Annotated in this window: 56 protein-coding genes and 4 pseudogenes; 37 read left to right on the forward strand and 23 right to left on the reverse strand. The window is 68.6% G+C overall.

The features are described 5' to 3' along the window. The coding region (tnpA, locus tag H305_RS0133960; RefSeq protein WP_028804393.1) for an IS200/IS605 family transposase at nt 1-233 on the forward strand (233 nt) is incomplete at its 5' end. Between the two features lie 123 nt (nt 234-356). On the opposite strand, the gene H305_RS53625 is transcribed toward tnpA, so the two are convergent. Next, a complete protein-coding gene (locus H305_RS53625) occupies nt 357-566 on the reverse strand; it encodes a hypothetical protein (RefSeq protein WP_158690616.1) in 210 nt (69 codons plus the stop codon). 141 nt (nt 567-707) lie between these two features. Here H305_RS53625 and H305_RS0133965 point away from each other — a divergent pair, with 141 nt between their 5' ends. The 3 genes and pseudogenes from H305_RS0133965 to H305_RS0133975 all read left to right on the forward strand — a co-directional run bounded on the left by H305_RS0133965 (nt 708) and on the right by H305_RS0133975 (nt 4,971). Further along, nucleotides 708-2,282: a hypothetical protein gene (locus tag H305_RS0133965; protein WP_158690617.1), complete on the forward strand. Its 1,575-nt coding sequence runs from the start codon at nt 708-710 to the stop codon at nt 2,280-2,282. Nucleotides 2,283-2,958: 676 nt separating this feature from the next. Further along, nucleotides 2,959-3,288 (forward strand): annotated as a pseudogene (locus H305_RS49570) (isochorismatase family protein); the annotation flags it as partial. Between the two features lie 237 nt (nt 3,289-3,525). Then, nucleotides 3,526-4,971 (forward strand): aldehyde dehydrogenase family protein, encoded by a 1,446-nt coding sequence (locus H305_RS0133975; protein ID WP_028804395.1) that lies wholly within the window; start codon nt 3,526-3,528, stop codon nt 4,969-4,971. 760 nt (nt 4,972-5,731) lie between these two features. On the opposite strand, the gene H305_RS0133985 is transcribed toward H305_RS0133975, so the two are convergent. After that, nucleotides 5,732-6,481, reverse strand: a complete 750-nt coding sequence (locus tag H305_RS0133985; protein ID WP_028804396.1) for a glucose 1-dehydrogenase — start codon at nt 6,479-6,481, stop codon at nt 5,732-5,734. Nucleotides 6,482-6,853: 372 nt separating this feature from the next. On the opposite strand from H305_RS0133985, the gene H305_RS0133990 reads away from it, so the two are divergent. The 4 genes from H305_RS0133990 to H305_RS53630 all read left to right on the forward strand — a co-directional run bounded on the left by H305_RS0133990 (nt 6,854) and on the right by H305_RS53630 (nt 11,090). Then, a complete protein-coding gene (locus tag H305_RS0133990) occupies nt 6,854-7,441 on the forward strand; it encodes a TetR/AcrR family transcriptional regulator (protein WP_028804397.1) in 588 nt (195 codons plus the stop codon). Nucleotides 7,442-8,086: 645 nt separating this feature from the next. Further along, nucleotides 8,087-8,485, forward strand: coding sequence for a VOC family protein (locus H305_RS49575; protein ID WP_158690618.1), 399 nt, complete (start codon nt 8,087-8,089; stop codon nt 8,483-8,485). Nucleotides 8,486-8,978: 493 nt separating this feature from the next. Continuing rightward, nucleotides 8,979-10,466, forward strand: coding sequence for an FAD-dependent monooxygenase (locus H305_RS0134000; protein WP_028804399.1), 1,488 nt, complete (start codon nt 8,979-8,981; stop codon nt 10,464-10,466). A 264-nt stretch (nt 10,467-10,730) separates the two neighbouring features. Further along, entirely contained in the window at nt 10,731-11,090 is a 360-nt protein-coding gene (locus H305_RS53630; RefSeq protein ID WP_028804400.1) for a hypothetical protein, read from the forward strand. Nucleotides 11,091-11,441: 351 nt separating this feature from the next. Here the strand turns inward: H305_RS53630 and H305_RS0134015 are convergent, their stop codons facing one another. Beyond that, nucleotides 11,442-12,530, reverse strand: a complete 1,089-nt coding sequence (locus tag H305_RS0134015; RefSeq protein ID WP_158690619.1) for a hypothetical protein — start codon at nt 12,528-12,530, stop codon at nt 11,442-11,444. Between the two features lie 130 nt (nt 12,531-12,660). Here H305_RS0134015 and H305_RS52845 point away from each other — a divergent pair. Continuing rightward, nucleotides 12,661-12,771 (forward strand): annotated as a pseudogene (locus H305_RS52845) (IS5/IS1182 family transposase); the annotation flags it as partial. Nucleotides 12,772-12,799: 28 nt separating this feature from the next. On the opposite strand, the gene H305_RS55225 reads toward H305_RS52845, so the two are convergent. The 3 genes from H305_RS55225 to H305_RS55230 are packed head-to-tail and all read right to left on the reverse strand — an operon-like array spanning nt 12,800 to nt 14,590. Further along, complete coding sequence (locus H305_RS55225) at nt 12,800-13,348, reverse strand: hypothetical protein (protein ID WP_051371254.1); 549 nt, start codon at nt 13,346-13,348, stop codon at nt 12,800-12,802. A gap of 22 nt (nt 13,349-13,370) precedes the next feature. Then, on the reverse strand, nt 13,371-14,042 hold the full coding sequence (locus H305_RS47795) for a transposase (RefSeq protein WP_234021352.1): 672 nt from the start codon (nt 14,040-14,042) through the stop codon (nt 13,371-13,373). Further along, a complete protein-coding gene (locus tag H305_RS55230; RefSeq protein WP_324608126.1) occupies nt 14,039-14,590 on the reverse strand; it encodes a winged helix-turn-helix domain-containing protein in 552 nt (183 codons plus the stop codon). The genes H305_RS47795 and H305_RS55230 overlap by 4 nt, the downstream gene beginning before the upstream one ends. Before the next feature lie 123 nt (nt 14,591-14,713). Here H305_RS55230 and H305_RS0134035 point away from each other — a divergent pair, with 123 nt between their 5' ends. Continuing rightward, a complete protein-coding gene (locus H305_RS0134035; protein WP_028804404.1) occupies nt 14,714-15,259 on the forward strand; it encodes a hypothetical protein in 546 nt (181 codons plus the stop codon). A gap of 96 nt (nt 15,260-15,355) precedes the next feature. Here H305_RS0134035 and H305_RS0134040 read toward each other — a convergent pair whose 3' ends face one another. Continuing rightward, nucleotides 15,356-15,586 carry a hypothetical protein gene (locus H305_RS0134040; protein ID WP_028804405.1) on the reverse strand — a complete coding sequence of 77 codons (231 nt, stop codon included), beginning with the start codon at nt 15,584-15,586 and terminating at the stop codon, nt 15,356-15,358. Nucleotides 15,587-16,025: 439 nt separating this feature from the next. Here H305_RS0134040 and H305_RS0134045 point away from each other — a divergent pair, with 439 nt between their 5' ends. Next, the gene (locus H305_RS0134045; protein WP_158690621.1) at nt 16,026-16,526 is read left to right on the forward strand and encodes a hypothetical protein; all 501 of its coding nucleotides are present in this window, start codon (nt 16,026-16,028) and stop codon (nt 16,524-16,526) included. 345 nt (nt 16,527-16,871) lie between these two features. Here H305_RS0134045 and H305_RS0134050 read toward each other — a convergent pair whose 3' ends face one another. After that, nucleotides 16,872-17,279: a hypothetical protein gene (locus H305_RS0134050; protein WP_028804407.1), complete on the reverse strand. Its 408-nt coding sequence runs from the start codon at nt 17,277-17,279 to the stop codon at nt 16,872-16,874. A gap of 53 nt (nt 17,280-17,332) precedes the next feature. Here H305_RS0134050 and H305_RS56140 point away from each other — a divergent pair, with 53 nt between their 5' ends. Beyond that, nucleotides 17,333-17,839, forward strand: coding sequence for a DUF6879 family protein (locus tag H305_RS56140; protein WP_324608129.1), 507 nt, complete (start codon nt 17,333-17,335; stop codon nt 17,837-17,839). 96 nt (nt 17,840-17,935) lie between these two features. Next, nucleotides 17,936-18,112 carry a hypothetical protein gene (locus H305_RS53640; RefSeq protein ID WP_158690622.1) on the forward strand — a complete coding sequence of 59 codons (177 nt, stop codon included), beginning with the start codon at nt 17,936-17,938 and terminating at the stop codon, nt 18,110-18,112. Nucleotides 18,113-19,023: 911 nt separating this feature from the next. Here H305_RS53640 and H305_RS0134060 read toward each other — a convergent pair. Both H305_RS0134060 and H305_RS47800 read right to left on the reverse strand, forming a co-directional pair. Beyond that, nucleotides 19,024-20,220, reverse strand: a complete 1,197-nt coding sequence (locus tag H305_RS0134060) for an MFS transporter (RefSeq protein WP_028804408.1) — start codon at nt 20,218-20,220, stop codon at nt 19,024-19,026. A 224-nt stretch (nt 20,221-20,444) separates the two neighbouring features. Then, nucleotides 20,445-20,894, reverse strand: a pseudogene (locus H305_RS47800) (ATP-binding protein); the annotation flags it as partial. A gap of 65 nt (nt 20,895-20,959) precedes the next feature. On the opposite strand from H305_RS47800, the gene H305_RS0134070 reads away from it, so the two are divergent. Next, nucleotides 20,960-21,256, forward strand: coding sequence for a hypothetical protein (locus H305_RS0134070; RefSeq protein WP_028804409.1), 297 nt, complete (start codon nt 20,960-20,962; stop codon nt 21,254-21,256). Between the two features lie 423 nt (nt 21,257-21,679). Here the strand turns inward: H305_RS0134070 and H305_RS0134080 are convergent, their stop codons facing one another. Continuing rightward, complete coding sequence (locus H305_RS0134080) at nt 21,680-22,891, reverse strand: alkaline phosphatase (RefSeq protein ID WP_037766189.1); 1,212 nt, start codon at nt 22,889-22,891, stop codon at nt 21,680-21,682. Nucleotides 22,892-23,111: 220 nt separating this feature from the next. Next, nucleotides 23,112-23,522 (reverse strand): helix-turn-helix domain-containing protein, encoded by a 411-nt coding sequence (locus H305_RS49585; protein WP_028804411.1) that lies wholly within the window; start codon nt 23,520-23,522, stop codon nt 23,112-23,114. A 173-nt stretch (nt 23,523-23,695) separates the two neighbouring features. Here H305_RS49585 and H305_RS49590 point away from each other — a divergent pair, with 173 nt between their 5' ends. The 5 genes from H305_RS49590 to H305_RS0134115 all read left to right on the forward strand — a co-directional run bounded on the left by H305_RS49590 (nt 23,696) and on the right by H305_RS0134115 (nt 27,939). After that, nucleotides 23,696-24,316 carry a hypothetical protein gene (locus tag H305_RS49590; RefSeq protein WP_051371256.1) on the forward strand — a complete coding sequence of 207 codons (621 nt, stop codon included), beginning with the start codon at nt 23,696-23,698 and terminating at the stop codon, nt 24,314-24,316. A gap of 127 nt (nt 24,317-24,443) precedes the next feature. Continuing rightward, nucleotides 24,444-24,686, forward strand: coding sequence for a helix-turn-helix domain-containing protein (locus tag H305_RS0134100; protein WP_028804412.1), 243 nt, complete (start codon nt 24,444-24,446; stop codon nt 24,684-24,686). A gap of 211 nt (nt 24,687-24,897) precedes the next feature. After that, the gene (locus H305_RS0134105; protein WP_028804413.1) at nt 24,898-27,063 is read left to right on the forward strand and encodes a DUF3289 family protein; all 2,166 of its coding nucleotides are present in this window, start codon (nt 24,898-24,900) and stop codon (nt 27,061-27,063) included. Nucleotides 27,064-27,076: 13 nt separating this feature from the next. Beyond that, nucleotides 27,077-27,649, forward strand: a complete 573-nt coding sequence (locus H305_RS0134110) for a hypothetical protein (protein WP_199791495.1) — start codon at nt 27,077-27,079, stop codon at nt 27,647-27,649. Nucleotides 27,650-27,708: 59 nt separating this feature from the next. Then, a complete protein-coding gene (locus H305_RS0134115; protein ID WP_028804415.1) occupies nt 27,709-27,939 on the forward strand; it encodes a hypothetical protein in 231 nt (76 codons plus the stop codon). A gap of 79 nt (nt 27,940-28,018) precedes the next feature. Here the strand turns inward: H305_RS0134115 and H305_RS0134120 are convergent, their stop codons facing one another. Beyond that, nucleotides 28,019-28,204: a hypothetical protein gene (locus H305_RS0134120; protein WP_028804416.1), complete on the reverse strand. Its 186-nt coding sequence runs from the start codon at nt 28,202-28,204 to the stop codon at nt 28,019-28,021. A 569-nt stretch (nt 28,205-28,773) separates the two neighbouring features. Here H305_RS0134120 and H305_RS0134125 point away from each other — a divergent pair. After that, nucleotides 28,774-29,241, forward strand: coding sequence for a hypothetical protein (locus H305_RS0134125; RefSeq protein ID WP_028804417.1), 468 nt, complete (start codon nt 28,774-28,776; stop codon nt 29,239-29,241). A 53-nt stretch (nt 29,242-29,294) separates the two neighbouring features. Here the strand turns inward: H305_RS0134125 and H305_RS55235 are convergent, their stop codons facing one another. From H305_RS55235 to H305_RS0134140, 3 genes are all read right to left on the reverse strand, one after another. Beyond that, entirely contained in the window at nt 29,295-30,209 is a 915-nt protein-coding gene (locus H305_RS55235) for a NucA/NucB deoxyribonuclease domain-containing protein (RefSeq protein WP_234021353.1), read from the reverse strand. Between the two features lie 1,245 nt (nt 30,210-31,454). Then, complete coding sequence (locus H305_RS47820) at nt 31,455-33,347, reverse strand: sensor histidine kinase (RefSeq protein WP_051371258.1); 1,893 nt, start codon at nt 33,345-33,347, stop codon at nt 31,455-31,457. Continuing rightward, the gene (locus H305_RS0134140; protein ID WP_028804418.1) at nt 33,344-34,024 is read right to left on the reverse strand and encodes a response regulator transcription factor; all 681 of its coding nucleotides are present in this window, start codon (nt 34,022-34,024) and stop codon (nt 33,344-33,346) included. Before H305_RS0134140 ends, H305_RS47820 begins: the two co-directional genes overlap by 4 nt. Before the next feature lie 177 nt (nt 34,025-34,201). Here H305_RS0134140 and H305_RS0134145 point away from each other — a divergent pair, with 177 nt between their 5' ends. The 5 genes from H305_RS0134145 (at nt 34,202) to H305_RS0134160 (ending at nt 37,481) form a co-directional block, all read left to right on the forward strand. Continuing rightward, entirely contained in the window at nt 34,202-34,600 is a 399-nt protein-coding gene (locus tag H305_RS0134145) for a hypothetical protein (protein ID WP_028804419.1), read from the forward strand. A gap of 30 nt (nt 34,601-34,630) precedes the next feature. After that, on the forward strand, nt 34,631-34,846 hold the full coding sequence (locus H305_RS0134150) for a hypothetical protein (protein WP_028804420.1): 216 nt from the start codon (nt 34,631-34,633) through the stop codon (nt 34,844-34,846). Nucleotides 34,847-34,880: 34 nt separating this feature from the next. Next, nucleotides 34,881-35,393: a hypothetical protein gene (locus H305_RS53645; protein ID WP_158690623.1), complete on the forward strand. Its 513-nt coding sequence runs from the start codon at nt 34,881-34,883 to the stop codon at nt 35,391-35,393. Nucleotides 35,394-35,519: 126 nt separating this feature from the next. Beyond that, nucleotides 35,520-36,467, forward strand: a complete 948-nt coding sequence (locus tag H305_RS0134155) for a S1 family peptidase (protein WP_158690624.1) — start codon at nt 35,520-35,522, stop codon at nt 36,465-36,467. Between the two features lie 105 nt (nt 36,468-36,572). Beyond that, nucleotides 36,573-37,481 (forward strand): hypothetical protein, encoded by a 909-nt coding sequence (locus tag H305_RS0134160; RefSeq protein ID WP_028804422.1) that lies wholly within the window; start codon nt 36,573-36,575, stop codon nt 37,479-37,481. A 17-nt stretch (nt 37,482-37,498) separates the two neighbouring features. Here the strand turns inward: H305_RS0134160 and H305_RS0134165 are convergent, their stop codons facing one another. Further along, nucleotides 37,499-38,095 (reverse strand): hypothetical protein, encoded by a 597-nt coding sequence (locus H305_RS0134165; RefSeq protein ID WP_234021354.1) that lies wholly within the window; start codon nt 38,093-38,095, stop codon nt 37,499-37,501. Nucleotides 38,096-38,296: 201 nt separating this feature from the next. Beyond that, nucleotides 38,297-39,202 carry an AraC family transcriptional regulator gene (locus H305_RS0134170; RefSeq protein WP_028804424.1) on the reverse strand — a complete coding sequence of 302 codons (906 nt, stop codon included), beginning with the start codon at nt 39,200-39,202 and terminating at the stop codon, nt 38,297-38,299. Nucleotides 39,203-39,346: 144 nt separating this feature from the next. Here H305_RS0134170 and H305_RS0134175 point away from each other — a divergent pair, with 144 nt between their 5' ends. From H305_RS0134175 to H305_RS0134230, 12 genes and pseudogenes are all read left to right on the forward strand, one after another. Continuing rightward, nucleotides 39,347-39,664, forward strand: a complete 318-nt coding sequence (locus tag H305_RS0134175; protein ID WP_028804425.1) for a putative quinol monooxygenase — start codon at nt 39,347-39,349, stop codon at nt 39,662-39,664. A 96-nt stretch (nt 39,665-39,760) separates the two neighbouring features. Beyond that, nucleotides 39,761-40,756 carry an alpha/beta hydrolase gene (locus H305_RS0134180; RefSeq protein ID WP_028804426.1) on the forward strand — a complete coding sequence of 332 codons (996 nt, stop codon included), beginning with the start codon at nt 39,761-39,763 and terminating at the stop codon, nt 40,754-40,756. Between the two features lie 9 nt (nt 40,757-40,765). Then, nucleotides 40,766-41,258: pseudogene (locus H305_RS47825) on the forward strand (NAD(P)H-dependent oxidoreductase). 327 nt (nt 41,259-41,585) lie between these two features. Next, nucleotides 41,586-42,695: an aliphatic sulfonate ABC transporter substrate-binding protein gene (locus H305_RS0134190; protein ID WP_028804427.1), complete on the forward strand. Its 1,110-nt coding sequence runs from the start codon at nt 41,586-41,588 to the stop codon at nt 42,693-42,695. A gap of 40 nt (nt 42,696-42,735) precedes the next feature. Continuing rightward, nucleotides 42,736-43,533 (forward strand): ABC transporter ATP-binding protein, encoded by a 798-nt coding sequence (locus H305_RS0134195; RefSeq protein ID WP_028804428.1) that lies wholly within the window; start codon nt 42,736-42,738, stop codon nt 43,531-43,533. Further along, nucleotides 43,520-44,446, forward strand: coding sequence for an ABC transporter permease (locus H305_RS0134200; protein ID WP_028804429.1), 927 nt, complete (start codon nt 43,520-43,522; stop codon nt 44,444-44,446). Before H305_RS0134195 ends, H305_RS0134200 begins: the two co-directional genes overlap by 14 nt. Nucleotides 44,447-44,784: 338 nt before the next feature. Further along, nucleotides 44,785-45,573 (forward strand): GntR family transcriptional regulator, encoded by a 789-nt coding sequence (locus H305_RS0134205; protein ID WP_028804430.1) that lies wholly within the window; start codon nt 44,785-44,787, stop codon nt 45,571-45,573. 39 nt (nt 45,574-45,612) lie between these two features. After that, a complete protein-coding gene (locus tag H305_RS0134210; RefSeq protein ID WP_016437651.1) occupies nt 45,613-45,840 on the forward strand; it encodes a 4Fe-4S dicluster domain-containing protein in 228 nt (75 codons plus the stop codon). Nucleotides 45,841-45,855: 15 nt separating this feature from the next. Continuing rightward, complete coding sequence (locus tag H305_RS0134215) at nt 45,856-47,202, forward strand: ABC transporter substrate-binding protein (protein WP_028804431.1); 1,347 nt, start codon at nt 45,856-45,858, stop codon at nt 47,200-47,202. Further along, entirely contained in the window at nt 47,199-48,131 is a 933-nt protein-coding gene (locus tag H305_RS0134220; RefSeq protein ID WP_028804432.1) for an ABC transporter permease, read from the forward strand. The genes H305_RS0134215 and H305_RS0134220 overlap by 4 nt, the downstream gene beginning before the upstream one ends. After that, complete coding sequence (locus H305_RS0134225) at nt 48,115-48,909, forward strand: ABC transporter ATP-binding protein (protein ID WP_028804433.1); 795 nt, start codon at nt 48,115-48,117, stop codon at nt 48,907-48,909. The genes H305_RS0134220 and H305_RS0134225 overlap by 17 nt, the downstream gene beginning before the upstream one ends. A gap of 11 nt (nt 48,910-48,920) precedes the next feature. Beyond that, nucleotides 48,921-51,662 (forward strand): fumarate reductase/succinate dehydrogenase flavoprotein subunit, encoded by a 2,742-nt coding sequence (locus H305_RS0134230; protein ID WP_028804434.1) that lies wholly within the window; start codon nt 48,921-48,923, stop codon nt 51,660-51,662. Between the two features lie 201 nt (nt 51,663-51,863). On the opposite strand, the gene H305_RS0134235 is transcribed toward H305_RS0134230, so the two are convergent. From H305_RS0134235 to ssuE, 5 genes are all read right to left on the reverse strand, one after another. Next, nucleotides 51,864-52,322, reverse strand: coding sequence for an RrF2 family transcriptional regulator (locus tag H305_RS0134235; RefSeq protein WP_028804435.1), 459 nt, complete (start codon nt 52,320-52,322; stop codon nt 51,864-51,866). Nucleotides 52,323-52,370: 48 nt separating this feature from the next. Beyond that, on the reverse strand, nt 52,371-53,594 hold the full coding sequence (locus tag H305_RS0134240) for an acyl-CoA dehydrogenase family protein (RefSeq protein ID WP_028804436.1): 1,224 nt from the start codon (nt 53,592-53,594) through the stop codon (nt 52,371-52,373). A 538-nt stretch (nt 53,595-54,132) separates the two neighbouring features. Further along, nucleotides 54,133-55,293: an LLM class flavin-dependent oxidoreductase gene (locus tag H305_RS0134245; protein ID WP_028804437.1), complete on the reverse strand. Its 1,161-nt coding sequence runs from the start codon at nt 55,291-55,293 to the stop codon at nt 54,133-54,135. Between the two features lie 24 nt (nt 55,294-55,317). Further along, the gene (locus H305_RS52855; protein ID WP_324608127.1) at nt 55,318-55,479 is read right to left on the reverse strand and encodes a hypothetical protein; all 162 of its coding nucleotides are present in this window, start codon (nt 55,477-55,479) and stop codon (nt 55,318-55,320) included. Between the two features lie 4 nt (nt 55,480-55,483). Next, nucleotides 55,484-56,038, reverse strand: coding sequence for an NADPH-dependent FMN reductase (ssuE, locus tag H305_RS0134255; RefSeq protein ID WP_028804438.1), 555 nt, complete (start codon nt 56,036-56,038; stop codon nt 55,484-55,486). Nucleotides 56,039-56,072: the final 34 nt, after the last annotated feature.

The raw sequence follows: 56,072 nt of genomic DNA on the forward strand, positions 1-56,072 counted from the left end.
ACAACCACGTCCACCTGCTGGTGAACTTCCCGCCCAAGGTCGCCGTGACCAAACTGGTCAACTCCCTCAAGGGCGTCTCCTCCCGCCGCCTGCGCCAGGAGTTCCCCGACCTGGTACGCCACTACTGGAGGGCCAACAAGCTGTGGTCCGGCTCCTACTTCGCCGCAACCGTCGGCGGCGCCCCGCTCAGCATGGTCAGGCAGTACATCGAACAGCAGAACCGGCCGGAGTGAGCACCGCCCGGCCCCGCCGGGACCAGCCCGCACGACGCTCCGCACCACAGACGAGGAACTGCGGTGTCCGGCTCCGCCGGACCTGAATCCGCGACGCTCCGCGTCGCCACCATCAGACTCGCTTCACCACCGGCCTGAAGACCAATGCACTGCGAATGAATTCCGGTAGCGGGTGGCGACGGCACGGAAGCCTTTGAGGCGGTTGATGGCTCGTTCGACGGTGTTGCCTTTCTTGTAGCGCTCGCTGTCGAACCCGGTGGGTCGGCCGCCTCGGGAGCCTCGCTTCCTGCGGTGCTGTTGCTGGTCGAGACAATCGGGGATGGTGTCGGTCACAAAAACATCCCAGAACACCAACTACCTAGATCAGATGCCCTCTAAGGCCGGCTGCCCGCAGCCATTTCCGCGCCTCGCGGGTCACACCTGTGAAGCACGGCGGGCCGGGATCCTCCGGTGCACGGGGAAGGTTTGGGTCGGATGGCACGACGATCACGGGTACGCGCGGTCGCGATGGCGGCGGGCGCGGTGGCGCTGGTGGCGGGGGTGTTCGGTACGGGTCCGGCCCGCGCCGACACGGCGGACGCCGCACGAGAGATGGCGGTCCGGTTCGCCGAGCACGAGCTCTTCATCGGGACGGAGCCGGCGAGCGTGAACCTGTCCTACCGGTGGAAGGTGGCCGGCGGGGGCACGGCACACGACGTCCACCTGACCGTCGACCTGTCCGCAGTCGCCGACTTCGCCGAGCCGGCACCGTCGGAGCACTGCGAGGGCAACCTCTGCACGCTGGACCTGGCGTCCGCCACCTCGGACTTCCATGCCATCACGCTGGTGCCGAAGCCCGGTGCGGCGGTCGGCAGCAGCGGCACCGTGACCGTCTCCGGCACGGCGTCGGACGCCACGGTCACCGGCGACCACCTCACCCTGACCAACGGCAAGACGCAGCTGAAGGTGAGCGCGTCCGCCGAGCAGCTGCACCAGGTGCCGGGCGACACGCTGACCTTTCCGCTCGACGTGTGGAACAACGGCCAACTCCCGGCGGCCAAGGGGGTGCGGCTGCGGATCGACACCACGGCCGGGCTGCACCTCCAGGGCTCCTGGGCCAACTGCCGCGACGTGCCCGCGGGCGAGCGCGGGGGGCACATCGTGCGCGAGACCCTGTGCGACTTCTCCACCCCGGTGGAGCCCGGCCGGCAGTACGCGCTGTCGTCGCCGCTGCGCGTCAAGGTCGGCGACGAGGCCCTGCGCGACAAGATCTTCTACGAGTTCACCCCGCTGACCGGCGCCGCCCCGGCGAACGGCCCCGGGACCCCGCTGACCCTGGTCCCGAAGGGCGCGATGCCGTCCGACGGGAACATCGACCCGTACTTCACCACCTATGTCAACAGCGTCAATCACGCCGACTTCGCCGTCACCGGGGACACCGTCACCGGGCGGCGCGGTACTCACGCCACGCTGCACGCCACGGCGATCGACCGGGGGCCGGCGGTGGTGCAGGACCTCCTCGACGACGACGTCTTCCTCCCGGTCCTCGTCAAGCTGCCGCCGGGCACGAAGGCCACGAAGATCCCGGACAACTGCCAGCCGCCGCCCACGGACGACGGGTCGGACCCCGGCCCCCGGATGGGCCGGTCCTCCTACCAGTGCTACTTCGGCGATCCCGCCCCGGGGGACCGACACGTCCTGTCGTTCACCGTCGCCATCGGCCCCCGTACCCCGGCCGTCTCCACGGGTCAGGTCCGCACGCTGGAGTTCATGAAGGGGCTCGACCCCGACGCCTCCAACGACAGCGCGGCGCTGACTCTGCGGCTGGCGCAGGGCGGCTCCGCGGGCGGCGGCACGGCCGGCGGGTCTGGGGGAGGAGGTACGCCCGGCGGGTCCGGCTCCGGCGGCGCGGCCGGAGCGTCCGGCTCCGTTTCGGGCGGCCCTTCCGCAGGGTCCGGACCGCTGGCCGACACCGGATTCGGCGGCTGGATCGTCTGGGCGGCCGGCGCGCTGTTGCTGGCCGGTGGTGTGGCCGTAGCGCTCTCCCGACGGTCCCGCGGCGGGAACTGACACGTCGTCCGGGGGCCGGAGGACCCCCGGACGGGTCAGGGACGGAAGCCGTCGGTGATGGTCGCAGCAGCCGCGCCCGCGACAGCATGCCCTACGCCGCTTGATCCTCGCGGTACGCCGTTGTCACGAAGTATGCGCAGGGCGGACGGCGGACATGATGGAGTCTGCGCTGGGCGATGAGCCCTGAGAGTGCCCCATGTAGAGGAGACTGGTCAGGCCCCGCTGCTCCTGCTCGCTGTGCGTCTTCGCATCGCGCCGCGACCTGTTGCTCTTTGTCGGCCGGCGGCCGCGGCTGGCCGACCTGTACGCCGAAGTCGAGCGGGCGCGAGGGGACAGCTTCCGCGCCGACTGGCGGATCACCGACCTGATCCGGCACGCCAGGTCCTGTGGAGCACCCGCCCCCGGCGTCGTCTGCCCGGACGACGGACCGGAGTTCGCTGAGCGGCAGAAGCAGGTGCGGGCCGCACTGGCCAATGCACCCAGGAACGAACCTGACCTGGCCCGCCGGTCCCGGCGGGCGCCTCTTGCTGGAGCGCGCGAGCGCCGTTTTCCTGTATTCCACGCTCCTATGTCGTACAGGGAGACCGACTACACGCCCTGGAAGCATATTTCGGGTGTTCATCACGAGACGTTCGGCATGCGCCTGTTCGAGGAGGGGAGTTAGGGGGCCGACTTCCATCCGGATCTCGCGCCCGTCGACGGTGAAATCGTGATCGCACCTCACAAGAACATCGACGTTTTGGTTGACACGGACCTGGAAGTGCAGATGCGGCAGCATGACGTCGAGTACATCGCTGTCGCAGGTATGGCCGGGACCATGTGCGTGGAGTCCGCAGCACGCAGCTGCATGGAACACGGATTTCACGTCACCACCTTCACGGATGCGACGGCAGCCTTCAGTGGGCGCCCTGCCTGCGATGCCATGACCTTGCGGTATCCGCTCATTTCGCACGCGACACTCAGCGTTGAGGAATTCCTTTCCGCAGCCCCGTCCGCGGAATGCTGATGCCGAAGAGCCAATGCTGCGACGAGATGAGCGGCGTCGGCCGCTGGTCTCGTATCGAACGTCGATAGCCGCGAGTCGCCGGCCGAAGGATGCGCATGCCGCAAGCTACCTTCCGGCATGCGCATGCATGCGATCTCTACACCACGTACAAAACGTCTGTCACCTCGGCGGTCCTACGGTTTAACTGCTGGCGGATACACGTCAGCGCACCTTCAGACGTAAGGGCCGTGACAGGACATGATTCCCACCCGCACTTTCTGGCTCGCCGGACGCCCGGCCAGTGGTGAGACGACCTTGGCGGTTACCTCCCCCTGGACCGGCCAGATCATCGGAGAGGTCAGTGTTCCCACCGATGAGCAGGTCGAGGAGGCGGTGGCGGCGGCCTACGCCGTTCGCGATGAGTTCGCCGCTACCCCGGCATATGTGCGTGCCGCCGCGCTCGACCATGTGAGCAAGCGCCTCGTGGAGCGCAGCGAGGAGATCGCGCGGCTCATCTCTGCGGAGAACGGAAAGCCGATCAAATGGGCTCGCGGTGAGGTCGGCCGTGCGGTGTCCGTGTTCAGGTTCGCCGCGGAGGAAGCGCGCCGCTTCAACAGCGGCGAGGCTCAGCGACTGGACACTGACGCCGGCGGCCAGGGCCGGCTGGCGCTCACCCGCCGCTTTCCGAAGGGCGTTGTGCTGGGGATCACGCCGTTCAACTTCCCGCTGAACCAGTGTGCGCACAAAGTCGCCCCGGCTATCGCGGCCGGCGCTCCGATCATCCTGAAGCCGGCGCCCAATACTCCGCTGTCGGGTCTGATCCTCGGTGACCTGCTTGCCGAGACCGGATTGCCTGCCGGTTCATGGAGCATCCTGCCAGTCGCCAATGACCGGATGCCAGATCTGGTGCAGGACGAGCGCGTGCCCGTTATCTCGTTCACCGGCTCCGAGAGGGTGGGTTACGCCATCATGGACTCGGTTCCCAGAAAGCACTGCACGCTGGAGCTCGGCGGGAACGGTGCGGCCGTGGTGTTGGCCGACTTTGCGAGCGACGAGGATCTTGACTGGGCCGCCAAGCGCATCGCTGTGTTCTCCAACTACCAGGGCGGACAGTCCTGTATCTCCGTGCAGCGTGTCATAGCCGACGCCGCGGTGTACGACCGGCTGCTGCCGCGTATCGTCGCTGCCGTCGAGTCTCAGGTCACCGGGGACCCTTCGGATGACAGGACCGATGTGGGTCCGCTTGTCAGTGAGGACGCAGCGTGCCGCGTCGAGTCGTGGGTCGACGAAGCCGTCGGTTCCGGGGCCACGCTGTATACGGGCGGCATGCGTGAGGGCGCCTCGTACGCGCCTACGGTCCTCGCGGATGTTCCAGCCGATACGACCCTGGCCTGCGAGGAGGTCTTCGGGCCAGTTCTCACGGTCCTCAAGGTGTCCGGTGAGGCCGAGGCCTTCGCCGCCGTGAACGACTCCAAGTACGGGCTGCAGACAGGCGTGTTCACGCGCGACCTGCAGGCTGCCTTCCGGGCTCATCGGGCTCTGGAGGTGGGCGGAGTCGTGATCGGCGATGTGCCCTCCTATCGCGCCGACCAGATGCCGTACGGCGGGGTCAAGCAGTCTGGTGTCGGCCGTGAAGGAGTGAAGTTCGCCATGGCGGATTACACCTACGAGCGCGTGCTGGTCCTCACTGACCTTGCCCTGTAGTAGCAAGGCCTTCTGGTCGGCATGCTGCCGGCCGCCGGTCGCGGAGGGCGGGACGGTGTCGGAACCGAAGACGCCGTCGCCGGCCACCGTGCAGGTCCGGCAGGCGTCGGCACACGCAGTCGACAACCGTGGCTTTTCTGCTGCTTGTTCGGCTTCGCACCCGTCCTGTTCGGTGCGGGCTTCGCCGTCCAGGCCCTTTGGCGAGTGGCGCCCGCCGCCTTGGTGCTCTGGCTGCTCGGGTTCGTCATCTGACTCGAACGCAGCATGGGAGTGGGGCCCGGCCGTAGCGGCCGGGCCCCACTCACGTTGCTTGCGCCAGTGCCGGCGCTCAGAAGCAGGCGTTTTTCCACCGGCATGGACGCGGACTTGCCGGCTGTCGTCATGGGCATGGACGTCGGTCACGGGTCCTGCTCGTTGCGGAGGGACTCGAGGAGATTCGTGCCTTGTGGTGCCCTGCCGGAGAAGGGCCTCGTGTCTTTTGCCGCTTCCTCTGGCTGTATGACGTCGGTGACGGCGGTGGCACCCACGATCCTGGACGCAAGCCATCGCCGGCCGAAGCCGCCGGCGACAGCGCTGTGGTGCGGAGCCATGCGCACGGCTCCGGCTCCACGCCCTCGGTCGATTCCGGGTGCACCGCTTGCGTGCACACCGGCGGGGCTGCGCCCGCCCGAAGGTTCCGTGTGACTACCGGTGTGACCGCGACGCGGACGCGGCGACTCTTGTCTGCGCCGGGACGTGCCTGGCGTTTCTCTGGCGGCGATCAGATCTGGTTGAGTCCGCCATCGACGAACAGCTCGGATCCGGTGACGAAGCTGCTCTCACTGCTGGCCAGGAACAGTGCGGCAGCAGCGGCCTCGTCCGGGTGCCCCATCCGGCCCAGCGGAACCTGGCTGGCGAAGGCGTCCCTCATCTTCGCGGCCTGGTCGGCGTCGGCAGCCAGGCCGGTGATGCCCGGGGTGAGGATCGGTCCGGGAACCAGGGTGTTCACTCGGATCGCGCGGCCGCTGAGTTCGTTGGCCCAGGTGCGGGAGAAGGAACGGACCGCGGCCTTGGACGCGGCGTACACGCCGAAGGCGGCGCCGCCTGAGGTGGCGGCGGTCGATCCGGTCAGGATCACCGAGGCGCCGTCGTTGAGGAGCGGAATGGCCTTTTGAACGGTGAAGAGCATTCCTCGCACGTTGATGTTGAAGGTGGCGTCGAAGTGCTCCTCGGTGACCTGCTCAAGAGCGGCGAACTCACCGCCGCCCGCATTGGCGAACAGGACGTCGATGGGCCGGCCTCGCTCGGCGACGGCCGCGTAGAGGAGGTCGATGTCCGCGAGGTTCGCGACGTCGCCCCGGACGGCGGTGGCTTCCCCGCCGATCTCGGCCAGCGCGGCGTCGAGTGCCTCCTGCCGGCGGCCGGTGATGAACACGTGCGCGCCTTCACGTGCGAATCGCTTGGCGGTGGCCAGTCCGATTCCGCTGTTGCCTCCGGTGACGACTGCCGTCTTCCCGTCAAGCTGTCCCATGATCGTTTACCCCTGTCCGGTGCGAACGCCAGAAGTCGTGCACCAACTGTGATTGCGGTGTTACAGCCCGAAGCGGACGACCCCGGACCCAGTTATGGACTATACGGTAAAGAACTACGTTATGGACCGCACGGACAAAAACGTGACCGCCTCCACATCTCCGAGCGGCGACAGGCCGGCCGACGCCGACCCGCCCCCGGGGGCGCCGGAAGAGCCCGGCGGGCCGCGCACCACGCGCCCCCGCCATCACCCGGCCCGCCCCCGCGCGGCGGCCACGCCAGGAGCCGCCCGGACCGCCGCGGCGCCGCACGCACCCAGGACGGCATCTCACGATCTGGACCGATAGGTCAAGAATGACGTATGCTGGTGAGCATGGGACGTCCGCGGAATTTCGACGAGAACCAGGTGCTGGAGTCTGCGCGCGAGCAGTTCTGGAATCAGGGCTACGCGGCTACGTCACTGCAGGACCTGACGGACGCCACCGGACTGGGCAAGGGAAGCCTGTACGGGGCATTCGGCGACAAGCGGCAGTTGTTCCTGCACGTGCTGGACGGCTACCGCGACGAACAGCTCAACAGCGTCCGGGCGGTCCTCACGGGGCCCGGTACGGCCTTCGAACGCCTGACCCTGCTCGTCGAGGAGGTGGTCAAGGGATTCACGGAGGACCCGCAGCGGCGCGGCTGCCTTCTGGTCAACAGCACGTCCGAGCTGCACAACAATGATCCCGATGTCGTCTCCCGGGCCCGGGCCAGCTATCAAGCGGTCGAAGATCTTCTCATCGCCTGCGTGAAGGAAGCCCAGGACGAGGGGACGGTCGAACCGGGCGCGGACGCACAGGAGCTCGGGCGGCTGCTCCTTGCCCTCATGCAGGGCATCGAGTTTCTCGCCAAGACCGACATGGACGGCTCGGCTCTGCTGCAGATAGGCCAGGCCGCCCTCAAGCAGCTGTCCCGGCACTGACCACCCGCGGGCCGACGCCTTTCACAGGCGATGTGCCGACAGGCAGGGATCCGGGTGGTCCTGCTTGAGCCGGCATGCGAGCACCCAGCGCACCTGCCTTCCGAACGCCCCCACGAGTGGTCCGGGCGCCCACGACAGCGCGGTTGACGGCCTACCCCTCTCGCCATGCCCTCGAGCAGGCTCTTGGGCCGCGCAGCCGCGCCATCGACGGCGCCTGAACGCGGGCCGGGCGACGCTGTGGCAGCCGGCGACGCCGGACCATTGCCCACGGGCCCTGGGGGCGAGGACTCCAGCTGGCCAGGTCCGCGCAGTACCGCGTTCGCGCCCCTCTCCGCACGCCAGCGGCAAGTTGCCAACTGATGCATTGATCACCGACTTCGCAATGGACCCGAAGAGGACATATGTTCTTGACCGAATGGTCCATAAGACTTACCTTTGAGCTGCGGCCCGTGGTTTCGCTACTGCAAGTGGCATCGGGTCGGCGGCAGACGGGCACAGACTGTTCCGCCAATACGGCAGACAGAAGTCGGGTGGGACTGGACGAGGACCTCGCGTGCCCTACCGCAAACGACTGCACACGCTCAACGAAAAGTGATCACCATGGCCACCGCTGCCCAGCCGCCCTTCACCTTCAGCCTTCACAACGTGACGATTTCCGTCAGCGACCTCGACGCGTCGATCCAGTGGTGGAATCGGGTGTTCGGCCTCACCCTGCTGGCGAAGTCCCGCTTCGACGCCATCGGGGCGGACGTCGCCTTCCTGGAGGGTCCCGGGTTCCGGCTCGAACTCCTTCAGCCCGCGGACGGTGTGCGGATCCCCGAACTGACGGCAGAGCCCCCCGCGCACATCCGCCCGATCGGCAACAAGGCCCTGGTCTTCCGCGTCGAGGACCTCGCCAGCGTCACCCGCACCTTCCGTGATCTGGGCGTGACGATGGTCTGGGAGCAGATGGACCTCGGCGACGGCAGCATCTCGACCGCGATCCGTGACAACGACGGAAATCTCATCAACGTCTTCCAGCAGGGCGCAAGCCCGGTCGGCTGACACAGCGAACCGATCGCGCTCCGTCCATCCACGGGGCACACGACCCGACGCTGGAAGTGGAGACGGCGCGCGATCACCCTGGCCGCCAGGCCAGGTACAGCCGCTGGGAACGCAGTTGTCCGGGAGATGGTTCGGGAGCGCCGCCGTCCGCCGCAGCTGAACATTGCAGGTCTGCGACGGCCGGCCGGGAAACCCTGCGCATGCGCCCAAGGCCCGCAGTCCGTCAACGATGAGCAGCCTCTCCGCGCGTTGGAATCACCGCTCCGGTGTGAGCGGGACGGCCGATGCCTGACAGGCGGGGAAGAGGCCTGTCTCTTACGGTGGTTCATACGAAATGCTGCGGGCACCTGCACCGTCAGGAGCCACGCGTTACGCCACCCGAGTGAACTCCCGGACGCCTTCGCCCACCCGCCCGGACCTGCACCGCCGGTAACAAACGGGCCTGACAATCACCCACCGTACTGCTCGTTCAGTCACACGCGGAGGACAGAGCATGGGATCCGACGTTGACGTGCTGGTCGTCGGTGCTGGTCCAGCAGGGTTGCTGCTCGCAGGTGACTTGGCCGAGGCCGGAGTGCGCTGCACCGTCGTGGAACGGCGACAAGGGGAATCCCGGCTGACACGCGCATTCGCCGTTCACGCCCGAACAATGGAGCAACTGGACGCCCGCGGCCTGGCCGACGACCTGCTGCTGACCGGCCTGCGCAACCCGATCCTGCAATTCCTGCGGATCGATCTCTCGCGCCTGCCGACCCGCTACCCCCACGTCCTCGTGACACCCCAGTACAACACCGAGCGGCTGCTCCTGGCCCGCGCCTTGGACCACGGCGTGAACATCATGCGGGCCCACGAAGTCACCGGCGTCCTGCAAGACCCCACCGGTGTCGACGTCACCGTGAAGACACCAGCCGGCACTGAACACAGCCTGCGCGCGGACTACGTAGTCGGCGCAGACGGACGGAACAGCTGCGTACGCCAGTCCCTCGGCCTGCCGTTCCCCGGCCGCTCCGCCGTTCGCTCCATGATGCTCGCAGACGTCCGCATGGCCGACCCGCCGAAGAAGCCGCCCACCGTGGCAGCGATCGGGGACGCCTTCGCCATCGTCGTCCCGTTCGGCGACGGCTGGTTCAGGGTCATGGCCTGGAATCGCCACCACCCCATGCCCGACAACGCATCGGTCGGTCTGGAAGAAATCAAAGACGTCGCCCGCCAGGCGCTCGGCAGCGACTTCGGCATGCACGACCCCCGCTGGCTCTCCCGATTCCACAGCGACGAACGCCAGTGCCCCCGCTACCGGGTGGGCCGGGTGTTCCTCGTCGGCGACGCCGCCCACGTCCACTCCCCCGCCGGCGGCATGGGCCTCAACACCAGCATCCAGGACTCCGCAAACCTGAGCTGGAAACTCGCGGCCGTTCAGCGCGGCCGCGCACCCGAGGCCCTGCTCGACAGCTACCAGGACGAACGGCACCCGGTAGGACACCGGGTCCTGCGAATGAGCGGCGCACTGCTCCGCGGCGTCCTCACCACACCACGAGCACTGTGCGGCCTCCGTGACCTCTCAGCACGTACGGTGCTGCAAACCCCACCAGTGGCCCGACGAATGGCCGAAGCAATCTCAGGAATCGACATCTCCTACGCCGCCCCGGCCGGCGCACACCCCCTCGTCGGCAAGCGCGCCCCTGACGTCGCCCTCAGCGACGGACGCAGACTCTACGAAGCCCTCCGCAAGCGACGGTTCGTCCTTGTCACCCCGCCCGATCCCGAGCGCCTCCCCTCACTGATCAAAGAATGGTCCGGCGAGGTGGAGATCGTGTCCCCCAAGGGCACCACCAAAAAGAGTGTTCTGGTCAGACCAGACGCCTACATCGCATGGGCCATATCAGAGGAGTCACCTGAACGTCGCATCGACGCAGCCCGCCAGGCGTTGACCCAATGGTGCGGCCCACAGGCCACCAGCTCCGGAACCCCTTCGCCGGACTAGCGCCACGACCAGAACGATCGACCGACCGACCGCCCGGAAGATCAGCCATTGCTCGGGACTGCTTTCAGGCAGTCCTGTCCTGGGGACGAGCCCTTCCGGCCTCGTTGATCGTGTGGTCGGTTTTCGGCTTCGTCTTGCTGGCGGCGACCTTGACCGGCATGCCGAGGACGGCTGGAAGCTCCGGGGTGGGGGCGTCGGCCTTGATATCGGTGTGGTCGGGCAAGAGGTCGGCGACGGCCGTCCGGATGCGCCGCGGCTGACGCTGTGCTCGCGGGCGAGGGCTGCGATGCAACCGCCCTCCAGGCAGGCGGTGTGGACGGCGCCTGTCGTGTCGGCCGCCACGGCGGGCCGGCGTCCGCCTGTGCAGCCTCTGGCCTCGGCGGCACGCAGGCCGTCGTAGGGCTAATCGGTGCCGGGATCTTGATCATCGGACAAGTCCGCAGCCGCTCGGCGACTGCGAACCTGTCGGAACTTATCGAGGCCGTTGTCGACCTCCATGCCCGCGAACTCGCCGACAGCATCAAGATGACCGGCGACACCTATACGGACCCTGATGTGGGACAGCAGATCAACCGGTTCGTCCAGAAAAGACGCTGGGATCCCACCTCTGTACTCGCGGACTGAGCGTTACGGCGAGGTCGGCCGCCGCGCCCCCTGGCGCTCATGCCTGGCAGGATCTGCACCGGCTTGTCCACTGCCAGGAAGCGGCCCGCATCAAGCGCTGCGATGGCCAACTCCCCGATGCGCAACGCCGCCTGGTTGCCGGCGCCGCCGCCTCGGTGTAGCCGACTTCGCCCAGGAAGGCGGCCTCCTGAACCCGGCCTGTTCAAGCTCGCCACCGACCCCGGGGCCGAACCCCAGTGAGCGGCGGCCCCCAATTCCCCGTCTGGCTTGCCAAAGACCCTGATGATGCTCAGGCTGCCGAGGATGCGTTGGCGGCGGTAGCCGCCAACGCGGGGGAAGCCGCGGACCCACTCAGCGGCGCCCTGTGGGCTTCCCTTGCAGGACCCAAACGTAGTACCAGGGATTGCTCGTAGGTCTGCGGCTGCCCTTCTCTGTGACCAGGGCACCAAGGACGCCCAACACACTGCAGCCTGCGCCGATGATCGCGAGTGCTGATTCAAGGGCTGGCCCGTAAACCGCGAGAAGAACAGCTCCTGTTGTTCCCACTACTGCCCCTGTCGTGGCGAGCGCCCTCGTGCGCTGACGGGCCTCCGTCATTTGTGCCCGAAGGCTGTGTACATGTCCGGCGATGTCCTCCGCCAGTACAGAGAGGGCACGTTCGGATTGCACCGAATCCATGGCATCGTCCATGCTCAGCAACGCTCGGCGCAAATGGGTGCGGAACGCCGTGTAGGAATCGAACTCCTCAACGGTGATCTGTGCGAAGTCCCGCAGCCCGACGCCGGCCAGGAACGGCAGGTCGATTTCCAAGACCGGGCGCACCAGGGAGCCCATGACAGGCCGCGCTGTGGCTGTCTCCACCGCACGTCCGTTGCGCACCAGGAAGTCGACAGCCGACGGCCCCGTGTACAAACCGCGTGATCGTCGGCGTCCTCGGCGGTCGCGCCGAGGACGGCCGTATGTCGGCAGATACCACACCAGTCCTGCTTTCAACAGCGGCTCTGCCTCCAGCACCCAGCGTCCCAACTTACCGAGGTCGGGGCAGAACATGCCGTATGGCTCCGCAGCTGGCTGCTGCGAGGGACGCGCGCCAATCGGCACTCCGTCAACTGGGTCTACGATTGCGCCGTCGCCCCGTCCCACTGCACCCAGCTGGTTGAAGTTGCCGTGCCCGCTGTGCGACAGCAGCAAGGTGTCCGAGACGAGGGTCACCCGTTGCGTCAGGGCGGTGAAGTCCCTCTGCCGGGCGGCCATCCCGACGCAGAAGGAAGTGCGCTCCAGCCTGTGTTGGTCACGCAGTGTCAGTTCGTCACGCACCCACGACGAGCGCAGCAGGTAGCGGCCGTACGCGTCTGCCACGACGCTGGGATCACGACGGTGATCGCGATCGAGCTTCTTGAAGAAGGCGGTCATCTGATCGGCAACTGCTGCGTTCTGCACGGCACTTCTACGCGAAAACACGATGCGAGGATGCTCGCTTCGCCCGCCGGGGGTCTAGAGTCCCGACGGTTGCATCGATGCATAGCCGTCGTCTGGGGCAAGCAGCGCGCGCCGGTATGCCTGGCCCGGGCTGGCCGGCTGCCGCCGTCTCCACCGCCGCTACGAGCGCAAGGCCGAACTCTTCCTCGCCTTCGCCGGCATCGCCGCAAGCTTGATCAACTATCGCAGGCTCGCCAGATGAAGCAGCGGTCAATGCCGCTGGCTCGGCATCAGCGAATGTCCCACTCATCGACCGGAACGCAGTCATGCACCGTGTAGGCCCAATCCTGGAAGTTACCGACGAAGAAGACCCTCGACAGGAGGATGTCACCGGCCCGCTGAGCCCGCACCAACAGCCCGAGTTCTTCCGATATTGCATCGCCCTCAACAGAGAACGTGGGCGCCATGCCATGGTTATCCGCATATGCATGGAATTGATCCGCAAGCTCAGACGGCACCCGGCCGACCAGGCGAAGCCCATCGATGGAGACTTGCGGACCACACAAGGCGTCAACCGCGACGGCGGCCAGTTCACCGGACTTCCTGCAGTAGGCCGTGACGGCCTCCTCGTACAGTGGTGCGTCCTTGGAGCGGAAGCCAGCCTGCTGCACCAGAGCACCGTGCGGCCGGGTCATAGAAGAATGCGTGCTGGTGAAGCCCTGTGCACCCATCGTCGTGGCCACTTCCTCAATGCTCATGCCGAACCGAAGGGGGCCGACAGTCTCGAACGCCACAAAGTTCCACTGCGCTCGCTCGGCGTCGTCGACGATGGACCACATCTGTGCGTATCCCTCCAGGGCATCACGGAACCGCGTCTCGCGGCACGCTGATCAGCGATGACTGTACAACTGCGCCCCGCTGGGGCCCTGCAGCCCTGATCCGCCAAAGGAAACGCCGCGACTGATCTTTTCGTAAGTTCGGTGGGGGTGGTGGGTGGATGGTCAGGCCGGTATGGGCGAGGAATGACCATGGCAGTCGGGGGTTGGCATTGATGCGGTGGATGCCTTGCTCGGTGGCGTCGGCGACATCGGCGAGGTTGGCGAGTTCACGTTTCTTGAGCGAGGACCACAGCAGTTCGACCGGGTTCAGCTCGGGGGCGTAGGCGGGTAATCGTTCCAGGGTGAGCCAGTCCTGTTCGGCGACCCAGGCCCGCATCGCCCGGCTCCAGTGGGCGGAGAGGCCGTCCCAGACCAGGACCACTCGCTCGCCGCGGTAGAACACCTTCATCTGCTCCAGGACCTCGATGAGTCCGGCGGTGTCGTAGCTGCCGGGTTTGAGGTGGAAGCACAGGCGGGCCCCGCGATCGGGGTCGGTGGAGTGGTAGCCCAAGGCTCCGGCCATCGACGCGCGCTTCCAGTTCAGGCGGTGCCGCAGCAGCGGAGTCCGCCCTCGAGGTGAGTAGGTGCGGCGGATCTGAGGGAGCAGCAAGACGCCTGATTCGTCGAGGAACACGATCCAGGCACGTGTGTTCACGGCCCCTTTTTGATGCGCGGCCACTCGTGCGCGATCCAGCGGGCGATCTCCGACTCGTCCCGCTCGACCGCCCGCCGCTCGGGCCGTTGCAGGCTCCATCCGAGCCGGCCGGTCAGCAGCCGCCACACCGACGCCCGCGACAACACCACCCCCGTTGCCCGGGTGACGACCACGCCGACTCGTTCCAGGGTCCACAGGCCGGCCTCGAAACCGTGAGCCTGGGCACCTTGCTCCAACGCGGCCCGGACCATCTCGACCTGGGTGTCGTCCAGCTTCGGCGGGCGTCCGGTGGCTGCCCGCCGCCGCAGGGCCGAAGCACCGTCTTGCTCCCACACCCGTCGCCACCGCCGCACACTCTCGACACACACCCCCACCGCCCTCGCGATCTCCGCATTCGAGGCGCCGCCCTCGAACAACTCGACTGCCCGAACACGACGCGCCTTCGCCAACTGAGGCCTCGACAAAGGAGAAAGGGAGGAGCGGCAACCGAAGGGGAAGGTTGATATGCCACCCCGACAGGCTCCCACCCACACCGCCACCACACCCACCGAACTTACGAAAAGGTCAGTAGTCGAAAACCCATCTACCAGGAGCTTCTCCTGTCCGTCAGCTCAACTACCCAGCCCGCTCGGCGGGGCGGACAACGCCCATGCAGTGACACACTGATCATCATGTCCAACTCCTACGCGCAGCCCATCTTGAGAACGGCGGACCTCTCGAAAGCGATGCGCATCATTGAGAAACTGCTGGAGATGGCCGACCTGAGAGGCCTGGAAGTCGATTTCACCGCGTCGGTCTCCTCACCCAACTCTCTCTCGCGGGTGCTGGCTGTGCTGCCGGATGCCGAGTGGTGGGCGGATGGCGCCTCAGGCACAGGGGGCGATCCGTCGGCCTACCTACCCGTCTGGTTGAGCCGCTGGGCTGGGGCACCCGAGACCGTGGAGCCGTTTCTCACAGCGGTGGGCGACAGCCCTGCGACGGTGCGGTGGGACTTCAACGCTTGGCCCGAGGCTCCAGAGGTGGGCCTGGGAGTGGGAGGCACCCGCGGAGCGTTCGTCACCCTGTGCGCGCATGCCCGCGACCTTGAGCTGGAAGAACCCGCGGCCGACTACACAGTGTTCGTCCACGTCAAGCAGGTCGAGGCTGAACGCGCACCATGGCTTGCGGCCCAAGTCGGGCTGCGGGTGATCGGCGACCTGGTGATGGCACCACACTGAGCATCCAGGAAGGGAGCTGCAACACTGCCAACACGATTCCGACGTGCACCAATGCCCTCGGCAGAGCGTAGATAGCTGATCACGGTTACCTGAGCGCTATAAAAGGATCCTGAGCAGCGCGGTCACGTCCACGGGAGTGGTGTGCTCGTCTACCTGGGCGAGGAGATTGCGGGACAAGAAGCCGTTTCGGTAGACGGCTTCGAAGAAGCCGGTGCCGAAGCACAGCCTGGTCAGTTCGTCGTCATCGAGTCGCCGGGAAGCATCAGTCAGGTGCGCATGGAGGCGGCCCAGAACGCTGGTTCCGATCACGTGGAGATTGGCGCGCACTGCGGGGGCACATGCTCCGTCAATGGGAAGCCCTGCTTCGACTCAGCCGGACGCTCAGTCACAGCGGTGTCGCTGAGCACCTCAGTTGGCCATTCTGAGCGTCGCAGTTGACCATCACAGCCCCGGGTGAAGGTGCTGGCGGCGTCCATGCGTACCTGGGACACGACGTTTGCGTGATCACCATGTGCAGCACGGAGGCCGGGAGAATCGGCTTGAATGCCAGTGCTCTTGCCTCAGCGGATGCGGTGACCTCAAAGTCGTACCTCACGACCTTGGGGGTGGCCGGATGTGGCATACGCGCGCTCGTCGGGTATTGGGTTCCGGTGCCGGCACGTTGGCCCTGCTCACCGTGGCGGGCTGTGACGGCGGCGCAGGAGGGGCCGCTGAGCCGTCTCCCTCCACAGCGGCATCGCACTCCTACACCAGCCAGTCCTTCAGGGTGCCGCTCACGATCACCGTCCCCACCTCGCTGGGAAGCCGACCGGTGTCGGACACCCGGACCTTTCTGACGTGGGTGAAATCCGGCAACAAGGTCCGATTCCTGCTGCCCGTGGTGGTGTACCGGCCAGGTGGCGGCGGAAGCCCCGAGAATCCGCCCACCACCTACAGGGGCTACGTGGCATACCTTCATGAGCAGTCCGGCTATCACGCGAACTGGCGGGAAGAGAAGACCACGACCGTCGGCGGCCGGGCCGCCACACTGCTGACCGGCAGCACCAATGAGCCGATGGACGGATCATTCGGCTGTCCGACGGCCGAAGGGGACCCCGACGAAGACTGCTACGGCCTCCAGCCCGACAACGACTTCCGAGTGGCCGTCATCGACGCCCCGGGCAGGCCGCTGGTGGCATGGACGCCGGTCGAAACCACTCAGGTCGTGGATACCGCACCCGCCTTCAAGCGGTTCGAAGGCATGCTTCGAACCCTCACCTTCCGATAGCTCGGCAGGAGTGCGCCCGATCGTCGAGGGCTCAATCGTCCGACGCCCGCCGCCCGGGCCCGCGCCAGGTACTGGATCACAGCCACTACGGCCATCCCTCTCGTGAACACCGACCCGTTTTCGCCTTGTGCTGCCGTAGTTGTGAAAATCGAACGGGTGCGGCTCATCTGCAGTGAGTTGGTTAGGAGATCGCTGAACTGCGCGACCGATTGGAGGAGTTGACCAGGCGTCTTGCCCAGCGGGAAGAAGTGCTGTCCCGGTTGGAGATCACCTGAGAGACGATGACCGAGATCCTGTTCGGCGACGATGCGGTCACGGTTGCCGGGTCCGGGGCGGAGCCGGAGGCTAGTGGGCGGGGTCGATCGTGACGGCATCGAGAGGGAAGCCCCTCGGACGGCGGTTGCCCGCCGATCCGGCGGTGAACCGACCGCTGGCCTCGTCGCGGACGATAACCAGGCAGTTCCCTTCGCTGGGGTTGCTCGTGTCGGTGTGCCAGACGCGACCGTCGCTGTTGGCGTGGGTGGGCACATCCAGGTGCTTCGGCCCGATGACGTACCTGATGTTCACCGCCCCGTCCGGGGTGAACCCTTCACCCTTGATCGCGATCTGCCCCTGGTCGGCGTCCACCATGATGATCGGCTCGATGACGACCGGCGCGGGTACCGGAGTCAGGACGCTGTACGCGCCGCTCTGGCTGACGTCGTGATTGGTGCCCTGCGCGCAGGTTCCGCCGTGCCCGCCTCCCGCGAACACCAGACACTGGCAGTCGGCGCACCAGCGCCACCCCGCCTGCGCGCCGTCCGGACCTGTGGCGCGGGGACGCGGACAAGATCGGCCTGCTTGCTGAGGACTTCTGGCTGTTCGACTCCCGCCGCGCTCTGGTCCTTCACTTCGATGAGGCGGACGGGTACCTCGGCGCCGAACTCGTCGAGGATCTGGAGCGCATCGTGCGGTTCTGCCAGATCCGTGATGCTGCCTGGCACTTCGCGATCCGGCGCGAGGAGTTCGTGGCGCAGGTAGCTTCGACCTGCACGCCAGACAGGGAAGAGCCGTTGCGGCCCGTACGGACGTGGCGCGTGACGCCCTGGTGCTTCGATCGAACACAGCGCCCGGCAGCAAGAAGTTGTGTCTGCTCCATGACGGCGTTCATGCGGTTCTTCAGGGCCTGGGGTCCGGCGCGGGTGCCAGGGTTGGCGGCAACCAGCACTGGCGGTGTGCCCGGCCGGTCGGCAGTCGTCCACCAGGTCGAGATCGACATGGCGGGCAAATCAGTGGTGAGCACACGGGCCTACCGGTGGCCACAGCCCGGATGAGGTCCCAGCTTCAAGACCCCGAGCCCTCGTCTCCCGATCAGATGGCAGCCGCAGTGTTGTTCACTACAGTGCGGATCATCATTACGAGGGGGGATCATGGCGGACTACGAAACTCACGCGAACAAGGCCCAGGAGATCCTGGACGAGCTTCACCCCAAGACCTTCCAGCGCTCTGAATCGCTCGCCATCGCCGCTGCCCAAGTCCAAGCAATCCTCGCCCTGGCTGCAGCCATCGACCGCCAGAGCCGGAACGACGGCAGCGGGTCCAGGTGAGTGTCTACGGTGGGGCCTACCGAGGAAGTAACCAGGCTCCGCCGACTGATCAGTGCGTATCCGTCTGCACGATCCCCTGCACGCGCCTTACACCCCGCGCGCTCTGCGGTAGCGCAGGGCAGGCGGGCTCACTCGACACACCTCCCTACATCATGCCGAACCCAGGTAGCCAGCCCAGCAGTCCTCAACCGCAATGCCACGTGAGGTGAACGCGTCAGCCCTCCCGGGCTGGAGCCGAGCGCGGAGCACCGTCCTTCTCCGATGCGCAGTCTGCTGAGGACCTGGCCTACGCTGCCGGGCTAGGTTTCTCAGCTGTAGCCCGGTCCCGTAATGCTCTGGCGGGGCCGGGCTACTTGCTGCGTGGGCGGCGCCCGAAGAGGGCCTGGCGCAGGGTCGGATACTGCATCTGGATGTCGGAGCGGCAGGTAGGGCAGCGCCGGCCGTCTTCCGGCGGGGCAAATTCGTTGTCGTAGCCGAATCTGGTGATCGGCAGGCCGCACCGCTCGCACGGTGGGACGGGTTCCGGCTCGGGCTCGGGATTCCAGCTCGGCCTCCCGCTCTCACCGGCGTTTCTCCTCCGCTCTCTCGTACTCGAGGCGGCGTCGCTGGTCGCGGGCGCGCCAGGCGTCGTGGTCAGCGGGGTTGGCGAGAGCGTCGGGGAGGGTTTGCCACCGGCCGTGTCCGCACCGCCACCACACTGCATCGCGGGGTCCGCCAGCCTTGAGGCGGTCCAGGGTGGTGAACAGGATGGGGATGGCTGGCTTTGTCGATGAGACAGAACACCGCATCTCGATGAGTCCTGGCAGCGGTTCCGGTTCAGTGAGGCGGAGAATGTCGGTGAGTTTTGACACCGCTTGGGGGTGCTCGGTTCCTTCCTCGGTGTCCTGATGCTGGCCGTCTTGTGGCTCGTGTCAAGGTCGTTCGTTCTCGACTGCTGCGGAGTTCCGCAGACCGCCGAGAGCCAGGACCGTCATCGCCATCGCGGCCCCCGCCACCACGCCGAAGCCGCCGTGTGCACCGCCCGCGTCGACCACCCGCCCCGTGACCGCCGCGGCGGCTGCTATTCCTGCCGCGCTTGCGGAGTTGCCCCAGGTGAACGCCTGGGTGAGGACGGCACGCGGGACCGACGCCTCCGTGAGGACGGAGCCGAGGATCAGCAGAACCGGAACGGCGAGTCCGGTCAGGGCGAGGGTGGCGCCGATCGCGAGGGGTGCGTCGAGGATGGTCAGCGGGAGACTCGCGAGGGCGAGGCCGGCTGCGGCTGCGGCCTGGTGACGTCGGAGTGAGCCGCCGCGGTGCCATGCCCCATAGGCCCAACCACCCACTAGATTGGTGCAGTTGGAGGCGAAGTAGAGCGGTGCTGCCGCGTCCGGTGTGCCGCGTCCGACGGCGTATGCGGTAACGGACACCTGCATCGCGCCGAAGAACACCCCGAGCGTGAGGCCGAGCGCGACCTGTAGCAGGAATGCGGAGCGGAGTAGGGCGCGGCCGGCGTGACGGCGTTCGGCGCGGCCGGTGAGGGGCGGCATGGTGCGGCGCTGGGTGGCGAGGGCAAGCCCACCACCGACGACGAGCGCGGCGGCGAGCAGCACCCCGGCGCCCGGGCGGCCCGCCGCGCCGAGGACGCTCACCAGGGCCGGGCCGGCCAGGTAGGACACGCCGTTGGCGAGGGCCTCCAGAGCGAAGGCGGTGGGCAGCGCGGCAGCCCGTTCGCCGGACAGCAAGGCGGACCAGCGAGCGGCGGACAGGGCGCCGAGTTGGGGCAGTGTTGCCCCGACGAGTACTCCGGCGACGAGGTCCGGGACGGCGTCGGCGAGCAGCAGCGCCACAGCCCCGGCATGTGTGCCCAGCGCCCAGGGGAGCACCCGCGCCTGCCCGAACTGGTCGACCAGACGCCCGATCTGGGGCCCGGCGAGGGCGTCCGCGACAGCGAATCCGCCGGTGACGAGGCCCGCGGCGGCATACGAGCCGGTGCGTGCGTGCACCAGCCAGACGATGCCGATCCCTGTCATGGCGATGCCCAGACGCCCGACAGCGGCGGGAAGGAAGAAGGCCGCGGCACCCGAAGTGCGCAGCAGGGTGCGGTAGTTCGCCGAAGCCGAAGGCACGGCGCATCCCTTTCGCCGCCCGGCGGGACGCGCCAACGGGGGCGTCGGCGTCCGATGTGCCGACCCGTGGCTGCGCCTGAAGCCGTCCAGTGGTGGCGTGGAGCGGGGACGCGCACCCCACGCCGACCTCATCACCGGGCAGATGTCATGTGGTAGTTGATGACCTCCTTGAGCGTAGAGGAACGGCGTGCAGAAACGAACAGGGGACGGGCCTGTTGTGATCGTCAGTGAGTGGCCTGTTCGGTCCTGGCTCGGGTCTGGGCGAGGCGGAAGGAGTCGGTGCCGGTCTCGATGATGTTCCCGCCGAAGGTAAGGCGGTCGACGATGGCCGCGCAGAGCCGGGGATCGGTGAACGTTTTCGTCCAGCCTCCAAAGCTCTCGTTCGAGGCGATGGCGACACTGTTCTTTTCCTCCCTTTCGGTCAAAACCTGGGAGAGGAGTTCAGCTCCGCGTTTGTCGAGTTCCATGTATCCCAGCTCGTCGATCGCGAGGAGGTCGACGCGTCCGTAGCGAGCGATCGTCTTCGTCAGGACCTTCTCGTCGGCGGCCTCGACGAGTTCGTTGACCAGCTTGGTGGCCAGGACGTACTTCACCCGGTAGCCGGCCATCGCGGCTTCGGTGCCCAGAGCGATCAGCAGGTGAGACTTCCCCGTGCCGGAGTCTCCGGCACAGCAGGCGTGGGGCATAGACCGTCTCACCGGTGCTGGTCGGCCCGAACACCGCGTCCAGGAGGGTGCGGGTGTCGCAGGAAACCAGGACCAGCACGGGCGGCCCCGGGAGTCCCACCACTTCCCCCACGGACGGAACCAGCACGAATCCCACTGCCGCCACCGCGCACGGCGCTCCGCCTGCCGACCCGCACGACCAGCTGGCCGCGCTGCGCCGGGAGCTGCCCGCCCGTGTGGAACACATCGAGGGCGGCTATCAGCAGGCCGTGGACTCCGCCCACAAACTGATGACGGAGTTCGAGGAGGCGCACCGCCTGGGAGTCCAGCTCGGAAAGGACGCGCTCCCGGCCGAGCAGCGGATCGAGTGATGGAGAAGCTGCCGAAGGTCCGGGCCGCGGCCCAGGCCAGCGTGACGACGCTCGAACAGGTGGAAGCGCTGATCCTGCAGGTCTGACCGGTACGGTGGAACCCGGGTCGTCGTGTACCGGCGGGCTTCTCAAGACAGTTGAGGAGCCCGCCTCCCGTCCTCACCAAAGTGGTGCCCGGCGGGTCACGCGACTGGTTCAGTCACGTGCCGAGAGCGGGCAGGCCGCCCGAGGCGGCACGCACGCTCTCGGCGCGGGCGGTGGGTCCGTCTCGCAAGCGAGGCGGTCAAAGTTCCGTGAGAACGCTCAACCTTCGGTGAGACGGAACAGCGGATCTTGCCGTTGTGCACCGAGTGCTTAGTCTCTGTGGGGAACCGAAGGAACGAGCTGATCAGGGCTAGAGGCGCTCGGTCAGCCCGGTGTCGTTCAGCGGCGCGTGAGGGCCTGGCGCAGCACGTCGTATACGTAGGTGTTGGCATGCTTGCCGGTGAAGCGGTCGGACAGCGGGCCGGCCGCGGTCACCGGAACGTCCACGCCAGTGTGGCCGGATGTGGTCCAGTCGATGTAGAAGCTCTTGTCACTGCCGTGGATGCTGAACGGGCCGTCCTCGGCGGAGATGCCGGTGCCGGATTCGTCTGCGGCGTCCGAGTCCTCGACGGCCAGGCCGCCGGTCTCGTGGTCGCCGGTGACGACCAGCAGGGTGTCGGGGTGGGTGGCGACGTAGGCACGGGCCACGGCAACCGCCTTTTCGAGCTCCTGCATGGACTGCAGGACGCGGGTGCTGTTGTTCGAATGGGCGAACTCGTCCACGCCCTCTTCCTCGACCATGAGGAAGAAGCCCTTCTTGTTCTTGTCCAGCGTGCTCAGGGCCTTGCTGGTCATGGTGGAGAGACCGACCACCGGGCTGTACACGTCGCCCTGGCCCTCGGCGCGCTGCTGGAACATCTCCTCGTTGGCGAAGAGGCCGAGGAGCTTGCCGCCCTTGGCGCGGCTGAGCTGGTCCGCGCTGGAGACGTAGGAGTAACCGGCCTTCTGGGCCTTGGTGATGAGGTTGCCCTTGGTGCCCTTGCTCGCCTCGGACGGGTCCTCGGCGGGCTGGTCCTTGAACGCGCCGGGGCTGCCCGCGGGCAGCCACCAGTCCTCGCCACCGCCCAGGATGACGTCGGGCTTGCTGACCTCGATGTACTGGCGGGCGATCTCGTCCTGTGCCGAGCGGTTGGCGGTGTTCGCGAAGAAGGCCGCCGGCGACGCGTCGGTGACCTGCGCGGTGGTGACCAGGCCGGTGGCCTTGCCAGCCGCCTTGGCCTGCTGGCCGAGGGTGGCCAGCGGGTTGCCGTCTACGTCGACGCTGATCGCACCGTTGTAGGTCTTCTCGCCCGTGGCCCACGCGGTCGCCGCGGCGGCCGAGTCGGTGACGACGGCCTTCGGGTCGTCCGGCTCGGTGGTCAGCTGGCCCGAGGCGGGGAGCTTGTCCATCGCGAGCCGGCCGCCCATGCCGGTCAGGTGCAGGCGGGCTGCCTGGCGCGCGGCGGCGCCCATGCCGTCGCCGTTGATGAATATGACGTTCTTGGCGGTCGCGGTCTTGGCCGACGCGTTCGGAACCGAGGCCGACGCGCCCAGCGTCGGGTTGACCACCATCGTCACGACCGCAGTGGCAACCGCGGCGGCTGCGGGAGCGGCGAATCGCCGAGCCCTACGAACATCCAGGGACACAACGTCCTCCGTTAGTGTTCTTACCCATTACTTGAACGCGAACATAAGTTCCCTTAGGAGGATGTTGACCAAGAACAGATGACCAGTACACGAAGAGATCTTCACCGAGAGGTGAAGGCGCAGGCCCCGTACTTGTTCGGGCAGGTCACAAGAAGACGGACTCCGCCACCTGCCGGCCGCATGCCCCGCGCGTCGCTAACGGCCGCTCGGTGCCCGTGGGCGGTTCTCGCAGAAGACGACGTATCACTGCAATGCAGGCGGCACAGACTTCGTTGAGGGCTTCGCAGATCCGCCGACGGGAGCCGACGTCGTCCAGTGCTCGCTTTTGCAGTTCCAACGCCGAGATGTATGTCTTGTCGTAGCCGAGGAGGTCACCCAGGGCAGTCTGGTTGAGACCGTGGACCCGCCGGTAAAAGCGCAGTACATCGGCCAGCTCGTCCGTTGCCAGGACCAGTTGGGCCTGCGGGGTAGCCCAGTGCCACTGGGCGTGCGCCGAGGGCCGGCGGAGCCGGCTGCCGCTTGCGTCCGCTCGCTTCACGATCTCGCCGACGGCCATCGTCGGCTACATCCGCTCGTCGTCGTCCAGTGTCTGGTCGACCACGTCGTCTATGACCAGCGGGAACAGGCCCGAAAACACCATCTGGACAAGCTCGTCGACATCCTTCACACGCATGTCAACGATGCGTCACGACACTCCGTCACCACCGAAAGTGAGACAGGGCCGCTCGTTTGACACACCCCCACCGGGACGGCGCACCCTTACCGCCGACCTCACCGGCCGCCGCCCGGCCGGTCCTCCCGCCCACACCCCGCACCGACGCCACCGGCGAGCCGGAACGGGACGGTGCCCCCTCGCCCCGCCAAGGGCTGGACTGGGCCCGCCGCACCGAACTGGCCGCCATCGTGCTCGGCGTCCTCCTCTCACCCCTCATCGCGGCAGCCGGCATCTGGTACGCCAACACCCAGGTCCGCGACCAGCTCACCATCACCCAGGAAGGACAGATCACCGACCGGTACACCAAAGCCGTCGAAACCCTCGGCGACGACGCCATGGACGTCCGTCTGAGCGGCGTCTACGCCCTGCAGCGCATCATGGAGGACTCCCCCCGCGACCACCCCACCGTCGCCAAAGTCCTGGCCACCTACGTCCGCACCCACACCAGCAAACCCCCTAAGAAGGGCGGAGAGGTGCCGGCCGACGTGCACGCCGCCCTGACTGTCCTCGTCCAGCGCGACGCCACCCGCGACAAGTCCTTCTCCCTCGACCTGCGAAACACCCACTGTCCGGCATCGAACTCCCGCCTCGCTACCGTGACTCCGACCCCTACGCAGTGCCCACCGACGTTCTGACCGGCGCGGACATGTGGATCGGCACGAACCTGGCCGACGCGGACCTCAGCCGCGCGGACCTGGCCCTCGGGGAGCATCGGAACGGGAATGAGCGGTAGCAGGATGATCTTGATTCCGGTTCGGTGACGTGCCCGTTTTGCCTAGTCAGCGGGCTCTACGCGCCCGCGCCCGGGGCCGGGTTGGCGGACGCCGGTCGAAGCTCACCGAGGACCAGGCCGCGCTCACCCAACGGCTCTACGACGAGCGGGAGAAGACGGTCCAGCAGATCGCCGACATGTTCGGCGTGCCGCGGTCGACGGTGTACGGGCACCTAGACAAGACCAGGACCGTGCCTCGCCAGCCGAAGAAAACCGCGGTCACGAAGCCCTGAAAGCTACCGGTGGGTTACTTGTTCCCTGGTGTCCGGGCTAGGACTCCGGGGCCGAACAGGGCTTACCAATCTCCCAAACGTTTCAATTTCGCCTCTACCACACCTTGGGAACCATCCCCCACGCATGCTAGCTTCCCCGTTCGATTCCGAACTGCCGTGACACAACGGCAGTTTCGAGAGAACAGGCATGTCTTCAGACATGGGAGGCCCCATGAACAGAAGCGCCACCGTGCCCCTCGGCGCGGCCTTACTCCTTCTCCTCGGCACGGTCGTGCCCGCCGCAGCGGGAACCCCCGGCGACGGCGCGGCCACCGACGGGGCGACGCTCTACCGCGACGACACGGTCGACGTCTCCTACCGCCAGGTCGCCCCCGGCGACGCGGCGTGGAGCCAGGTTCCGGCCGCCCTCCGCGGCAGAGCGACGGAGGGCTCGTACGTCGCCCGGCTCCAGTTCGAGAACGTCTCCGATCACCCCGTCTCCAAATGGTCGCTGACCTTCGAGCTCTCTGACCTCATCACGGACACCTCCGCCGCGAAGCTCGCCGCCCCCCAGGACGCGCGCACGACACTCCAGGGCGTCGGCCCCACGAACACCCTCCAGCCGGGCAGGATTGAGACCGTCTGGTACCGCGCCGAGCCCGGCGCCAAGGCCGATACCCCGACCTGGGCGTCCTTCGCCAAGCACGGCATCTCGCCGACGGAGGACACCGACGGCGACCGCCTCCCCGACGACCTGGAGGTACGCGCCAAGCTCGACCCCAAGTCCGAGGACACCGACGGCGACGGCCTCTCCGACTTCGCCGAGCTCGGCTACCGCTTCAGCTCCCCGCTCAAGGCCGACACCGACGGCGACGGCACCAAGGACGGCGCCGAGGACCCCGACAAGGACGGCCTCACTGCCGCCCGCGAGCTCAAGCTCCGCACCACGCCCACCCGCGCCGACACCGACCAGGACGGCCTCTCGGACGCCCGCGAGCTGAAGCTCCGCACGGCGCCCACCAAGGCCGACACCGACGGCGACGGCGTCCAGGACGGCGAGGAGACGAGGCTCAACGCCTCCCCCCGCGCCAAGAACTCCGCCTTCGACGTGACCCGCCGCGCGGACGGCGGCGCCACCGCCGCCGAGGCCACGCTCAAGGGCCTGCGCGCCAAGCAAGTCGGCGGCTTCCAGGTCACCAGGCTCCCTGCCAAGCAGCGGGAGTTCCCGGAGTCCACTCCGGGCTACCTCGGCAACGGCTTCCAGGTCTCCGCCCCCGCGGACGGCGCCGCAAGGCTCACCTTCCGCCTCGACCCCGACCGTACGGAGGGCACCGCACCGGCCCTCTACCGCTACGACGAGAAGGCCCGCCACCTCGTCAAGCAGTCGGGCCAGCGGCGCAGCGGCAGCACGATCACCGCCACCGCCACGGCCGACGGCTCCGCCAAGTACGTCGTCCTCGACAGCCACGCCTTCGACAAGGCAGGCCCCAAGGCCCCTGGCAAGCGAATCCTCTCCGACGACCCCGGCGACGGCGGAGACCCGGGTGACCCGCCCCCGACCGACATGCTGATCCACCAGTCGTCCTTCCGCGAGGGCCACCGCAAGGCCCCCGACCCCCTGCACCCGCCCGTCCCGGCCGACCCGCGCGTCGCCGACGACCTCACCTTCAACGACTACAACTTCGACGAACTCACCGACCTCGGCTTGGAGTTCTGGGTCGCCCGCATCACGCCCGAGTCCTGGATGTGGGCCGAGTTCAACGACATCATGAACTTCGGCAAGCTCGGCGCCGACGCCGACTACGCCCAGTCCGTCGACGACCTCCGCAACGCCTTCCGCTACGGCCGCGGCGGCCAGGGCGCGGGCACGGTCACCGTCGACGACAACTTCGACCCCGGCCGCTACCTCTACAGCGGCTCCGGCACGGCCCTCTCCCGCGCCGTCGGCGCCTCACCGCAGGAGAAGGCGTACACCGACAAGGCCGGCCAGATCATCAAGCAGTCCCTCATCGACAACAAGGGCCGCACCGATCAGCTCAAGGTCCAGGAGGACCTCTCCCAGAACTTCCTCTTCCAGGAGTTCCTCCGCCAGGACGTGAAGTACCCGGTGTACGACTTCTCGCTCTGGGACGGCAACCAGCGCGCCCTCTCCATCGCGATCCACCAGTTCCACGGCCACACGATCGCGCTGAAGGACTACAAGATCGAGGGCAACTCCTTCTCCGGCAAGCTCGTCTTCCACTCCTACGACCACTTCGGTCTCGACCCGGACGACGAGATCACGGAGTACGGCTTCATCGACTGGTTTACGCTCCAGCACTATGACCGGTTCGACGGGAAGTTCCCCCCGCCGATCGCGCAGGCGGACATCGAGATCCCCATCAGCGGCACGTTCTGACCTCGCCGACCTGATGCCCCCCAGGCGCTCGCCGGGCCGGGTCCTGGCCGTCACGCTGCTCGTCGTGATGGCCGGGTACCTGGCCTGGCGGGTCGCCGTCCTCGCGGGCCTGGAGGCCCACTTCGGCAGCGGCCTCGACGAGCAGCGCTTCAATCGGCTGCAGCAGGAGTACGACCGCCGCGAGGACGCCTTCGCCCGGGCCGACGCCCGGATGCGGAAGCTGATCGCGGAACACCCCCGCGCCGAACGCATCGACTGGAGCCAGTACCGGACCTGCGTCCGCGAGCCCGGCCGCCCCTCCGACACGTGCACGACGACGCCCCCGCGCGACCAGAAGGTGTACGACGCCCTCTGGGGCGTCAGCGTGATCCTCTACCAGCCCAAGGACGAGGGCCGCACGTTCTACCGCTTCTACCACGAGGACCCCCCGCGCTACACGATCATGCGCGCCCCCGAGGACACCGCGGAGGAGGCCGAGGAGTACGCGGACGCCCACGGCTTCCGCTCCACCCGCCCCCTCGGGCCCGGCTGGACGATCCTCGGCCCGATCGACGACATCGGCCGCGAGGAGAAGCAGTTCCCGTAGGAGGGCTCGCGGAACGCTTCGCCGGGAAGCAGCAGGCACGAGAGGAGACCCCCACCCCCGTGAACACGTTACTGATCACCGCCGACCGTGTCATCGCAGGCCCCGCGGACCGGGTGACCGCCGACGGCGCCGTGCTCGTCGACGAGAGCACGGCGCCGTATCCGCCGTCGGCCCCGCCGCCGAGCTGGACGCGACGGACGCTCAAGCGGGCGTTCGCTGCACTGCGCCGGCAGGCGCCTGCCTGCACGCACTGCCAACCCGGCAGCGATCTCGGGTATCTCGGCGGCTGAGGCTACGATCGAGCTGCGGCAGGCGCGTCATCCGACATCCCTCGGGGTGGGTGGGCGATAGCCCTACGCTTGCCGCACCTCAAGCACTCCGCGGCTTCCGGCCCGTCGCCTTCTTCGCGGTCTTCCTGGCCGCGGTCTTCCCGACCGTCTCGGTCTTGGCTGGAGTCTTCTTGGCCGGCGCCTTCTTCTTCGGCATCTCGTGCACAGTGGCGTCCTCGCCGCGGGACTTGCGTGCCTTGGCGACGGACTCCTGGAGGGCGGCCATCAGGTCCGCGATCTGGCCCGGCTCCTGCTCTGGCGGGGTCGGGCTACTTGCTGCGTGGGCGGCGCCCGAAGAGGGCCTGGCGCAGGGTCGGATACTGCATCTGGATGTCGGGGCGGCAGGTAGGGCAGTGCCGGCCGTCTTCCGGCGGGGCAAATTCGTTGTCGTAGCCGAATCTGGTGATCGGCAGGCCGCACCGCTCGCACGGTGGGACGGGTTCCGGCTCGGGCTCGGAGGTCCTTGGGCCCCGGGATTCCAGCTCGGCCTCCCGCTCTCGCCGGCGTTTGTCCTCCGCTCTCTCGTACTCGAGGCGGCGTCGCTGGTCGCGGGCGCGCCAGGCGTCGTGGTCAGCGGGGTTGGCGAGAGCGTCGGGGAGGGTTTGCCACCGGCCGTGTCCGCACTGGGCCAATGTGATACGGAGGACATTCTGGAGGGGCTACGGGCTCAGCAGCGTGGTCGGTGCGTGGTTTGGTCTGGGCCTGTTGACCAGATCCCACGCATGTGCCCGTCGAGGTGGCGCGGGCCTACCATCTCGGGGATGGCCAGTCGTGTGTGATGTCGAAGGGGCGCTCATGGCGGAGCTTGTGCGGCAGCAGGATGTGGATGCGTACGTGGGCTTCCACGCCTTCGGGTTGCAGGAGTCCGATGACGCGGACCTGCCGGTCCCCTTCCCGGACGACTTCAACCGGCATGCCTTCCTCAGCACTCATCCGGGACGTCTGGACATCACCAGCGGCGGCCATACCCACACCGCCACAGTCGGCGTCGAAGTGTGGGACGGGCCGCCGCCCGTCCAGAACCGGTCCGACTGGGATGAGGTGGCCGAAGCCGAATTCGTGTCAACCAGTGGTCAGGTAGCCGTGTGGTCCATGCACACGGGCCGGATGGACGACCTGATCACGCTGGCGGATTCCGGCGGTTCGTGGCACGTCCGTGTCCACTGTGCAGGCCGGTCCGAGGCCGCAGCCCTGTCGGAAGGCGAGGGCACCGGCCACGGCGTGGAGCGCTACCTCGTGCAGTTCTGGCCCGCCAAATCGTGAACCGGCTGCGGCGGGAGCGCTTGTGCCAGGGGGCGCTCCCGCCGCAGCACAGGTCAGGTGACGATCTTGACGATAAAGCCGTCATCCAGTCCGTCGATGATGCGGTTCTTGGCGTAGAAGCTCTTCAGGAGGGAGCCGCCGGCCTGGTTGTCGTCGCCCGGGATCGGCTTCGCGGAGAAGTTGAACTTTTGTGCCTCTGGGTCGTAGTCATGCTCCGCGGCTCCTTCATAGGTGCTCGCGAAGGGGTACTCGTCGCATTCCTTTCCGCCGCTGGTGTAGTTGGGGCCCCAGTACCGCTTGCACTGCTTGACTGCCGCCTTGCGGTTGTCGTCGATGCGACGTGAGCTGACCGTGCGGTGGAGCGGATCCGCTGCCGCCTGCCCGGGCACCTTCTTCGCCGACATGTACGGCTTGGTGTCCTGCGGGACGAGGAATGCCTGGTTGATGTGCTGCGCCTCGGCGCGCTCCTCAGCGCCCCGCTTCGCGCTCAGGGTGAGTGCGGTCAGGTAGCTGAACGTGGCGGCGCCTTTCCTGGCCGGGTTGCCGCCGCCGGTTGAGTTGGCGAGGTACGTCGCGGCGTCCCAGCGCGGTGCGAGCATGAATATGTTGCCCTTGAGGTCACCGGTCAGCGTGGCGTTGGGCGGCGGGGTGATGGAGATGGACGGCTGGTAGACGGCGAACAGTTGGTCGGCGGAGCCGCTGCCTTGGCCGGGTTTGGCGTTGACGGTGTCGTTGAAGTTGCGCTGGGCGGAGAGTTCGGTGAAGGTCTTGGTTCCGGGCATGTGGCCGCCGCGGGTGTAGCGGGCGCCGGAGGGCCAGCTCTGGGGTATGCCGGCTTTTGTCGTGATCTTCATGGCGGCCACTTCGGTCTCGCCCTGGGCCACCATCTCGGTGAAGTAGTACTGGAAGTTGATCGTGCGGCTGTTCTTGGCGATGGTTCCCACGACGCGGACGTTGAACTGGCTCACGCCGACGGGCCTGCGGTTGACGACCCAGGTCTGGACGAACGAGGCTCCTGAGCAGACTGCGAACCGAGACTTCAGAAAGAAGTTCGTGGTGCTGCCCAGTCCTCTTTTGCATTCGTCGAACGTCATCGTCCGCGACGGCTCCGGCGCAGTGATCTGTGCGCCCGGCCTGGGTGAGAGTCCGCTCTTTGCGGGTGCGGCAGCGGACGCACGGCGCGCCAGCGGCGCGTACGAGCGGGCAGGTCCAACGGTCTCCTGTGCCATCTGCGCACCCGGCTCTGCGCTCCGGGCAAGCTCGCGCAGCCGCTCCGTACCGCCCTCGCTCCGTAGCTCCTTGAGGGACGGTGCCGCTGTTCCCGCCGGCAGCACGTAGGACTCCACGCGCAGGTCTGCGGGACTTTCCGCTCCAGCGATGGCTGGGGCTGCCGCGGACAGGAGAGCAACAGTCGTCATCATTGTCAGTGCCCGTCTGCGGGCACGACGGAGTAAGACTCCGTTCACGATTGAACCCCCGAACTCAGCTGGTGCCGGACCTCACGCCCGAACACCTGGTCGAGAAAAGATCCATCGAACAAACGACCGCAATTGCTGCAGCCTCGCGGGGATGGCGAGAAGGGCACGGCTCATTGGCCGAGACCGAAGGCTCTGCCTCATCGGGACCGCTTCGGCAGCGGGCGGCCGTACCCGCCTCTCGCGCCTGAGTATGAGCGGGGCGTCTTGGGTCGCGCTGCCGTACGGATGTTCGCGCGGGTCGAACGTCCCTTGACGGGTCGGCCACGACTGTCACGACGCGGTGATCAGAGGGCGGCATCGCGCCGAGGATGCCAACTGGCGGTGCATGATCGCGTCTTCGAGCCACTGAGGGGGACTTTATGCTGATCACATTCCGGGGTGGCTGTGGCTGCGGCCGTCATGGCAGGTGCGCTGCTGGCGCCCGTTCCAAGGACAGGCCCCTGGGCGCTGGCTGCTGCGGCCCTAGAGCGCAGCATCGGGCCCGAGTTCATACCGCGTCGATGTGCGCGGTCGCGTGCAGGTCACCCGTACCGGAGCATGACCAACGCTGTCACGAGCAGGATCGTGCCCATGATGGCCCACCAGGTGAGGTCTTGTTGAGTCCGGTTGGCGAGTGCTGTCGCCAGGGTCGTCGCGTAGAGAACCTCTCCATGTGCGCCGCCTGCGGACCATCGGCGCTACGTCGAAGGGGCACCCGACGGCCCGGCACCTTGTCGATCCGGGAGCATCGCTCGCTCAGGCGGGAATGACCAGAGGGAGATCGGCGGTGACGGTGGCGCCTTGAGGCGTGGTGAGGATGGTGAGGGTTCCGCCGATCTGCTCGACGCGTTCGTGCATGGACTGGATGCCCACGCCGGGCGTCCACGGCTCGGTGCAGCGGCCGGTGTCCGCGACGGTGACTCTCAGCGACGTGGCGTCGTGCAGGGCCAGGGTGAGTCTGGCCCTGGCACCGTCGGAGTGCCGGGCGATGTTGGTCACCGCCTCCACCGCGACCCGGTAGGCGGCGACCTCGACGGCCGCGGGGAGCTGGGGCAGCCGGTTGGGGGCGTCGATGGTGAGGTCCAGGGGTCGGCCGTCGGCGGCGCGCAACGGGGTGACGCGCTGGCGGACGGCGTCGACGAGACCGAACTCGTCGAGCGCCCGGGGTCTGAGCCCGTAGACGATCCGGCGGATCTCGGTGATCGCGTCGCCGACGTCGGCGCGCAGCCCGCGCAGCGTCTCCGCGGCACGGTCCGGGTCGGTGGCGATGAGGTTGACGGCCGCGTCCGCGTTGTAGGCGATGCCGGTCAGGGTGGGACCGAGTCCGTCGTGCAGGTCGCGGCGCATCCGGCGGCGCTCTTCCTCCAGTGCGGTGACCACCCGGCCGCGGGAGACTCGCAGTTGCTCGCTCAGCCTGGCCGCATGCAGTGCCTGGGCGAGCGGCGCCGCCACCAGCTCGACCACCGCCGCCGCGGCGCGGGGCAGCCGCAGGTGCCCGGGGGGAAGGCACACAGCGAGGTCGCCCATGTGCTCACCGCCCGCGTGCAGGGCGGTGAGGGTGGTGTGGCCGTCGTCCACGGTGCCCGCCGTGGCGATGGTGGCGCCGTCCTGGCGCAGCGCGATCCCGGGAACGCCGAGGGTGGAGCGCAGGGTGTGCAGCCACAGCGGTGGCGGGGCGCCGGCCGTCAGGTCCGTGCCGAGCCGGGTCAGCGTCTCGACGGGGTCGGCCGATCTGCCGAACAGCATCTCGTCCATGCTTGCCTCGACCCACTGCCGTACGCGCTGGTACCCGGAGGCGATCACGGCCGCCAGCAGCGCCGGCACCCCCTTGCCCGGCCGGGCCCCCACGGCCAGCTCCCACACCGCCGCGATGCCCTCGTACACGGCAGCGCTGAGCGCCAGCATGACGATGAGCACGGTCGCCCCGCGGATCACCGCCCGCACATCAGTCCGCAGCGGCGCGACCAGCGCCATGGTGATCGCCAGGGGAAGCGGCAGTGACAGTGTTCCGGCGGCGACGACGCCGTAGACAGGGCTCATGGGCAGGGAGTTCTCCGCGGCGAAGAGCAGCATGGCGAGCAGGGCCGTCGCGGCCGAACCCAGCACCAGCCACAGGACCCGGCGCCGGTCGTCGCCGGAGGTGACCTCGAAGAGCGTCCAGGTGCCCGCGCAGATCGCGGTCGCGGAGGCGATCTCCGTCGCCACCAGTGCGGCCGGACCGCCCCGTACCGACGCCGCGGCTAACCCTGCCCCGGACACGATGACGCAACCGTCCGCCCAGCGCAGCAGCCGGATGGCCGGACGTCTCTCGACCACCCGGAGGGCGGCCAGGGGCACGACGACCGTTGAGGCGAGCACGGCCAGCACCACGGCGAGGGAACGGGCCCCGGTGGCGAGCACGAGCGGAGTGCTCAGCAGCATGACCGCGGACACGGCCAGCAGCCAGGGCGCCGCCGCGTCCGGGAGACGGGCCATGACCACTGCACAGGACGCCGCCAGGCAGCCGCCGACCATCACCGCCCAGATCACCCACTGCTCCGACGAGGGCGGCGGCGTGAACCACAGGGAGGCGACGGCCGTACCGGTCAGCAGCGCGAGAGCGGTCCACAGCGGAGCCGGGCGACGCCACGTCCGAAATCGCGCCGTCATGGTCCGGAGTGCGGCGTGCCGCCGCCCAGCCCGTGCTCCCTGGCCAGGATCACGGCTTCGGTCCTGCCGCTCACCCCCAGCTTGGTGAAGATGGCGGACAAATGGTTCGAGACGGTCTTGGCGGCCAGCGCCAGGTCGGCCGCGACCCTGGCGTTGCCGTGCCCCAGGGCGATCCGGTCGAGCACCTCGCGCTCACGGGCGGTCAGTTCGGGGAAGGGTACGGTGGGGACGGGCAAAGGCGCCGGATCGAGGTGCCCCAGGAGGCTGGCGGCGACTGCGGGCCCCATCACGAACTGCCCGGCCGCGACCGAGCGGATGGTGGTGAGAATCTCCTCCTGCTGCGCCCCCTTGAGGAGATAGCCGCGGGCGCCGGCCCGCATCGCGGACACCACCGTCTCGTCGTCCTCGAACATGGTGACCACCATCACCGCCACGTCCGGCAGCAGGGCGGCCAGCTGTCGCGTGGCCTCGATCCCGTCCATGGCCGGCATCTGAATGTCCATCACCACGACGTCCGGCCGGCTCAACTGGGCCTCGCGCAGCGCCTCTTCGCCATTTGCCGCCTCCGCCACCACCTCCACGCCGTCCAGCGAGGCCAGCAGGGCCATCATGCCGCGCCGTACGACGGGATGGTCGTCGGCAACAAGTACCCGGATCGGCCGGGTGGTTGGACGCATGTCCCGATGATGGCCGACACCGGTTCCCGACGGGGAGCCCTGGCTCCCGGGACGTACGGGAAATCCTCCCGGGTCTCCGGGACACCGCTCCGATGCGTCCCGGGCGTCGCGTGCCCGATGCTCGGTGGACCGGGCCGCCGCGTCGGCGTCCCTCAACCACCGGACAGGCGAACCGACATGAGCCAACTGACAGCCTCATCCGCCCTCACCCGCAAGAACAAGGCGGGTCTCGTCCTCGCCGCGGTCGTCGGCCTTTTCGACCTGGGCAACGTCTTCGACATCCCGGCGGACGACACCGGCGCCCCGGGGCCCCCGACCGGCGTCCTCGTGGCCGACGTCGTCCTCGGGGTGATCACCCTGGTCGCGGTCTTCTACACCTGGCGTACGGGCAACCGGACGGGGTGCCGGGTCGTGGCCGGGGCACGGATCATCGACGTGCTCACGGCTCTCCCGGCGCTGTTCGTAAGCGGCGTCCCGGCCTGGGTCGTGCTCGTGGTCGCACTCTTCGTGCTCCTCAGCGTCGTGACCATCGCCCTCGTCCTGTCCCGTCCGGCCCCGGGCCCCGCGACACCCTGACCCTCGACCGGCACCACGAAGGAGCACGCCATGGCCGGAAACCGCTATTTCACCTGGGACGGCTACTACCGCGGCCCCGGAGCAGGCATCGGCTTCGTCCTCACGCTCGGCCTGATCATCTACGAGGTGACACACCCCGGCACCATCGACCACTTCCTGGAGCATGTCCGACCGCGGCTCCCGGACCACCTGCCCACGCCCACGATCACGCCGCCGAGCCCGCCCGGCGACGTACCCACCCCGTGAACGGCGTACCCACCCCGTGAACAAGGAGGCACGCATGCGCAAACACCGAGGACATCTCGCCGCCGCTGCGGTGCTGGCCGCCCTCGCGACCATGGCCGCGCAGTGCGACGACAGCCAGGACGGCTCCACACAGGGCGGCGGGCAGAGCGGCGGACGGCCGGCCGCCTCGGCCCGCTCCACGCCCCCGAGCCACGACGAGAAGCCGCCTTCCAAAAAGCCCTCCCCGAACCAGCGCGGCACGACCCCGCCACCCGACCCCTACACGGGCCTCGTCAGCGTCAACGACATGCGCGCGCCCCTCGCCGCCGACGGCAGCAGTCAGGTCAGCTGTTCGGCTCTCGACTCCCAGTTCACGGTGACCCCCTACAACGCCCGGGCACGCTGGCGGGCGCGGTGGCCCTGGACTACAACCGCAGAACAGCCAGCGGCAGTACAGCAGCGGCAACGTCGCACGGGACGTGGTCCTCCAGCCGTCCTCGGGCACGCTGGAGCTGGGCTAGTCGGCGACGGTGCACATCTGCGCTTCTCTCTGGCTGGATTGGGCTGACGGTACGGCAGGCACGATGATTACCCAGTTCAGCGGCCTGCGCCGGTGTGTGGCGGGTGCGCGACAGGTGTCGCGGACCGAGGCGACCCTCGTGTGCATCAGTCGCACAGGCGCCAACTTCTGCTCATGGAGCGAACTCAGGCCAGTGTTCACCATGACGATCCCGAACTAACGTGCGGGCAGTCCGTCCGGGACGCGGGCGACACCCCGAAGCTGGTTGCCCGCAGTACATCTGAGCTCAACTCAATCCACCACAAGCTGGACCAGCTGGGAAACATCCCCAATACGGCGTGGGGCATCGAGGCCAGGACCAACCAGGTGAGCGTCGAGATCTTCGACGGAGTGTCGGCGGTCAGCCGGGACCGGATCGAGAAGGTCGCGGAGGCTCACCCCGGTGCGATACGCATCGACGAGGTCGACAACAAGCTGAAGTTCAAGGCAACTGACCACCGCGGCGCCAACGGAATCACCTCCAGCGGCTGGCTGTGCAGTGCCGGGTTCAACACCAAGAACTCCTCGGGGACGATCTACACGCTCACCGCCGGTCACTGCGTGCCGGGCACCGGCAACACCTGGTACATGGACTGGAATGGCCAGAGGATCGGTACCCAGACCGCGTACAACTTCGGCACTGGTACCACCGGCTACTGTGACGGGGCCACGCGTGGTTGCGACTGGGCGACCATCAAGGCGGACGATCCCGACATCAATCCTCTCGGGACCGTGAGGTATTGGGGTGGCGACTACCACCAGATCGACAGCTCCCGCTACCCGGCGGAGGGTGAGCATATCGATCGGATCGGTGTCAGCAGTCAGGATCTGACGGGCAACGTCACGAAGACGAGCGTGACTGTGAACATCGAAGGCAAGACTCTGTACAGCATGATGGAGACGAACAACTGTGCTCTGGGTGGAGACAGCGGCGGGCCTGCGCTGAACGGATCGACAGCCCTGGGCCTTCTCTCTGGCGGGACCGACGAGACCACGTGTACATCCTCCTCCAGCGGTACGTACCGCAACTACTTCACGAAGGTGCAGACCGTGCTCAATGAGCGCGGCCTTCACGTCTACTGACGGCGCGAGTCCGTTCGACTGCCGCAACCGGTGAACCCCTTTTTGGCCCGGCTACGTCACAGGGACAGAACAGCTAGCTGCCGATCCGTACGTTTGGGAGGAAACATGCGCATCAGGACATCGCGCCCGGTCGGTCTGCTTGCTGGGATCGCCTTGTCCGCTGTCGGACTGGCGGCCGTCTCCGGTTGCGGCAGCCAGAAGGTAGCGGCCGACGGTGACACGGATCGGCTCACAGACCGTGCCCAGCAGGTCGCCGAAGCCTGGGACGGCTCAGCCGCTGCTGCAACATGGCGCGCTGGCTACTACCGCATGGGAGAAGCGGTCCAGTTGCCGAGGGGCGGTCTGCACAGCAAGGCCGACAAGCAGGCCTATGAGAACCGGAACTTCATTCTGAGAGGCGAGTTGCCCGGCGATGGACCCCAGAAAGGCCAGGTCACGTGGCCCGCGGGTGACTCGCTCACCAGGCCGCTGGTTGGTGCAGATCGGTCGTACAGGGCCCTGGCCGACACCCACGTCGGCGGAGAACCGCACCTCTCAGTGACCGGGGCGGAGCTGGGCAAGATGACGGTGGTCACCAGCCGTGGGCCGGCGACGGTCCCGGCCTGGCTCTTCACCCTGGACGGCTACACCACTCCCCTCAAGCAAGCTGCAGCCGTCCCGTCGAAACTTCCTCCGTCGCCGATCAAGGCAGTCCGTGACATCCCCGGCTATCCGCTCAACCGACTCATCAAGATCACCGACGACGGGCGTTCGGTGACTGTGATCGCCCTCCATGGCGTCTGCGACGACGGAGCCGAGGTGGGTGTGCTAGAAACACGCGGAAGCGTCGCACTGTCGGCCGCGGTCAAGGGCCACAAGAGCGGTGGTACCTGCACCAAGCAGGCGAGAATGCGGCAGGTGACGGTGAAGCTGGAACGTCCCGTGGGCGACCGCGTCCTGCTCGACGCGCGCACTGGCCAGCCCGTTCCTTACAAGGGACTGCGCGGGATCTCACCGTCGTCGAGGGGGAATTGAGTCCTCCGCTGCTGTGGTCACCGGTTGACCTGGGCCATCAGCTCGCGGTTGGCCGCCCGTGCGGCGGTGAGGTCCTCGTCCCGTTCGTCGAGTTCGACGCGGAGGTCAAGGACCTGCTGTTCCAGCTCGGTGACCTGGCGGGTGAGCGTTTCGACGTCTGCCGGGGCGCCGAGGCCGGAGGCTTCCCAGGCCGCCTGTCCGAGGGACTCGGACAGGCGGCGTTCGAGCCGGGTGATGTGCGCGGACAGGCGGCTGTTGCGGGCCGTGAGGTTCGCGACGTCGGCCAGCAACGACTGGCGGCTGACCTGCGTGCCCGCCGCTGCGCCGGGCGGGGGCTCGGCCGCGCGGGCGAGATCAGCGGCGTGCAGGTCGTCGTGCCGATGGATCAGACTGCGGTGAACGCCAGCGGCGCGGGCGACTGCGGAGACGCTGATCTCCTCACCGTTGACGGCGAGCTGGTCCAGGGCTTTGAGGACGCGGGCCCTGGGGCATTCGGAGTCCGCGGCCCGCGCTTTGACCAGGTGCGCGGCCCCGGACGCGAAGGTGAACCCGTCCGGGGCCGCGTGACGGCCGACCTCCAGGACCGCCTGATCAGCGCATTCACCGCCTTCCACCAGGACAAGTCCTGCCTTCGCCCGCCTCCGCCTGCAGACCAAGGCCGACGGCGACCACGGCGGGCCGAGCCTGCCCTTCCAGCCGAACTCGCCACGTCCGGCAACCGGCGACTGCTCCTGCAGTTCCAGACCGCCGGAACCCTCCACACCGCCGCCCTCACCCCGCACGTCGCCTGACCGACCGTGGTCAGGCACCGCCACTCAGGGCAGGACACCAATGGGGGCGCGCACGGCATCGCGCAGGCGGGCGGCGTCCCGGCTGGGCGGCGCGCCGAACTGGCGACGGTACTCCCGGCTGAACTGGGAGGGGTTGTCGTAGCCGACGCGGTGGCCGACTCCGGTGACATCGCCCGGGTGGGTGGCGAGCAGCAGCCGAGCCTCCTGCAGTCGGATCTGCTTCTGGAACTGGATGGGGCTCATCGCGGTCACCGCCTGGAAGTTGCGGTGGAAGGCGGAGGCGCTCATGCCGGACATCCGTGCCACGTCCTCGACCCGGAAGGGCTGCGCGTAGTGCTCGCGGATCCAGCGCACGGCCCTGGAGACATGACTGAGGCTGCTGTCGGCGAGGCCGAGATGCCGGACCGTGGCCCCCTGCTCGCCGGTGATCAGCCGCCACAGGATCTCGCATTTGATCAGCGGGGCCAGTACCGCCCGGTCGCGGGGCTCGTCGAGCAGCCGCAGCAGCCGGACCACCGCGTCGAGCAGCGCTACCGGGGCGTCGCTGACGGCGATGGCCGAGGGCGTGCCTCCGCCGACGCGGGGGGCGTCTCCGGGGCCGGCCTGGAGGAGCAACTCGGCGACGGCGGAGGGGTCCAGCGTGAGTCCGAAGCCGAGCGCCGGCTGTTCGGGGCCGGCCTGAGTGAATTGTCCGGTGACGGGCAGGTCGACGGATGCGACCAGGTACTGCCCCGGACGGTACTCGTAGACCCGGTCGCCCAGAGCGAGTCGTTTGGCGCCCTGGGCGATGACCGCCAGCACCATGCCGGACATGGACGGGACCGGCGGATCCGCACGGTCGACCTTCGAGACGAGGACGCCGTCGATGGCGGTGGTCCAGTCGGGGCGCGCATGCCGGGCCAGCAGGGTGCGGAGCTCATCGAGGTGCATGCGTCCATTGCAGCACCGTCGCGGGTCATGGCTCCCGTACTCACGAGGATCGTGCAAGTACGGGAGAGCATCGTTCTAACATTTCCGCAGGTCAGGTGGATTGAATGGAACGACCGAACTCCAACACCGACCAAGAAGGCAATCATGATCGCCAACTACGGCTTCAGTGCCACCCTGACCGTCAGGCCGGGCATGGGCGACCGGCTGGTCGACCTGCTGCTGACCGGCCTGGACGAGGGCAGCCCCGGCGCGAGCGAACAATGCGTCGTCTACCTGGTCTCCCGCTCCGCGTCCGATCCCGACGTCGTCCACGTCATCGAGGGTTGGACCAGCGAGGACGACCATCACCGGATCTTCGCCGGTGAGGCCGCCAAGGCCATCGTGGCGCAGATCGACCCGCTGCTGGCCAAGGAGCCCGAGTACACCGACTACGTCCCGGTCCGCGGCAAGGCCGCCTTCTGAAGCCCGATCACTCCCCCGGCCTGCGGCCCCGGCGCCCGCCGAGGCCGCAGGCTGCCCACCCGACCGTCCGGCGCCCCCCCACGAAAGGCAACGATCATGGCCATGGCACGACCCGCCCTGGACCCCGAACTGCGTGAACTCCTGGCCGACATGCCCCTCATATCCCGGCTCAACCCGGAAGTCCTCGCTCACCTGCGCCAACTCCCCTCGCCGCCCATCGAATCCCTCCTCGAACACCGACAGGTCGACCGGCGCGAGATCACCGTGCCCGCCAAGGACGGCACCCCGATCCCCCTGTCGGTCTTCAGCCCTGCGAACACCGATCGCACCGCCCCACCCTGCATCTATTGGATCCACGGCGGCGGGATGGTCATGGGCGACCGCTTCTCCCAGATCGACATCCCGCTGGAATGGCTCGACCGGTTCGGCGCGGTCGTGGTCTCCGTGGACTACCGGCTCGCGCCGGAGGCCACCGGCGCCGTCCTGGTCGACGACTGCTACCGGGGATTGCTCTGGGTCGCTGAACACGCCGCCGAACTGGGCATCGACCCCGCCCGGATCGTCGTCGCGGGCGCCAGCGCGGGAGGCGGCCTCGCCGCCGGCGTCACCCTGCTGGCCCGCGACCTCGGCAGCCCGGCGATCGCCGCGCAGATGCTGATCTGCCCCATGCTCGACCACCGCAACACCACCACCTCCAGCCGCCAGTACTCCGGCGTGCCCGGCGTCTGGACCGGTGAGATGAACGCGTTCGGATGGGGCTCAGTCCTCGGCGACCTCACCGACGCCGAGGTGTCCCAATACGTCTCGCCGGCGTTGGCCAAGGATCTGTCGGGCCTGCCGACCACCTACATCGACACCGGCTCCGCCGAGGTCTTCCGTGACGAGGACACCGACTACGCCACCCGTATCTGGGCGGCGGCCGGCCAGGCCGAACTCCACGTCTGGGCGGGCGGCTTCCACGGCTTCGACGCCCTGTACCCGCAGGCACACATCTCGACCACAGCCCGCCGAACCCGCACCGACTGGCTCGCCCGACTCCTCGAACTGCGCCGCATAGCGCCGCTGAATCCAGCCGACGGTGATCGGCCATAGCTTTCACGGATACGCGGGTCGGACCCACTTGCTGAGCCGCCAGCGAACTGCCCGGCGCGCCTCGATGTCCGCACCCTTCCGGCCGAAGCCTTGCTGCACGCGGACATCGGACACCCGGAGACAGTCCACGCCATCGAGCGTTTCCGTAGCGCCGACGGCGTAGTCATCGGCATCCCGGTCTACAAGGCCGCGCACTCCGGGCAGCTGCAGGCGTTGCTCAATCTACTGCCGCAGTGCGCGCTGGAGTGCAAGACCGTACTACCGCTGGCGACCGGCGGGAGCACGGCACACGTCCTGGCGATCGACTACGAACTGCGCCCGGCGCTCACCTCCTTGGGCCCCGCGTAATCACGCCCGGCTGGTTCGTGCTGGACAAAGACTCCGAGGTGCGGAAGCGCGGTGGTGTCGTCGTAGAGTCCGCCGCACGGGAGGCACCCGAGCGGGTCGCCGACAGTTCTCCGCCGCGCTCGGCGGACGTGTGGCCCTGGAGCCACCAGCGTAAGAGATCCGGATGCCTGGGAAACCGCTGACACGCTGGGCCAATCACCACTGATCCCGAGGATTGAGATTGTCGCGTCCATTATGTGAACGCCCCCTTGGGGGCGGGTGCCACCTTCTGCCACGATCCCTAGCAACCAGGTAGGAAAACTAGGGATCAGGGGGTGGCCGTGGGAGCGCTCAGCTGCGCAGACCGGGTGCTGCCCGTGTTGACCTCGCGTCGTCACATCGACTTCGGCCGTACGCGCAGCGCTATCTGTCGGCCGGTCTGAGACTCAGCACGCCATCCCACACCCCTTTGATCACCCTCCTTCCCTGAGAGGACACCTCCGTGTCTGCCGCAAGACCGCTCACCACCCTGCGCACCCTCGCCGTCATAGCCGCGCTCCCCCTCCTGCTCACCGCCTGCGGCTACGGCTCCAAGTCCACCGATGACGGCAAGCAGACCCCGGCGGCCGCGGCGGGCGCCAAGAAGCTCTCCGCCGACGAAGTGAAGATCGGATACTTCCCCAACCTCACGCACGCCACCGCTCTGGTGGGCGTCCAGGAGGGCCTGTTCCAGAAGGAGCTCGGCGGCACCACGATCAAGGCATCGACCTTCAACGCCGGCCCCTCCGAGATCGAGGCGCTGAACGCCGGATCCATCGACATCGGCTGGATCGGCCCCTCCCCCTCCATCAACGGCTACACCAAGTCGAACGGCAAGAACCTGCGCATCATCGGCGGTTCCGCCTCCGGCGGCGTGAAGCTCGTCGTCAACCCGAAGAAGATCAAGTCCCTGAAGGACGTCAAGGGCAAGAAGATCGCCACCCCGCAGCTCGGCAACACCCAGGACGTCGCGTTCCTCAACTGGATCGCGGACCAGGGCTGGAAGGTCGACGCCGAAAGCGGCAAGGGCGACGTGTCCGTCGTCCGCACCGACAACAAGATCACCCCGGACGCCTACAAGTCGGGCTCCATCGACGGCGCCTGGGTGCCGGAGCCGACCGCGTCCAAGCTGGTCGCCGAGGGCGGCAAGGTACTGCTCGACGAGTCGACGCTGTGGCCCGACAAGAAGTTCGTGATCACGAACATCATCGTGTCGCAGAAGTTCCTCAAGGAGCACCCGGACGTCGTCGAGGCCGTGCTGCGCGGCTCGGTGAAGACCAACGCGTGGATCAACGCCAACCCGGACGAGGCGAAGGCCTCCGCCAACAAGGCGCTGGAAAAGCTGTCGGGCAAGGCGCTGCCCGCCGAGGTCATCGACCCCGCCTGGAAGTCCATCCAGTTCACCGACGACCCGCTGGCCTCCACCCTCAACACCGAGGCGGAGCACGCGGTCAAGGCCGGTCTGCTGGAGAAGCCCGATCTGAAGGGCATCTACGACCTCACGCTCCTGAACAAGGTCCTCAGGGCCGAAGGCAAGAGCGAGGTCGACGACGCCGGTCTCGGCGCCGAGTAACCGGGAACCGCACCCGATGAGTCCCCAGGAGGTGACGACCATGGCCACCACGGTTGCCAAGGCTGCCGAGGACGCCACGGCGGTGACGTACGCCGCCCGTGTCGAGCACGTCTCGAAGTCCTTCTCCGCACCGGGCTCACCCGGCGGACGGCAGCTCGTGCTGGACGACATCACGCTCGACGTCGCACCGGGCGAGTTCGTCACCCTCCTGGGAGCCTCCGGCTGCGGCAAGTCCACGCTGCTCAACCTGGTCGCGGCACTGGACCAGCCGTCCACGGGCACGATCGCCACGGACGGCCGGCCCGCCCTGATGTTCCAGGAACACGCCCTGCTCCCATGGCTGACCGCGGGCAAGAACATCGAACTCGCCCTGAAGCTGCGCGGGGTCGCCAAGCCGGAGCGCCGCGCGGAGGCGGAACGGCTGCTGGAACTCGTACGGCTGCAGGGCGCCCACCGCAAGCGGGTACATGAGCTGTCGGGCGGTATGCGCCAGCGGGTCGCGCTGGCCCGGGCGCTGGCCCAGGACAGCCGACTGCTCTTGATGGACGAGCCGTTCGCCGCGCTGGACGCCATCACCCGTGACGTACTGCACGACGAGCTGACCCGCATCTGGAGTGAGACGGGGCTGTCGGTGCTGTTCGTGACGCACAACGTGCGCGAGGCGGTCCGGCTGGCCCAGCGGGTGGTGCTGCTGTCCTCCCGCCCGGGCCGCATCGCTCGGGAGTGGGCCGTCGGCATTCCGCAGCCACGCCGCATCGAGGACAGCGCGGTCGCCGAGCTGTCCGTCGAGATCACCGAAGAACTGCGTGGGGAGATCCGCCGCCATGGCCAGCACTGACACCGGCGTCGACACCGAGAAGGACGGCTCCATGGTGTCCGAACAGACCCGGGACGCTTACGGTCTGGCGGGGCTGGAAGCCGGCCTCGACGCCCTGGAATCGGTGCAGTCCGGCCGCACGCCGCTGCGCGAGACCCTGATACGCAAGGTCCTGCCCCCCGTCACCGCCGTGGCACTGGTGCTGGTCGTCTGGCAACTGCTGGTGTGGGCGAACGTCGCCCCCGACTACAAGCTGCCCGCGCCCTCCGATGTGTGGGGCGAGGTGCGCGATGCCTGGGTCCAGGGCACTCTGCTCGACTACATCTGGACGTCCGTCTCCCGCGGTCTGCTCGGCTTCCTGCTGGCGCTCGCCATCGGTACGCCGCTCGGCCTGCTCGTCGCCCGGGTGGCCTTCGTCCGGGCGGCCATCGGCCCCATCCTGTCCGGCCTGCAGTCGCTGCCGTCCGTGGCCTGGGTGCCGCCCGCCGTGATCTGGCTGGGCCTGAACGACAAGATGATGTACGCCGTGATCCTGCTCGGCGCCGTTCCCTCCATCGCCAACGGCCTTGTCGCGGGCATCGACCAGATTCCGCCGCTGTTCCTGCGGGCCGGTCGGACGATGGGCGCGACCGGACTGCGCGGGGCCTGGCACATCGTGATGCCGGGGGCGCTGCCCGGCTATCTGGCGGGGCTGAAGCAGGGCTGGGCGTTCTCGTGGCGGTCTTTGATGGCCGCCGAGATCATCGCTTCCTCGCCCGATCTGGGCGTCGGTCTGGGCCAGTTGCTGGAGAACGGGCGGAACAACTCCAGCATGTCCCAGGTGTTCCTGGCCGTCTTCCTGATCCTGCTCGTCGGTATCGTCATCGATCTGCTGATCTTCAGCCCGCTGGAGCGGTGGGTACTGCGCAGCCGCGGCCTGCTGGTCAACCGCTGAACGAACGGATCCCGAGCGGCGGCGGGTGCGCTACCCGGTCCCGTCAGCCAACGGCGCACACGCACACGGCACCGGCCGGCAGAGGCGTCATCGCCTCACAGCGGAGCCGGTGCTGTCGTTGTGCGCGGGAGGCGGGCCGCCTCAGGCATGGGGAGGATCGGCTCTGCGAACTCTCCCGCTGGGCGCCTCGTTGGTTCTCGTGGGGCGTAGGCCACGGCGCTGGCAGATCTTCCCGTCCGTCCAACAAAACCGCAGGTCAGATGGCACCTGATCGCGTGTCAGGTGGCGCAATACTCCAGCAACACCGCTTTCCCTACCAGATAGGTATGGTCCAAAACATGTCAACCGCGGACCGCATCCGAGACCACGCCGGCCAGGGCGCGACCACCGTCGCCGCCCACCGTGCGCGGCGACGGCTGCGCGCGGACCGGGCACGCCAGCTCGCCGACCTGCTCCGCCACCAGCTCCTGGCCGGGGAGTTCCCGGACGGCGCGCTTCCCCACGAGACGACCCTCGTCACCGACTACAGCGCCTCCCGCAACACCGTCCGCCAGGCACTGGACCTGCTTCGGGCCGAGGGCCTGGTGGAACGCCTCCCCGGCGTCGGCACGGTCGTCGTGGCCCAGAAGTACCCTCACGGTCTCGACTGCCTGATGGGCCTCGCGGAAACCCTTCGCGAACACGGCCACGTCACCAACGAAGTACGCACCGTGGGCCCCGTCCCCGCCCCGGCCCCGGTGGCCGACCGGCTGCGCCTCCCGCCCGCTGCCGACGTCCTCTACATCGAACGTCTCCGCCGGCTGAACGGCCTGCCCCTGTCCCTCGACCTCACGTACATCCCCCTCGACCTCGGCACCGCCCTGCTCGGCGAGGACCTGGAGAACACCGACATCTTCCGGCTCCTGGAGACGCTCACCGGCCGACGTCTCGGCCATGCCGAGATCAGCTTGGAGGCGGTGAACGCCGACGCCCACTCCGCAGCCGTCCTCGAAGCCCCGCAGGGCGCCGCCGTCCTGATGCTGGAACGCCTCACCCACCTCTCCGACGGCCGTCCGGTCGATCTCGAGTTCATCCGCTTCCGCGGCGACCGCATCACTATGAGCGGCTTGCTGCACCGCTCACTCTGACGCGACCACCCTCCTTGCCCGACCTCCCTGGAGACAGCCATGCCCTTGGCACCCCAGCGGGCCGACGTGCCCGTGACCATCGACGAGTCCAAGTGCATCGACGGCTGCACCCTCTGCGTGGACATGTGCCCGCTGGACTCCCTCGCCATCGACGACAGCAGCGGCAAGGCGTACATGCACGTCGACGAGTGCTGGTACTGCGGCCCGTGCGCGGCCCGCTGTCCCACCGGAGCCGTCACGGTCAACATGCCCTACCTGCTCCGGTGAAAGGTCACACCTCCCATGAAACGCACAGCACTTGCCGCAGCGGCCGTCCTGCTCCTCGCGCCGCTCACCGCCTGCGGCGGCAACGCCGCGGCAGGCGGTGACGGCTCCACCGTCACCGTCACCGTCGGCTACCAGTCCAAGACCATCAACACCGTCACCGCGGGGACGCTCCTCCGTTCGCTCGGCTACTTCGAGAAGCAGCTGAACTCCCTCCACGACGGCAAGACATACAGGGTCGACTGGCAGGACTACGCCACCGGCGCCCCCATCACCGCCCAGATGACCGCCGGGAAGATCGACATCGGCTCGATGGGCGACTTCCCGCTGCTCATCAACGCCGCCCGCGGCAAGCAGCTGAACCGCCCCACCCACCTGGTCTCCGTCACCGGCTACAACCTCCGCGGCGGCCTCAACACCATCGTCACCGCCCCCGACTCCAAGCTCACCTCCCTGACGGACCTGAAGGGCAAGAAAGTCTCCACGAGCGTGGGCTCCGCCGCCGACGGCACCCTCGTACGAGCCCTGCAACGCGCCGGCATCGACCCGAACGACGGCATCAAAAAGCTCAACCAGCAGCCCGCCGTCGGCGCGTCGGCCCTTGCCGCGGGCAGCACGGACGCGCTCTCGCAGTTCGTCGCCTGGCCCGGTCTGCTCGCTTTCCAGGGCAAGGCGAAGGCCCTGTACGACGGCGCCCAGCTGAACCTGCCCACCTTCCACGGCGTCACCGCCCGCGAGGACTTCGCCAAGCAGCGGCCGGCCGTCCTGGACGCCTTCCTCAAGGCCCAGGCCGAGGCCACCGAATACCTCAACGCCCACCCCGTGGCCGCCGCCGAGAAGGTCGCCAAGGCCACCGGCCTGCCCGCCGAAGTCGTCTACCTCTACAACGGCGCCCATGGCATCTCCACCTTCGATCCGGCCGTCAAGCCGCAGCTCGTCTCCGCGCTCAAGCAGGACGTGTCGGTGCTGAAAGCGGCGAAGCTGACCGGCGATGTGGACGTGGACTCCTTCGTCGACGACCAGTACGTGGAGAAGGCCCTCGGGGCGTCGTACGCGAAGCAGTTCGCCGCCACGCCGCCCGCCCCCACGAGCGAGGCATGGCCGAAGAGCGCCGAGGAGACCAAGGCCTTCAATTCCCCGGCACACCTCCTGAGGTACGTGGGCGCCCACCGCGACGGCATCCGCGCCGCCTACGTGCCCGACGCCACCACCGGCACCCTGTGGTTCGCCGACAAGGCTGTGTGGGTGGCCGACGGTGAGAAGCTCCTGCCCTTCGTCGCCCCGGCGACCGCGCAGGCGTACGTCTCCGCGCACGGCGGCGCCCGCGTCATCACATACGCCAACGCCCTGGAGCGTGCCGCATGAGCCGGCCCGCGCCGCGAGCGGGCCGTAAACAGCGACCCCTCCCGCCGATCGGCCGGCATGCGCTGCGGGTGGCCGCCCTCGCGGCAGCCCTGGGCCTCTGGCAGCTCCTGACCGGCCTGGACGTCGACCTGTGGCTGCGCTTCTCGCAGTTCCCCACGGTCACCGACGTTGCCCACGCCTTCGCCGACCGCCTCTCCGGGCCGGACTACTGGACGGACCTCGCAGACAGCCTGACCCGCATCCTCACCGGCTTCCTGCTAGCCGCGGTGCTGGGCGTAACGGTAGGCGTGCTCGTGGCCCGCTCCCGTCTCGCCGAGGACCTGCTCGGCCCCATCCTGGAAGTGATCCGCCCGATCCCGGCGATCGCCCTGGTCCCCGTCGCGATCCTCCTCTTCCCCTCCAACGAACAGGGCATCGTCTTCATCACCTTCACCGCCGCCTTCTTCCCGGTCCTGGTCTCCACCCGGCACGCCGTCCGTGCGCTGACCCCCGTGTGGGAGGAGGCCGTGCTCACGATGGGCGGCGGCCGGTGGCGCATCCTGGGCTCGGTCGTCCTGCCGGGCGCACTGCCCGCCATCTTCGGCGGCCTGTCGGTCGGCATCGGCGTCTCGTGGATCTGCGTGATCTCCGCCGAGATGATCTCCGGCCAGTACGGCGTCGGCTACCGCACCTGGCAGGACTACACGATCGTCAACTACCCCGGCGTCTTCGTCGGCATGGTCACGATCGGCGTCCTCGGCTGGCTGACCTCCACCGCGGTGGAACTCCTGGGCCGACGCCTGACCCGGTGGCTGCCGCGTACGTCGTACGTCCCCGAAGCCCGGCCGGCGCCACCGCGCGCGCTCGCTCCCGCCCCGCCGGCCCCCACGGCCGCACGCACCGACCAGCCCTCCGACCCCAAGGAGGCACGCGATGAGCACCTCGTCTGACACCAGTGCCGGCCTCGGTACGGTGGAGCAGACGCCGTCCGCCGTACGCGGCACCCGGCTCACCTTCCACGCCGCCACGCTCGGCCGCCCCGACGCCCCCGTCCTGGCCGGCGTCGACCTGGACGTCACGCCGGGCGAGATCCTCACCGTCGTCGGTCCGTCCGGCTGTGGCAAGTCGACTCTCCTGCGCACCCTGGCGGGCCTGCTACCCCCGCTCTCCGGAGAGATCAGCCAGGACGGGCAGTCCCTGACCGGCCCGTCCGCCGAACGCGCCCTGGTCTTCCAGGAGGACGCCCTGCTCCCCTGGCGCACCCTGCGGGCCAACGTGGAGCTCCCGCTGGCCATCCGCGGAGTGCCGCGCACGGAACGTCGCACGCAAGCGGAGGCGTGGCTGGCCCGGGTCGGACTCACCGAGCAGTCCCGGCAGTTGCCGCACCGCGTTTCCGGCGGGCAGCGCCAGCGCGCCCAGCTGGCCCGCGCCCTCGCGGGAACGCCCCTCGCCGTCCTGATGGACGAGCCCTTCGGCGCCCTCGACGCCCAGAACCGCGCCGGCATGCAGGACCTGCTGGTCGAGGTGCTCGGCGACACCGGCGCGACCGTCGTCTTCGTCACCCACGACGTGGACGAGGCCCTGTTCCTCGGCGACCGCGTGGCCCTGCTCGGCAACGGCCACCTCATCGCCGTACGAGACGTGCCGCGCCCCCGCGACCGCGCCGCTCATAACGATCCGACGCGCATCGCCCTGCGGCGCGAAGTCCTCACGTCACTCGGTTCTTGAAAGGCATTCCGGTGGACACCCCCCTGCAGATCCCGGCCCTCACCGACGCCGAGGAGATCAGCTGCGACGTCCTCGTCATCGGCGGCGGCACCGCCGGCACCATGGCGGCCCTGACCGCAGCCGAGCACGGCGCGGACGTGCTCCTCCTGGAGAAGGCCCACGTCCGCCACTCCGGCGCGCTCGCCATGGGCATGGACGGCGTCAACAACGCTGTCATCCCCGGCCGGGCGGAGCCCGACGACTACGTCGCCGATATCACCCACGCCAACGACGGCATCGTCGACCAGTCCACCGTCCGCCAGACCGCCACCCGCGGCTTCGCCATGGTGCAGCGACTGGAGTCGTACGGCGTAAAGTTCGAGAAGGACGAGCACGGCGAGTACGCGGTCCGCCAGGTGCACCGCTCGGGCTCCTACGTGCTGCCGATGCCGGAGGGCAAGGACGTCAAGAAGGTCCTGTACCGGCAGCTGCGGCGCCGGGAGATGCGGGAGCGGATCCGCATCAAGAACCGTGTGATGCCGGTGCGGGTGCTGACGGCAAAAGGGCGGGCCGTCGGAGCGGTGGGCTTTCACACCCGCACGGGCGCGTTCGTCACCATCCGCGCGGGTGCCGTGATCCTGGCGACGGGCGCCTGCGGCCGGCTCGGTCTGCCTGCCTCGGGCTACCTGTACGGCACGTACGAGAACCCGACGAACGCGGGCGACGGCTACGCCATGGCCTACCACGCCGGCGCGGAACTCACCGGCATCGAGTGCTTCCAGATCAACCCGCTGATCAAGGACTACAACGGCCCCGCCTGCGCCTATGTCGCCAACCCCTTCGGCGGCTACCAGGTCAACCGGCATGGTGAGCGCTTCGTCGACTCCGACTACTGGTCCGGCCAGATGATGGCCGAGTTCGCGGCCGAGGTCGCCTCCGACCGAGGCCCGGTCTACCTGAAGCTCAGCCACCTGCCCGAGGAGTCGGTCTCCGCCCTGGAGTCGATCCTGCACTCGACCGAGCGACCCACCCGAGGGACCTTCCATTCCGGCCGCGGCCACGACTACCGCACCCACGACGTCGAGATGCACATCTCCGAAATCGGCCTGTGCGGCGGCCACTCGGCCTCCGGCGTCCGCGTCGACGACCACGCCCGTACGACCGTCCCCCGGCTGTACGCCGCGGGCGACCTGGCCTGCGTTCCGCACAATTACATGATCGGCGCGTTCGTCTTCGGCGACCTCGCTGGCGCGGACGCCTCCCAGTACCCGCCCTACGAGGGTGAGTTGCCCGCCGACCAGCTCCGCGAGGCGCACGAGCTGATCTACCGTCCGCTACGCAACCCGCACGGGCCGCCGCAGCCCCAGGTCGAGTACAAACTGCGCCGCTTCGTGAACGACTACGTCACCCCGCCGAAGTCCGGCGCCCGTCTCTCCCTCGCCCTGGAGGCCTTCGAGCGGATGCACGACGACATCGCCGCGATGGGCGCCCGCACTCCGCACGAACTCATGCGCTGCGCCGAGGTCACCTTCATCCGCGACTGCGCCGAGATGGCCGCCCGTGCCTCCCTGGCCCGCACCGAGTCCCGCTGGGGCCTCTACCACGACCGGCTCGACCATCCGCAGCGCGACGACGCCTCCTGGTTCCACCATCTCGACCTGTACAAGTCCCCCTCGGGTGCGATGGAGTTCACGGCCCGGCCCGTGGCTCCCTACCTGGTCCCCGTCGGCGGCTTCGCCCCGGCCGGCGGCCCCTCCCGGCACCTCGGCGAGGTGCACCCGGAACAGGTGGCGGTGGCAGGGGCCCGGGAAGCGGCACCGGTGGCGTTGCGGCAGGAACCCACCCTGGCCGACACAGCCGCCCGCCCCCAGGCCGACACGGACGCGCCGGCCACACCTCGTCTACTCGAACTGCTCTCCCTCGCGGAGGACGAGCCCGATCTCTCCGTGCTCGCCGCCTACTTGACGGACCCCGAGCCCGGCGTGCGCCGGACGGCCGTCACGGTCCTGACGGAGACCGTGCCGCCGGGCACCGGACCCGCACTGGCCTCGGCGCTCACCGACACCGACGTCGGCGTCCGCGCCGCCGCAGCGGCGTCCCTGCGCGAACTGGTCGAGATGCTGCCGCCGGAACCGGCCCTGCGCGACGGCCTCGCCGCCGCCCTGTCCGAGGCCGACCCCGCCGTCCGTACCGCCGCACTGGACGTGCTGCGTGCCCTGCGGCTCGGTGACGCCGAGGTGTTCGCCGACTCCCTGACGGACTCCGACATCGCCGTACGCATCGCGGCCGTGCGGGCACTCGTGTCGGTCGACGCCGCCGCAGAGGTGGCCCGCGCAGCGGCCGTCGATCCGTCCCGCGAGGTCCGCGTCACGATCGCCAAGGCCCTGGCCACCCTGGGCACGGGCTCGGACCTGGCCCGTTCGGCTCTCGCCGCGCTCGTCGACGATCCCGACGCCCTGGTGCGTGGGGCCGCCTACGAGGCTCTCGGCACGACGGGCTGCCCGACAGCCCTGGCCACACGCGCCGAGGAGGCCTCGTCCGACCCGGCCTGGCAGGTACGGGCCGGCGCCGCCACCGCTCTGTCCGCCGCAGACTCCGACCTGGCCGTGCCGGTCCTCGCCAAGGCCCTCACCGACCTGAACGCCGACGTCCGCAAGGCCGCCGTACTGGCCCTGACCCGCCACCGTGCCGTCGAGGACGCCCGAGCGGCCCTGGCCACCGCGACGACGGACGCGGACGCGGACGTCAGGGCCTATGCGACGCGGGCGCTGTGACGGCGACCTACCGTGCGGCCAGGAGACGACCTCCATAGACGATGAGACGCGCTGGAATCTGGGGTGGTGGCTGAGAACTCCGCACCAAGCACGTACCGATGCCCGGGATGCTCAAGACGATGTCGGCGAGTTCACGCTCGCGAAAATCGGCCCTCGATGAGCTTGTCCGTCTCGGAGATCTGCTCGCTGACCGGACGCCGGTCAGGGATTCGTCCAGGCCTCGGGGTCCTCCGCGAGGCTCAGGACCTCGTCGGGCAGCTTGGCCGCAGCCACGTCGGCCAGGGTGACCTCGCCGAGAACCTTTCGAACATTGGCACGTACGGCGATCCACAGCGGCAGCAGCGACTCCGCGGGACCACAGTAGGAGAGCTCGGGCGGGCGCACCCCCCGCACCGACACCAGGGGTCCGTCCGCCACACGGATGACGTCCGCGATGGCGATCGAGCCAGCCGGGCGGGCGAGACGGTAGCCACCCTTTCCGCCCCGCTGGCTGACCACGAGACCACCCCGGCGCAGATCGCCGAGGATCCCCTCCAGGAACTTGTGCGGGATCCCCTGCGCCGAGGCGATCGCCTCGGCCTTGAGCGAGGCCTCGTCCCCTGCCGCGGCCAGCTCCAGGGCCGCCCGCACCGCATAGTCCGCCCGCGCCGAGATCCGCATGCCGCGATTATCCATCACTGCCGAGTCCGCCCGTCACCGGCTGCGCCGTCAGGCAGGAAGGATGAAGGACGGGTGCGCACCGTTGAGGAAGTAGTCCCCGATCTCACGCAGTCTGTGGGCGGCCGGTTCACGCAGGGTGTGGGTCCGGGCGTCACGCCAGAAGCGGTCGAAGCCGTGCCGCATGGAAGCGGCCTCGACTCCGACGACCTCCAGGGCACGGTTAGTGATCTCCTGCGCGGCCCGGGAGGCCGCAGCCTCGGCCACGCTCGCGAGGACGGCGATCTCCGCGCACTCCTCGTCGTGGAGATCCTCGTCCTGCACGAGGCCGCGCAGGAGGGCATCCACCGCCTGCTCGGCGAGAGCGGACGCGGCACGTGCGACGACGGCGAGCTCGCCGTACACGGTCAGCGCGTAGGGATCCTGCGGGGGACTGCCCGGCCAGGGCTGGGGCGAGAAGGGCTGCCAGGGCGACCGCACGACCCTTCCGTGCTCGTGGACCTCGTCCAGCAGTCCCTCGGCGATGCCGAGACAGAACTGGGCGGAGACCAGGCGCGCGGTCGGCACGGCAAGAGAGGCGAAGGGTGACAGGACGCCCTCGTCGGGCGAGAGCGAGCCGAACACATCGTCCGCCGCTACCGGTACGGAGTCGAACTCCACGGCGCCACCGGCTGCCAGCCGCTGGCCGAAGGTGTCCCCGCTGCTGCCGCTCACGACACCCGGGTGGGTGGGGTCGACGAGGACGGCCAGCGGCTCACCCGTGCCGTACCTGGCGGCTCGGACCACCAGCCGGTCGGCGATCCCGACGCCGGTGGCGTACCTCTGGTAGCCGTTCAGCAGATAGCCGCTCGCCGTGGGAGTCAGGATGAGCGGCGGTTCGTGTGAGGCGATACCGCCTCCCCAGCACCACTGCCCCTCCGTCGACTCCCGCTCGACACGGGCGGCACATGCAGGGTCTGCGAAGAAACGGGCGGTGAAGGACAGGAAGTAGTGGTGGCCCAGCAGGTGGCCGATGGCCCCGTCGGCCGCGGCGACGGTCCGGACGACCGTGTAGGCCGTGCGCCAGTCCGCACCTCCTCCCCCCTGCTCGGCCGGTGCCAACAATGTCAGCAGCCCCGACTCGCGCAGCCGTGCGACCTCGTCGAGCGGTGCTTTGCCGGCCTGTTCGCGCTCGACCGCGTCCGCGGCCAGGTCGTCCGCCATCTCACGGGCTATGTGCAGCCAGTCGACCTGCCCGGCTCCCGCGTCGGTCACCTCGTCGGCCCTCACCGTCATATCCGGACCCGCTTCGTGCGACTGCGGCTGTCGCTGCACCTCAGTGCTGTTGTCATGGCGTCTTCCTTCAGGGGGCCGAGGACGACGCGATGCCCGGCGAGGCGGCGTGGGAGTGCAACAGTGCGCGGAGAGGCGTCGGCTTCATCATCCTCACTCTCCTCTTCGATCATCGTCAATACTTCCATAGTAATTCGATAGGAAAACTAGGGATACAGGCACGCTCCGGCTGATTCACGCTCCCGGATGGCGAGTTCGCGATGGCACGCAGCCGGACGGTTGTCCCGGCCCCGAGGGCTGCCGGTCGGGCCGTGGAGGCGCTCACGGGCCGTGGCGCCGCCGGACGAGGTCAGGAGCCTGCCGCGGCTGCGCGGTTCCGGGACGACGAGGTCGACGAAGTCGGCGAAGGTGCCTGGGGTGGTGGCTCGGTATCGCAGGCAGCCTCACGGGCGACCTCGGAGGTCGGCTCGACGGCGACAGCGACCGCCTCGTCGTCGTAGCGATCACATGGGCGCATCCGACCTCCGCCGCGATCAGGTGGTCATCGCGGGCCCCCGGCGCCGGCGAAGGGCACTTGGGCCGAGAGGGCGGCCTGCTGTCCGTACGGGTGCTGCCACAGGCCCTGCGCCTGAAGTCTCGGCAGGACGCCCTCGCCGAACCAGTAGGCCTCCTCCAGGTGCGGATAGCCCGAGAGCACGAACTCGTCGATGCCGAGAGCGTGGTACTCCTTGATCCGCTCGGCGACCTCGTCGTGGCTGCCGACCAGGGCGGTGCCCGCGCCACCGCGCACCAGGCCGATGCCTACCCACAGGTTGGGGTGGATTTCCAGGCGGTCACGGCTGCCGCCGTCGTGCAGGGCGAGCATGCGCTGCTGGCCCTCGGACTCGCTGCGGGCCAGGCCCGCCTGGATGGTCTTGACCGCCTCCGGGTCGAAGCCGTCCAGGAGTCGGTTCGCCTCGGCCCAGGCCTGTTCGGAGGTGTCGCGGGTGATGACATGCAGGCGGATGCCGAAGCGGACGCTACGTCCCTCCTTGTCGGCCAACGCCCGGATCCAGGCGATCTTCTCCGCGACGGCGGCGGGCGGCTCGCCCCAGGTGAGATAGACGTCGACATGCTTGGCGGCGACTTCTCCGGCGATCGGTGAGGAGCCCCCGAAGTACACCTCGGGGATCGGGTCGGGTACCCGTGCGAGCTTCGCGTCCTCGACATGGAGGTGCTCGCCGCGCAGGTCGACGGTCTTGCCCTCCCACAGCCCTCGTACGATCTCGAGGAATTCGCCGGTACGGCGGTAGCGCGCGTCTTTGTCGAGGAAGTCTCCGTAGGCTCGCTGCTCGTGGCTTTCCCCGCCGGTGACGACGTTGAGCAGAAGCCGTCCGCCGGTCTGCCGCTGGAAGGTGGAGGCCATCTGCGCGGCGAGCGTCGGTGAGACGAAGCCGGGCCGGAAGGCGACGAGGAACTTCAGGTGCTCGGTGTTCTGGCTGACCATCGCGGTGGTCAGCCACGCGTCCTCGCACCAGGCTCCCGTCGGCGTGAGTGCGCCGACGAAGCCCAGGTCCTCGGCGGCGCGGGCGATCTGGCTGAGGTAGGCGACCGTGGGCGGCCGGTCGCGCCCGGACTCGGTGGCGGGGGTGCCGTGGCCGCCGCCGACGACGTGGCGGCTGTCTCCGTTGGTCGGCAGGAACCAGTGGAAGGTGAGGGACACTCGGGGCTCCGATCTGGGGTGCGATCAGGGGACGTTCGTCGGCGTCGCGGCGGAGAGCCGGTGCAGCTCCTCGCGGGGAAGCCGGCGTTCGGCGTCGCGGGCCGAGGCGCCCGCCCGGAACTCGTTGCTCGGGGCGGACGCGACAGTGGCGGCCTCGGCGCCGTCGGTGATGACGTGTGCGGTCATGGCCTCAGCTCGCCGCGGCCAGGAGCGGGGTACGGCCCAGCGCCAGCGAGAACTGGTCGACGACCTGGGTGAGCGCCTCGGCGGCGGCCGGTGCGACTGTGATCGAGCCGTCGTCGTGGGCGGTGATGTCCTTGTCGAGGGTGAACCAGCCCTGCACGATGTGCGCGGCACCCATGGAGTTGAGGACCGGACGCAGGGCGTAGTCGATGGCAAGGACATGCGCGGTGGAACCGCCGGTGGCGAGAGGGAGGACCGTTTTTCCGGTGAGTGCGTACTGCGGGAGCAGGTCGAGGAGCGCCTTGAGGACTCCGGAGTACGACGCTTTGTAGACGGGTGTTCCTACGACGACGCCGTCGGCACTCGCGAACAGTTCGGCGGCCTCAACGATCGCCGGATGCCGGAAGTCCGCGCCGAGCAGGGCCTCGGCGGGGATGGTGCGAACGTCGAGCGGAACGACGTCGTGCCCCTGAGCGGTCAGTCGCTGGTCCAGGTGGCGCAGCAGGCGGTTGGTGCGGGAGGAGGCGGAAGGGCTGCCGGAGACGGACAGGACGGTGGCCATGGGTCCTCTTTCGGGGAGAAGGGGGGCGCCTCCG

The organism is Streptomyces sp. 142MFCol3.1 (assembly GCF_000424945.1).
In the GTDB taxonomy this organism is placed as follows: domain Bacteria; phylum Actinomycetota; class Actinomycetes; order Streptomycetales; family Streptomycetaceae; genus Streptomyces; species Streptomyces siamensis.

Bases quoted from the DNA above. Each gene is read 5' to 3' on its own strand.
- H305_RS0133965 (WP_158690617.1), top strand. From the start codon at position 708: ATGGCACGACGATCACGGGTACGCGCGGTCGCGATGGCGGCGGGCGCG.
- H305_RS0133975 (WP_028804395.1), top strand. From the start codon at position 3,526: ATGATTCCCACCCGCACTTTCTGGCTCGCCGGACGCCCGGCCAGTGGT.
- H305_RS0133985 (WP_028804396.1), bottom strand. From the start codon at position 6,481: ATGGGACAGCTTGACGGGAAGACGGCAGTCGTCACCGGAGGCAACAGC.
- H305_RS0133990 (WP_028804397.1), top strand. From the start codon at position 6,854: ATGGGACGTCCGCGGAATTTCGACGAGAACCAGGTGCTGGAGTCTGCG.
- H305_RS0134000 (WP_028804399.1), top strand. From the start codon at position 8,979: ATGGGATCCGACGTTGACGTGCTGGTCGTCGGTGCTGGTCCAGCAGGG.
- H305_RS55225 (WP_051371254.1), bottom strand. From the start codon at position 13,348: ATGTGGTCCATCGTCGACGACGCCGAGCGAGCGCAGTGGAACTTTGTG.
- H305_RS0134035 (WP_028804404.1), top strand. From the start codon at position 14,714: ATGTCCAACTCCTACGCGCAGCCCATCTTGAGAACGGCGGACCTCTCG.
- H305_RS53640 (WP_158690622.1), top strand. From the start codon at position 17,936: ATGGCGGACTACGAAACTCACGCGAACAAGGCCCAGGAGATCCTGGAC.
- H305_RS0134080 (WP_037766189.1), bottom strand. From the start codon at position 22,891: ATGGTGGTCAACCCGACGCTGGGCGCGTCGGCCTCGGTTCCGAACGCG.
- H305_RS49585 (WP_028804411.1), bottom strand. From the start codon at position 23,522: ATGGCCGTCGGCGAGATCGTGAAGCGAGCGGACGCAAGCGGCAGCCGG.
- H305_RS0134105 (WP_028804413.1), top strand. From the start codon at position 24,898: ATGAACAGAAGCGCCACCGTGCCCCTCGGCGCGGCCTTACTCCTTCTC.
- H305_RS0134110 (WP_199791495.1), top strand. From the start codon at position 27,077: ATGCCCCCCAGGCGCTCGCCGGGCCGGGTCCTGGCCGTCACGCTGCTC.
- H305_RS0134120 (WP_028804416.1), bottom strand. From the start codon at position 28,204: ATGGCCGCCCTCCAGGAGTCCGTCGCCAAGGCACGCAAGTCCCGCGGC.
- H305_RS0134125 (WP_028804417.1), top strand. From the start codon at position 28,774: ATGGCGGAGCTTGTGCGGCAGCAGGATGTGGATGCGTACGTGGGCTTC.
- H305_RS47820 (WP_051371258.1), bottom strand. From the start codon at position 33,347: ATGACGGCGCGATTTCGGACGTGGCGTCGCCCGGCTCCGCTGTGGACC.
- H305_RS0134140 (WP_028804418.1), bottom strand. From the start codon at position 34,024: ATGCGTCCAACCACCCGGCCGATCCGGGTACTTGTTGCCGACGACCAT.
- H305_RS0134145 (WP_028804419.1), top strand. From the start codon at position 34,202: ATGAGCCAACTGACAGCCTCATCCGCCCTCACCCGCAAGAACAAGGCG.
- H305_RS0134150 (WP_028804420.1), top strand. From the start codon at position 34,631: ATGGCCGGAAACCGCTATTTCACCTGGGACGGCTACTACCGCGGCCCC.
- H305_RS53645 (WP_158690623.1), top strand. From the start codon at position 34,881: ATGCGCAAACACCGAGGACATCTCGCCGCCGCTGCGGTGCTGGCCGCC.
- H305_RS0134155 (WP_158690624.1), top strand. From the start codon at position 35,520: ATGGAGCGAACTCAGGCCAGTGTTCACCATGACGATCCCGAACTAACG.
- H305_RS0134160 (WP_028804422.1), top strand. From the start codon at position 36,573: ATGCGCATCAGGACATCGCGCCCGGTCGGTCTGCTTGCTGGGATCGCC.
- H305_RS0134170 (WP_028804424.1), bottom strand. From the start codon at position 39,202: ATGCACCTCGATGAGCTCCGCACCCTGCTGGCCCGGCATGCGCGCCCC.
- H305_RS0134175 (WP_028804425.1), top strand. From the start codon at position 39,347: ATGATCGCCAACTACGGCTTCAGTGCCACCCTGACCGTCAGGCCGGGC.
- H305_RS0134180 (WP_028804426.1), top strand. From the start codon at position 39,761: ATGGCCATGGCACGACCCGCCCTGGACCCCGAACTGCGTGAACTCCTG.
- H305_RS0134195 (WP_028804428.1), top strand. From the start codon at position 42,736: ATGGCCACCACGGTTGCCAAGGCTGCCGAGGACGCCACGGCGGTGACG.
- H305_RS0134200 (WP_028804429.1), top strand. From the start codon at position 43,520: ATGGCCAGCACTGACACCGGCGTCGACACCGAGAAGGACGGCTCCATG.
- H305_RS0134205 (WP_028804430.1), top strand. From the start codon at position 44,785: ATGTCAACCGCGGACCGCATCCGAGACCACGCCGGCCAGGGCGCGACC.
- H305_RS0134210 (WP_016437651.1), top strand. From the start codon at position 45,613: ATGCCCTTGGCACCCCAGCGGGCCGACGTGCCCGTGACCATCGACGAG.
- H305_RS0134215 (WP_028804431.1), top strand. From the start codon at position 45,856: ATGAAACGCACAGCACTTGCCGCAGCGGCCGTCCTGCTCCTCGCGCCG.
- H305_RS0134220 (WP_028804432.1), top strand. From the start codon at position 47,199: ATGAGCCGGCCCGCGCCGCGAGCGGGCCGTAAACAGCGACCCCTCCCG.
- H305_RS0134225 (WP_028804433.1), top strand. From the start codon at position 48,115: ATGAGCACCTCGTCTGACACCAGTGCCGGCCTCGGTACGGTGGAGCAG.
- H305_RS0134235 (WP_028804435.1), bottom strand. From the start codon at position 52,322: ATGCGGATCTCGGCGCGGGCGGACTATGCGGTGCGGGCGGCCCTGGAG.
- H305_RS0134240 (WP_028804436.1), bottom strand. From the start codon at position 53,594: ATGACGGTGAGGGCCGACGAGGTGACCGACGCGGGAGCCGGGCAGGTC.
- H305_RS52855 (WP_324608127.1), bottom strand. From the start codon at position 55,479: ATGACCGCACACGTCATCACCGACGGCGCCGAGGCCGCCACTGTCGCG.
- ssuE (WP_028804438.1), bottom strand. From the start codon at position 56,038: ATGGCCACCGTCCTGTCCGTCTCCGGCAGCCCTTCCGCCTCCTCCCGC.